The 57671-nt window shown below is 67.9% G+C and carries 35 protein-coding genes, 3 rRNA genes and 2 pseudogenes (2 of these 40 cut by a window edge); 29 read left to right on the forward strand and 11 right to left on the reverse strand.

Going from position 1 to position 57671, the window contains the following annotated elements:
- From ABR737_RS34150 to ABR737_RS34165, 4 genes are all read left to right on the forward strand, one after another.
- On the forward strand, positions 1-2505 hold the 3' portion of the coding sequence (locus ABR737_RS34150; protein WP_350254824.1) for an ATP-binding protein. 48 nt of this gene lie to the left of the window's left edge; the window shows 2505 of its 2553 coding nt (coding positions 49-2553); its start codon lies beyond the left edge, outside the window; the stop codon is at positions 2503-2505.
- A 79-nt stretch (positions 2506-2584) separates the two neighbouring features.
- A complete protein-coding gene (locus ABR737_RS34155) occupies positions 2585-3268 on the forward strand; it encodes a response regulator (protein ID WP_350254826.1) in 684 nt (227 codons plus the stop codon).
- A 116-nt stretch (positions 3269-3384) separates the two neighbouring features.
- Positions 3385-3783 carry an OB-fold nucleic acid binding domain-containing protein gene (locus ABR737_RS34160; protein ID WP_030088861.1) on the forward strand — a complete coding sequence of 133 codons (399 nt, stop codon included), beginning with the start codon at positions 3385-3387 and terminating at the stop codon, positions 3781-3783.
- A gap of 3 nt (positions 3784-3786) precedes the next feature.
- Positions 3787-4674, forward strand: coding sequence for a DUF3159 domain-containing protein (locus ABR737_RS34165; protein WP_502964424.1), 888 nt, complete (start codon positions 3787-3789; stop codon positions 4672-4674).
- Positions 4675-4819: 145 nt separating this feature from the next.
- Here ABR737_RS34165 and ABR737_RS34170 read toward each other — a convergent pair whose 3' ends face one another.
- A complete protein-coding gene (locus ABR737_RS34170) occupies positions 4820-5491 on the reverse strand; it encodes a potassium channel family protein (RefSeq protein ID WP_350254827.1) in 672 nt (223 codons plus the stop codon).
- On the reverse strand, positions 5488-6156 hold the full coding sequence (locus tag ABR737_RS34175; RefSeq protein ID WP_086721044.1) for a potassium channel family protein: 669 nt from the start codon (positions 6154-6156) through the stop codon (positions 5488-5490). The genes ABR737_RS34170 and ABR737_RS34175 overlap by 4 nt, the downstream gene beginning before the upstream one ends.
- A gap of 329 nt (positions 6157-6485) precedes the next feature.
- On the opposite strand from ABR737_RS34175, the gene ABR737_RS34180 reads away from it, so the two are divergent.
- The 3 genes from ABR737_RS34180 (at position 6486) to ABR737_RS34190 (ending at position 12677) form a co-directional block, all read left to right on the forward strand.
- Positions 6486-8483 carry an NAD-binding protein gene (locus tag ABR737_RS34180; RefSeq protein WP_350257037.1) on the forward strand — a complete coding sequence of 666 codons (1998 nt, stop codon included), beginning with the start codon at positions 6486-6488 and terminating at the stop codon, positions 8481-8483.
- Positions 8484-8800: 317 nt separating this feature from the next.
- Positions 8801-10852, forward strand: a complete 2052-nt coding sequence (locus tag ABR737_RS34185) for an APC family permease (RefSeq protein ID WP_350254828.1) — start codon at positions 8801-8803, stop codon at positions 10850-10852.
- A 496-nt stretch (positions 10853-11348) separates the two neighbouring features.
- On the forward strand, positions 11349-12677 hold the full coding sequence (locus tag ABR737_RS34190) for a class I SAM-dependent RNA methyltransferase (RefSeq protein WP_350254829.1): 1329 nt from the start codon (positions 11349-11351) through the stop codon (positions 12675-12677).
- A 338-nt stretch (positions 12678-13015) separates the two neighbouring features.
- Here ABR737_RS34190 and ABR737_RS34195 read toward each other — a convergent pair whose 3' ends face one another.
- From ABR737_RS34195 to ABR737_RS34210, 3 genes and pseudogenes are all read right to left on the reverse strand, one after another.
- Positions 13016-13927, reverse strand: coding sequence for an MBL fold metallo-hydrolase (locus ABR737_RS34195; protein ID WP_350254831.1), 912 nt, complete (start codon positions 13925-13927; stop codon positions 13016-13018).
- 50 nt (positions 13928-13977) lie between these two features.
- Positions 13978-14945 (reverse strand): annotated as a pseudogene (locus tag ABR737_RS44015) (D-2-hydroxyacid dehydrogenase family protein).
- Positions 14938-16263, reverse strand: a complete 1326-nt coding sequence (locus tag ABR737_RS34210; RefSeq protein WP_350254835.1) for an MFS transporter — start codon at positions 16261-16263, stop codon at positions 14938-14940. The pseudogene ABR737_RS44015 and the gene ABR737_RS34210 overlap by 8 nt, the downstream one beginning before the upstream one ends.
- A gap of 198 nt (positions 16264-16461) precedes the next feature.
- Between ABR737_RS34210 and ABR737_RS34215 the strand changes: the two genes are divergently transcribed.
- Complete coding sequence (locus ABR737_RS34215; RefSeq protein ID WP_350254837.1) at positions 16462-17064, forward strand: TetR/AcrR family transcriptional regulator; 603 nt, start codon at positions 16462-16464, stop codon at positions 17062-17064.
- A 238-nt stretch (positions 17065-17302) separates the two neighbouring features.
- On the opposite strand, the pseudogene ABR737_RS34220 reads toward ABR737_RS34215, so the two are convergent.
- Positions 17303-17695 (reverse strand): annotated as a pseudogene (locus tag ABR737_RS34220) (hypothetical protein); the annotation flags it as partial.
- Between the two features lie 805 nt (positions 17696-18500).
- Between ABR737_RS34220 and ABR737_RS34225 the strand changes: the two are divergent.
- The 5 genes from ABR737_RS34225 (at position 18501) to ABR737_RS34245 (ending at position 28492) form a co-directional block, all read left to right on the forward strand.
- Positions 18501-20029: ribosomal RNA gene (locus ABR737_RS34225) — 16S ribosomal RNA — on the forward strand.
- Between the two features lie 305 nt (positions 20030-20334).
- A 23S ribosomal RNA gene (locus ABR737_RS34230) occupies positions 20335-23457 on the forward strand.
- Positions 23458-23531: 74 nt separating this feature from the next.
- Positions 23532-23648, forward strand: a 5S ribosomal RNA gene (gene rrf, locus ABR737_RS34235).
- The 16S, 23S and 5S rRNA genes sit together here, the layout of an rRNA operon.
- 412 nt (positions 23649-24060) lie before the next feature.
- Positions 24061-25950 (forward strand): DNA/RNA helicase domain-containing protein, encoded by a 1890-nt coding sequence (locus tag ABR737_RS34240; RefSeq protein WP_350254838.1) that lies wholly within the window; start codon positions 24061-24063, stop codon positions 25948-25950.
- Positions 25951-26521: 571 nt separating this feature from the next.
- A complete protein-coding gene (locus ABR737_RS34245) occupies positions 26522-28492 on the forward strand; it encodes a DUF2075 domain-containing protein (RefSeq protein ID WP_350254839.1) in 1971 nt (656 codons plus the stop codon).
- A 56-nt stretch (positions 28493-28548) separates the two neighbouring features.
- Here the strand turns inward: ABR737_RS34245 and ABR737_RS34250 are convergent, their stop codons facing one another.
- The gene (locus tag ABR737_RS34250) at positions 28549-28677 is read right to left on the reverse strand and encodes a DUF6408 family protein (protein WP_350254841.1); all 129 of its coding nucleotides are present in this window, start codon (positions 28675-28677) and stop codon (positions 28549-28551) included.
- A gap of 683 nt (positions 28678-29360) precedes the next feature.
- Between ABR737_RS34250 and ABR737_RS34255 the strand changes: the two genes are divergently transcribed.
- A complete protein-coding gene (locus tag ABR737_RS34255) occupies positions 29361-31640 on the forward strand; it encodes a hypothetical protein (RefSeq protein ID WP_350254843.1) in 2280 nt (759 codons plus the stop codon).
- A 116-nt stretch (positions 31641-31756) separates the two neighbouring features.
- On the forward strand, positions 31757-38023 hold the full coding sequence (locus ABR737_RS34260; protein ID WP_350254844.1) for a hypothetical protein: 6267 nt from the start codon (positions 31757-31759) through the stop codon (positions 38021-38023).
- A 411-nt stretch (positions 38024-38434) separates the two neighbouring features.
- Here the strand turns inward: ABR737_RS34260 and ABR737_RS34265 are convergent, their stop codons facing one another.
- Positions 38435-39160 (reverse strand): CPBP family intramembrane glutamic endopeptidase, encoded by a 726-nt coding sequence (locus ABR737_RS34265; RefSeq protein ID WP_350254846.1) that lies wholly within the window; start codon positions 39158-39160, stop codon positions 38435-38437.
- A 421-nt stretch (positions 39161-39581) separates the two neighbouring features.
- Between ABR737_RS34265 and ABR737_RS34270 the strand changes: the two genes are divergently transcribed.
- From ABR737_RS34270 to ABR737_RS34315, 10 genes are all read left to right on the forward strand, one after another.
- On the forward strand, positions 39582-40949 hold the full coding sequence (locus tag ABR737_RS34270; RefSeq protein ID WP_350254848.1) for a sensor histidine kinase: 1368 nt from the start codon (positions 39582-39584) through the stop codon (positions 40947-40949).
- Positions 40946-41674, forward strand: coding sequence for a response regulator transcription factor (locus ABR737_RS34275; RefSeq protein WP_350254850.1), 729 nt, complete (start codon positions 40946-40948; stop codon positions 41672-41674). The genes ABR737_RS34270 and ABR737_RS34275 overlap by 4 nt, the downstream gene beginning before the upstream one ends.
- 921 nt (positions 41675-42595) lie before the next feature.
- Positions 42596-43357 (forward strand): thioesterase II family protein, encoded by a 762-nt coding sequence (locus ABR737_RS34280; RefSeq protein WP_350254851.1) that lies wholly within the window; start codon positions 42596-42598, stop codon positions 43355-43357.
- Positions 43358-44008: 651 nt separating this feature from the next.
- Complete coding sequence (locus ABR737_RS34285; protein ID WP_350254852.1) at positions 44009-44362, forward strand: PRC-barrel domain containing protein; 354 nt, start codon at positions 44009-44011, stop codon at positions 44360-44362.
- Between the two features lie 229 nt (positions 44363-44591).
- A complete protein-coding gene (locus ABR737_RS34290; RefSeq protein WP_350254854.1) occupies positions 44592-45017 on the forward strand; it encodes an ATP-binding protein in 426 nt (141 codons plus the stop codon).
- A gap of 237 nt (positions 45018-45254) precedes the next feature.
- Entirely contained in the window at positions 45255-45614 is a 360-nt protein-coding gene (locus tag ABR737_RS34295; protein ID WP_350254856.1) for an ATP-binding protein, read from the forward strand.
- Positions 45615-46004: 390 nt separating this feature from the next.
- A complete protein-coding gene (locus tag ABR737_RS34300; RefSeq protein WP_350254857.1) occupies positions 46005-46232 on the forward strand; it encodes a DUF6458 family protein in 228 nt (75 codons plus the stop codon).
- Between the two features lie 509 nt (positions 46233-46741).
- Positions 46742-48586 (forward strand): glycoside hydrolase family 15 protein, encoded by a 1845-nt coding sequence (locus ABR737_RS34305; RefSeq protein WP_502964425.1) that lies wholly within the window; start codon positions 46742-46744, stop codon positions 48584-48586.
- A gap of 85 nt (positions 48587-48671) precedes the next feature.
- A complete protein-coding gene (locus ABR737_RS34310) occupies positions 48672-49397 on the forward strand; it encodes a nucleotidyltransferase domain-containing protein (RefSeq protein ID WP_350254860.1) in 726 nt (241 codons plus the stop codon).
- A 181-nt stretch (positions 49398-49578) separates the two neighbouring features.
- Entirely contained in the window at positions 49579-50481 is a 903-nt protein-coding gene (locus tag ABR737_RS34315) for a SigB/SigF/SigG family RNA polymerase sigma factor (protein WP_350254862.1), read from the forward strand.
- 72 nt (positions 50482-50553) lie between these two features.
- Here the strand turns inward: ABR737_RS34315 and ABR737_RS34320 are convergent, their stop codons facing one another.
- Positions 50554-50727, reverse strand: coding sequence for a CsbD family protein (locus ABR737_RS34320; RefSeq protein WP_350254863.1), 174 nt, complete (start codon positions 50725-50727; stop codon positions 50554-50556).
- A 284-nt stretch (positions 50728-51011) separates the two neighbouring features.
- Between ABR737_RS34320 and ABR737_RS34325 the strand changes: the two genes are divergently transcribed.
- The 3 genes from ABR737_RS34325 (at position 51012) to gntA (ending at position 54457) form a co-directional block, all read left to right on the forward strand.
- Entirely contained in the window at positions 51012-51872 is an 861-nt protein-coding gene (locus ABR737_RS34325) for an RNA polymerase sigma factor SigF (RefSeq protein ID WP_350254864.1), read from the forward strand.
- Positions 51873-52768: 896 nt separating this feature from the next.
- Positions 52769-53467: a class I SAM-dependent methyltransferase gene (locus ABR737_RS34330; RefSeq protein ID WP_350254866.1), complete on the forward strand. Its 699-nt coding sequence runs from the start codon at positions 52769-52771 to the stop codon at positions 53465-53467.
- A gap of 279 nt (positions 53468-53746) precedes the next feature.
- Positions 53747-54457, forward strand: a complete 711-nt coding sequence (gene gntA, locus ABR737_RS34335; RefSeq protein WP_350254868.1) for a guanitoxin biosynthesis heme-dependent pre-guanitoxin N-hydroxylase GntA — start codon at positions 53747-53749, stop codon at positions 54455-54457.
- A 103-nt stretch (positions 54458-54560) separates the two neighbouring features.
- Here gntA and ABR737_RS34340 read toward each other — a convergent pair whose 3' ends face one another.
- Positions 54561-55580, reverse strand: a complete 1020-nt coding sequence (locus ABR737_RS34340) for a S66 peptidase family protein (protein WP_350254869.1) — start codon at positions 55578-55580, stop codon at positions 54561-54563.
- A gap of 230 nt (positions 55581-55810) precedes the next feature.
- Here ABR737_RS34340 and ABR737_RS34345 point away from each other — a divergent pair, with 230 nt between their 5' ends.
- The gene (locus tag ABR737_RS34345; protein WP_350254870.1) at positions 55811-57073 is read left to right on the forward strand and encodes a PP2C family protein-serine/threonine phosphatase; all 1263 of its coding nucleotides are present in this window, start codon (positions 55811-55813) and stop codon (positions 57071-57073) included.
- A gap of 162 nt (positions 57074-57235) precedes the next feature.
- Here the strand turns inward: ABR737_RS34345 and ABR737_RS34350 are convergent, their stop codons facing one another.
- On the reverse strand, positions 57236-57671 hold the 3' portion of the coding sequence (locus ABR737_RS34350) for a hypothetical protein (RefSeq protein ID WP_350254872.1). It continues 98 nt past the right edge of the window; the window shows 436 of its 534 coding nt (coding positions 99-534); the start codon falls outside the window, past its right edge — the gene reads right to left on this strand; the stop codon is at positions 57236-57238.

Raw genomic sequence — 57671 nt, forward strand, 5'->3', positions numbered from 1 at the left:
GGCAAGACGTACGCGATGCTGTCCGAGGCGCACCGGCGCGTGGAGCGGGGCACGGACGCCGTCGTGGCGTTCGTGGAACATCACGGCAGGCCCCGCACCGAGGTCATGCTGCACGGGCTGGAGCAGTTGCAGCGCCGGGAGCTGGAGTACCGCGGCACGGTCTTCACCGAAATGGACGTGGACGCGGTCCTGGAACGCGGTCCGGCCGTGGCGCTGGTCGACGAGCTGGCCCACACCAACGTCCCCGGCTCGCGCCACGGCAAGCGCTGGCAGGACGTCGAGGAGCTGCTGGAAGCCGGGATCGATGTGATCTCGACCGTCAACATCCAGCATCTGGAGTCACTCGGGGATGTCGTCGAGTCGATAACGGGCGTGCGGCAGCGCGAGACCGTGCCGGACGAGATCGTCCGCAGGGCCGACCAGATCGAGCTTGTCGACATGTCGCCCCAGGCGATCCGCCGTCGTATGGCGCACGGCAACATCTACCAGCCCGACAAGGTGGACGCCGCCCTGTCCAACTACTTCCGTCCGGGCAACCTCACCGCACTGCGCGAGCTGGCGCTGCTGTGGGTCGCCGACCGGGTGGACGAGTACCTGCAGGAGTACCGGGCGGAGCACTCGATCCGCTCCACCTGGCAGGCGCGGGAGCGCATCGTCGTCGGACTGACCGGCGGTCCTGAGGGCCGTACGCTGATCCGCCGCGCGGCGCGGATGGCGGCCAAGGGGTCGGGCAGCGAGGTGCTGGCCGTCTACATCGCCCGCAGCGACGGGCTGACCTCGGCCTCGCCCAAGGAACTCGCCGTCCAGCGGACGCTGGTGGAGGACTTGGGCGGCACGTTTCATCACGTCATCGGGGACGACATACCCAGCGCGCTGCTGGAGTTCGCGCGCGGGGTCAACGCCACCCAGATCGTGCTGGGCTCCAGCCGCCGCAAGGCCTGGCAGTACATCTTCGGGCCGGGGGTGGGGGCGACCGTCGCCCGCGAATCCGGGCCCGATCTCGATGTGCACATCGTCACCCACGACGAGGTCGCCAAGGGCCGGGGGCTGCCGGTGGCGCGCGGTGCGCGGCTGGGGCGCACCCGGATCATCGCCGGCTGGCTCGTCGGCGTCGCCGGGCCGGCCCTGCTCTCGCTGCTGCTGACCGGCATGGCGAACGGCCCCGGGCTGGCCAACGACGTCCTGCTCTTCCTCTTCCTGACGGTCGTCGCCGCGCTGCTCGGCGGGCAGCTGCCGGCCCTGGCGTCGGCCGCGGTCGGCTCGCTGCTGCTGAACTTCTACTTCACGCCGCCCACCCACACCCTCACGGTCAGCGATCCCAAGAACCTCGTCGCCATCGTGGTCTTCTTCGCGGTGGCCGTCTCGGTCGCCTCCGTGGTGGACCTCGCCGCCCGCCGCACCCACCAGGCGGCCCGGCTGCGTGCCGAGTCGGAGATCCTGTCGTTCCTCGCGGGCAGTGTGCTGCGCGGGGAGACGACCCTGGACGCCCTGCTGGAGCGGGTACGGGAGACCTTCGGCATGGAGACGGTGGCGCTGCTGGAGCGGGCCGGCGACGTCGAGCCGTGGACCTGCGCGGGCCGCGCCGGAAGCGATCACGGCAGGCCGCTGATACGCCCCGAGGACGCGGATGTCGACATGCCCGTGGGCGACCACATGGCGCTGGCGCTGACCGGCCGGGTGCTGCCCGCCGAGGACCGCCGGGTGCTGGCCGCGTTCGCCGCCCAGGCCGCCGTCGTACTGGACCGGCAGCGGCTGGTGGGCGAGGCGGAGCGGGCCAGGGAGCTGGCCGAGGGCAACCGCATCAGGACGGCGCTGCTGGCCGCGGTCAGCCACGATCTGCGGACCCCGCTGGCGAGCATCAAGGCCTCGGTCACCTCCCTGCGCTCCGACGACGTCGCCTGGTCCCAGGAGGACGAGGCGGAGCTGCTGGCCGGCATCGAGGCGGGCGCCGACCGGCTCGACCACCTGGTCGGCAACCTCCTGGACATGTCCCGCCTGCAGACCGGCACGGTCACCCCACTGTTCCGCGAGATCGACCTCGACGAGGTGGTGCCGATGGCGCTCGGCGGCGTCCCGGAGGGCAGCGTCACCCTCGACATCCCCGAGGAGCTGCCGATCGTCGCCGTCGACCCGGGGCTGCTGGAGCGCTCGGTCGCCAACCTGGTGGAGAACGCCGTGAAATACAGCCCGGACGGGACGCAGGTACTGGTCTCGGCCAGCGCGCTCGGCGACCGCGTGGAGCTGCGGATCGCCGACCGCGGCCCCGGGGTGCCGGACAGCGCCAAGGACCGGATCTTCGAACCCTTCCAGCGCTACGGTGACGCTCCGCGCGGTGCCGGCGTGGGCCTCGGACTGGCCGTGGCGCGCGGTTTCGCGGAGGCGATGGGCGGCACGCTCGCCGCCGAGGACACCCCCGGAGGCGGGATGACGATGGTCCTCACGCTCCGTGCCGCGCCCGGCCGGCCGCCGTCCAGGCCCGATCTTCCGGCCCAGGCCACGACATGAGCCGGGCCGAACGGACCACCCTCACCACCCACCCGGCGGGCCCGCCCCGCCGGCCGACGACACCACGAGGAGAACGCCAGTGAACCGGGTGCTTGTGGTCGATGACGAGCCGCAGATCGTCCGCGCCCTCGTGATCAACCTGAAGGCGCGCAAATACGAGGTCGACGCCGCCCCCGACGGGGCCACCGCGCTCCGGCTCGCGGCCGCCCGCCACCCCGATGTCATCGTCCTCGACCTCGGTCTGCCCGATATGGACGGCGTTGAGGTGATCAAGGGGCTGCGGGGCTGGACGCGGGTGCCGATCCTGGTGCTCTCCGCGCGGCAGACCTCCGACGAGAAGGTGGAGGCGTTGGACGCCGGCGCGGACGACTACGTCACCAAGCCGTTCGGCATGGACGAACTGCTGGCCCGGCTGCGGGCGGCGGTGCGCAGGGCCGAGCCGACGGGGCCTGCCGACGACGAGGTGATCGTGGAGACGGAAGGTTTCTCCGTCGACCTCGCTGCGAAGAAGGTCAACCGCGGCGGCCGCGACATCCGGCTGACCCCCACCGAGTGGCATCTGCTGGAGGTCCTGGTTCGCAACGCCGGCCGGCTGGTCAGCCAGAAACAGCTGCTCCAGGAGGTCTGGGGGCCCTCGTACGGCACCGAGACCAACTACCTGCGGGTGTACATGGCCCAGCTCCGCCGCAAGCTGGAGAGTGATCCCTCGCACCCGAAGCACTTCATCACGGAGCCGGGGATGGGGTACCGCTTCGAGCAGTGAGGCGGCGGGACGTGACCGCGCCCGGGGCCCCTTGGCGGGGCCACGCTTTGTGAGGCGGGTACGAAGTCCGGGTGCGGACCGTGATCTGCGGACCCGGCCACCGGTACGCTGGGGTTATGAGTGCTGGGACCCGTTCCGAGAAGCCGGCCGGACGCTTCCGCCGGCTGCTCGACAGGCTGTCCTCCTCCGAGGAGGAGCTGCAGTCCGCCGAGCTGCAGCAGGATGCGCAGGACGCGGGGTGCACCCGTATCTGCGACTGTGACGACCGGCAGATAGTGAAGGTCACCGGCACCCTGCGGCATGTGACGCTGCGGCCGCGCGCCGGTGTGCCCGCGCTGGAGGCGGAGCTGTTCGACGGCTCCGCGGCGCTCGACGTGGTGTGGCTCGGCCGCCGCTCCATCGTCGGGATCGAGCCGGGCCGCAAGCTCATCGCCTCGGGCCGGGTCTCCCTGAGCCACGGACGCCGGGTGCTCTTCAATCCGAAGTACGAACTCCGACCGCTCGGACAGGAGTAGCCGGTGACGTCTCACGACCGACCGACCACTGACGCGGAGGGCGGCCCTGACGCCCCCGCAGGCCCCTCGCCCGATCCGGGCGACCGAACAGACGCCGACAACAGGCAGGTGACCGAGGCGGCGCTGTTCGAGGCGTTCGGCGGCGTACGCGGCATGGTGGAGACCGTGGTCCCCGGCCTGCTGTTCGTCACGATCTTCACCATCAACAAGGATCTGCACGTCTCGGCGATCGCCGCGCTGGCCGTCTCGCTGGTGCTGGGCGCGGTCCGCCTGATCCGCAAGGACACCGTCAAGCACGCCTTCAGCGGCGTCTTCGGGGTGGCCTTCGGCGTGGTCTTCGCGATGATGACGGGCAACGCCAAGGACTTCTACCTGCCGGGGATGCTCTACACCCTCGGACTGGCCCTCGCGTACATGATCACCACGGTCGCGGGCGTCCCGCTGATCGGGCTGATCCTGGGGCCGGTGTTCAAGGAGAACCTTTCCTGGCGCACCCGCAACCCGGGACGCAAGAAGGCGTACGCCAAGGCCAGCTGGGCCTGGGGGCTGATCCTCTTCGCGAAGTGCGCGATCCTCTTCCCGCTGTACTGGTGGGCGGACACCGCCCAGCTCGGCTGGATCCTGATCGCGCTGAAGATCCCGCCCTTCCTGCTAGCCGTCTACCTCACCTGGGTCTTCCTGGCGAAGGCTCCGCCGCCGATCGACGTCTTCGCCGAGATGGAGGCCAAGGAGCAGGCCGAAAAGGAGGCGGAGGAGCGGCGCCGCGGCGAGCGCGAGGTGCTGGACGGGGTCGCCGACGACCTCTACCAGGGGATGGCGTCCGAGGTTGCGGCCGAGGCGGCGGCGGACGCCGCCGACGAGCCGCCGCGCCGGGCCCGCCACCGCCGCTGACGCCACGCGCGGCCGACGCCGCACACACCTGCGCCCGGGGCCCGGGAACCGTTTGGTTCCCGGGCCCCGGGCGTTTCCACAACGGGTGGTGCCTGCCCCGGCGGCCGTCCGCCGGGGCAGGCACCGGATGGACCACCGGCCGGTGCTACGCGTCCTCGCGCCGCACCGACAGCAGATCCTCCAGCTGCTCCTCGCGCGACTGGGCCGCGACGAACAGCAGCTCGTCGCCCGCCTCCAGCGCGTCCTCCTTGTTGGGCGTGAGCACCCGCGTACCGCGGATGATCGTCACCAGCGAGGTGTCCTCGGGCCACTCCACATCGCCGACCCGGGTGCCGGCCAGCGCGGCCTCCGGGGGCAGCGTCAGCTCGACGAGGTTGGCGTCACCGTGGCTGAAGCGCAGCAGCCGGACGAGATCGCCGACGCTCACCGCCTCCTCGACCAGGGCCGACATCAGACGCGGCGTGGAGACCGCGACATCGACGCCCCAGGACTCGTTGAACAGCCACTCGTTCTTCGGGTTGTTGGCCCGGGCGACCACCCGCGGCACGCCGTACTCCGTCTTGGCGAGCAGCGACACGACGAGGTTCACCTTGTCGTCGCCGGTCGCCGCGATGACGACGTTGCAGCGCTGCAGCGCCGCCTCGTCCAGCGAGGTGATCTCGCAGGCGTCGGCCAGCAGCCACTCCGCCAGCGGCACCCGCTCGACCGAGATGGCGGTCGGCGCCTTGTCGATGAGCAGGATCTCGTGCCCGTTCTCCAGCAGCTCGCCCGCGATGGAACGGCCCACCGCGCCCGCGCCTGCGATCGCGACCCTCATGCGTGCGCCCCCTCAGGACCCGTGGCGAATGCCGCCTCCACCTTCTCGACCTCGTCGGTGCGCATCATGACGTGCACCAGATCGCCTTCCTGCAGCACGGTCTGCGAGGTCGGCAGAATCGCCTCGCCCAGCCGGGTGAGGAAGGCGACGCGGACGCCGGTCTCCTCCTGGAGGGTGCTGATCTTGTGGCCGACCCAGGAGGGGGAGGTGTGCACCTCCGCGAGCTGGACACCGCCGCTGGGGTCCCGCCACAGCGGCTCGGCACCCGAGGGCAGCAGCCGGCGCAGCATCTGGTCGGCCGTCCAGCGGACGGTGGCGACGGTCGGGATGCCCAGGCGCTGGTAGACCTCGGCGCGGCGCGGGTCGTAGATACGGGCCGCGACATTCTCGACACCGAACATCTCACGGGCCACCCGGGCGGCGATGATGTTGGAGTTGTCACCGCTGGAGACGGCCGCGAACGCGCCTGCCTCTTCGATGCCGGCCTCGCGCAGGGTGTCCTGGTCGAAGCCGACGCCGGTCACCCGGCGGCCGCCGAAGGACGAACCCAGGCGACGGAACGCCGTCGGGTCCTGGTCCACCACGGCGATGGTGTGACCCTGGCTCTCCAGGGTCTGCGCAAGCGCGGAGCCCACGCGCCCGCACCCCATGATGACGATGTGCATGCTGATTACCCCGTGCCCTGTACTAGCGCGCTGACCTGCACAAACACCCTGCTCACTACTTTCTTCTCCCAGTACCGGCGACACGGAGCCACGGCTCGTGACAGGACCGGGCGCGGCAGCAGGGGCGCTGGGCGCACCGTGGTCCGGTACAACCGTAGCCGTAATGGCGCTCCTGGTAGGGGGCGCGGTGGGCCGTGGTCGGATGCGGATCCGCGCCGTCCGCGCGACCGCCTCTCGCGCCGGGCTGCGCCGCGCGCCGCGCGTAAGGCACGCTACGAGGTGTGCCCAACCTGCCTCTCCAGCCCCAACAGGGCCACTGCACCCCGCACATGGTGGTCTGCGGCGACGATGCGCTGGCGCATCGGCTCGCCGCCGAACTCCGGGACGTCTACGGCGAACGGGTGACACTCGTCGTCCCCACCGCCCGGGAGCCGCACCGGCCCCGCATCCCGCCGCCGGCCAGAGCGCTGGACCGCGCGACCGCGCTGCTGGGCCGGATGTCGGCGGCGATGACGCGTACGACACCGCTGCCGTCCGAGGGCTTTGACGACGGCGCGGAGGCGCAGGAGGAGACCGTACGGCTCCTGGAGGCGGCCCAGCCGGACGATGCGGCGCTGGCCGCGGCCGGTGTCGCCGGGGCGGACGCCCTGGCGCTGGTCTACGACGACGATGAGCTCAACATCCACGCCGCGCTGCGGGCCCGTCGGCTCAACCCGCGGCTGCGGCTGGTCATCCGCCTCTACAACCGCAAACTCGGCCAGCATCTGGAGGAGTTGCTGGACCAGGCGGCGGCGGTCGCCGCCCTGGGCTCCGACGACGCCGGGGACGCGGAGGCCGTCGATGCCTCCACGACCGTGCTGTCCGACGCCGACACCGTGGCCCCCGCGCTCGCGGCCGCCGCGGTCGCCGGGACCAGCAAGGTCATCGAGGCGGACGGGCTGCTGCTGCGCGCCGTGGAGCGCACGCCGGTGCCGCCGGGCCGGCCCGGCAACCCGGGGCTGTGCACCCTGGCGCTGCTCTCCCCCTCCGCCAACGACCCCGAGGACGCACCGAGTTCGGCGGCAGGACACGAGGGCCCCGTACTCCTGCCGGACGACGCCGCGGCCTCGGCCGCCGTCGGCTGCGGAACCGTCGTCCTGGAGACCGTCTCCTATACGGGGCGGCCGGTGCGGCCCCGCGGACTGCGCGGCCGGGGCGCACCGCTCGCCTCGCTCTTCTCCCGGCGGCTGCGCTGGTCGCTGGCCGGGGTCGTCGGGGCGGTGCTGGCGCTGGCCGTCGCCGGCTGGCTGACCACCGGTGAGGACCCGGTGCACGCCGCCTACCTCTCGCTGCTGGACCTCTTCGCGATCAACGACCCGGCGATCCATGACCCGACGCCCCGCAAGGTGCTGCAGCTGCTGTCCGGGCTGACCGGGCTGTTGCTGCTGCCGGTGCTGGTCGCGGCGGCGTTCGAGGGGCTCGGCACCTTCCGCAGCGCCTCGGCACTGCGCCGCCCGCCACGCGGCCTGTCGGGCCACGTGGTGCTGCTCGGCCTCGGCAAGGTCGGCACCCGGGTGCTGGCGCGGCTGCACGAGATGGGTATCCCCGTGGTGTGCATCGAAGGAGACCCGGAGGCGCGGGGCATCGCGCTGGCCCGCCGCCTGCGGGTGCCCACCGTGTTGGGTGATGTCACCCAAGAAGGTGTCCTGGAAGCCGCGATGATCGAGCGCGCGGCCACTCTGCTCGCCCTGACCAGCGAGGACACCACCAACCTGGAGGCCGCCCTCTACGCCCGCTCGGTCAAGCCGCGGCTGCGGGTGACCCTGCGGCTGTTCGACGACCGCTTCGCCACCGCCGTCTACCGGACTCTGCGCGCCGCGCATCCGCGGGCGCTGACCCGCAGCCGGAGCGTCACCTACCTGGCCGCGCCCGCCTTCGCCGGCGCCATGATGGGCCGCCAGATCCTCGGCGCCATCCCCGTCGAGCGCCGGGTGCTGCTGGTCGCCCGGTTCGAGGTACGCGGCCATCAGGCGCTGGAGGGCCGTACGGTCGCCGAGGTGCTGCGGCCGGGGCGGCTGCGGGTGCTGGCGGTCGACACCTCCGCACCCGACGACCCGGAGACGGACGACGCTGCCGCCGCGCCGCAGCCCGACGCGGAGCGCGAGCCGGCACGTCTGGTGCACGAGCTCGGCGACGGCTATGTCCTGCGGCCACAGGACCGGGTGCTGCTGGTCGCCACCCGGCAGGGACTGGGCGATCTGCACGTCCGGCGCCACCGGGCGGTGGGCACGGGGGCCGGTGCCACGGAGATCGGGACCACGGGGGCCGATGCCGCCCGCCAGGGGTGACTCCGCCCGTCACACTCCGTGACGAGTGGAGTCACTTCATGACAGCCCCCGCCCCACTTCGTGACAGACCGCGTCATCCCCGTGACGCACGGCGTCAACTCCATGACGGGTCACCTCACCCCGTGACGAACGCCACGGAAACCGGGTTCCGCGGCCGCCCCGTGCGCGTGACGTGCGAATCCTGTGGAGGCGAACGGCGGCGATGCGCCCCTCAGCAGGGCGGACGCGCCCCGCTCGCCGCGGCGCGGGCTCCGCCGATGCCACCCGATCCGGTAGCGGGTGGGCGCAGACCTTGACGAAGGCTTAGCATCCTCTGCGTGTCCAAACTGACCGACGTGCCCAAACGGATCTTGATCGGGCGCGCACTGCGCAGCGACAAGCTCGGGGAGACCCTGCTTCCCAAGCGCATCGCACTCCCCGTCTTCGCCTCCGACCCGCTCTCCTCCGTGGCCTATGCGCCGGGCGAGGTGCTGCTCGTCCTGTCTGTCGCGGGTGTGTCTGCGTACCACTTCAGCCCCTGGATCGCGGTCGCGGTCGTGGTGCTGATGTTCACCGTCGTCGCGTCGTACCGGCAGAACGTGCACGCCTACCCGAGCGGCGGCGGTGACTACGAGGTCGCCAACACCAACCTCGGCCCCAAGGCCGGCCTCACGGTCGCCAGCGCACTGCTTGTCGACTATGTGCTGACCGTCGCGGTCTCCATCTCCTCCGGGGTGGAGAACCTGGGCTCCGCGATCCCGTTCGTCGTCCAGCACAAGACCCTGTGCGCGATCGCCATCATCGTGCTGCTCACGCTGATGAACCTGCGCGGCGTCAAGGAATCGGGCAAGCTCTTCGCGATCCCGACCTACGTCTTCGTGGCCGGCGTTTTCATCATGATCGCCTGGGGTCTGATCCGCGGCGTCGCCCTGGGCGACACCATGAAGGCCCCCACCGCCGACTTCACCATCCACGCGGAACAGGGTGGCCTGGCCGGCTTCGCGCTGGTCTTCCTCCTGCTGCGCGCCTTCTCTTCCGGCTGTGCCGCGCTGACCGGTGTCGAGGCGATCTCCAACGGCGTCCCGGCCTTCCGCAAGCCGAAGTCCAAGAACGCCGCGACCACCCTGGCCCTCATGGGCGGTCTGGCCGTCACCATGTTCTGCGGCATCATCGGCCTGGCCATGGCCACCCACGTCCGGATGGCGGAGGTCCCCGCCACGGACCTGCTCCAGAACGGCAAGCCGATCGGCCCCGGCTACACCCAGAACCCGGTCATCTCGCAGGTGGCCGAGGCGGTCTTCGGCAAGGGCAGCTTCCTCTTCGTCATCCTGGCCGCCGCCACCGCGCTGGTGCTGTTCCTCGCCGCCAACACCGCCTACAACGGCTTCCCGCTGCTCGGCTCGATCCTCGCCCAGGACCGCTATCTGCCGCGCCAGCTGCACACCCGCGGCGACCGCCTGGCGTTCTCCAACGGCATCGTCCTGCTGGCCGGCGCCGCCGTGGTCCTCGTCTACCTCTACGGCGCGGACTCCACCCGGCTCATCCAGCTCTACATCGTCGGCGTGTTCGTCTCCTTCACGCTCAGCCAGATCGGCATGGTCCGTCACTGGAACCGCCATCTGCGTTCGGAGACCGACCCGGCCAAGCGCCGCCGGATGCACCGCTCGCGCGCCATCAATGCCTTCGGCGCCTTCTTCACCGGCCTGGTCCTGGTCGTCGTCCTCCTGACGAAGTTCACCCACGGCGCGTGGGTGGCGCTGCTCGGCATGGTCATCTTCTTTGTGACGATGTCCGCGATCCGCCGCCACTACGACCGGGTCGCCGACGAGATCGCAGCCGAGGAGACCCCCGACGACGATGTGGTCCGCCCCTCCCGGGTGCACTCCCTCGTCCTGGTCTCCAAGGTGCACAAGCCCACCCTGCGCGCCCTGAACTACGCCAAGCTGATGCGCTCCGACAGCCTCGAAGCGGTCAGCGTGGATGTCGACCAGGCTGACACCAAGGCCCTGCGGGAGGAGTGGGAGCGCCGCGGCATCGAGGTGCCGCTGAAGGTCCTGGCCTCCCCGTACCGCGAGATCACCCGGCCGATCATCGACTACGTCAAGTCGCTGCGCCGGGAGAGCCCGCGCGACGCCGTCTCCGTCTACATCCCCGAATACGTCGTCGGCCACTGGTACGAGCACCTTCTCCACAACCAGTCCGCGCTGCGCCTCAAGGGCCGCCTCCTCTTCACCCCCGGCGTCATGGTCACCTCCGTGCCCTGGCAGCTGGACTCCTCCGAGGCCGCCAAGCTGCGCGCCCGCAAGCGCGCCGAGTGGAACGCCCCGGGTGCGGTCCGCCGCGGCCCGGTCTCCCAGCCGAAGAAGGAAAAGGCGCCCACCAAGAAGTAGGGGCGCCGCCGCCCCGACAGGACACCGGGGCGGCGTTCTACGGCAGCGGCACCGGGGCGGCGCTGTACGGCAGCGGCCCACTGGGGCGCGGTACGGGCAGCGGGACGCCACGTCGAGGAGTGGTGGGCCGCAGCCGCGGCGGGGCGCGCGATCCAGTGGTGGGCGGCACGCCCCGAGGAGGTGCGCGACCCGACGGCGGGCCGCGCGTCCCGACGTGAGGCGCGCGATCCAACGACGGGCCGCATCCCCGACGAGGGAGCGGTCCGCAGTCCGCAGGACGGCCCCACCCGGCCGCCCCGCCCGGCCGCCCCGCCCCGCCCGGCCGCCCCGCCCGGCCCGGGCGCAGCACGGGGCCGGGGCATGACACGGTGGGACGTAGACTTGACGGTCGGCATCCCGCCGTACCTCTGGCCGTAAACCCGGCCGTACCGCGCGCCGTATCGCCCCGTACTGCCCCGTCTCGCCCCGCACCACCCACCACAGGAGTCCTCCCGCCATGCAGGCAGAACCGAAGAAATCGCTGGTCGGCGAGGAGTACGAGGTCGAGGTCGGCCCGGTCGCACACGGCGGCCACTGCATCGCCCGCACCGACGAGGGCCAGGTCCTCTTCGTGCGGCACGCCCTGCCCGGTGAGCGGGTGATCGCCCGCGTCACCGACGGCGAGGAGGGCGCGCGCTTCCTGCGTACCGACGCGGTGGAGATCCTCACCCCCTCCAAGGACCGGGTCGAAGCCCCCTGCCCCTTCTCCGGCCCCGGGAAGTGCGGCGGCTGCGACTGGCAGCACGCCGCTCCCGGCGCACAGCGCCGCCTGAAGGCGTCGGTCATCGCCGAACAGCTGGAACGACTGGCCGGACTGTCGCCGGACGACGCCCACTGGGACGGCACGGTCGAGCCCGCCCCGGGTGACAAGGTCGCCAAGGGCGAGGTCCCCGCCTGGCGCACCCGCGTCCAGTACGCCGTCGACGCCGACGGCCACGCGGGCCTGCGCAAGCACCGCTCGCACGACGTCGAGCCGGTCACCCACTGCATGATCGCCGCCCCGGGTGTCTCCGAACTCGGCATCGAGAAGCGCGAGTGGCCGCAGATGGCGACCGTCGAGGCGATCGCCGCCACCGGCTCGAACGACCGCCAGGTCATCCTCACCCCCCGCCCCGGCGGCCGCCTCCCCATCGTCGAACTCGACAAGCCGGTCTCCGTCCTGCGGATCGGCGAGAAGGACGGCGGCGTCCACCGCGTGCACGGTCGCCCCTTCGTCCGCGAGCGCGCCGCCGACCGCACCTGGCGGGTCGGCAACGGCGGCTTCTGGCAGGTCCACCCGAAGGCCGCCGACCTCCTCGTCGAGGCCGTCATGCAGGGCCTGATGCCCAAGAAGGGCGATATGGCCCTCGACCTCTACTGTGGCGTCGGCCTCTTCGCGGGCGCCCTCGCCGAACGCGTCGGCGACAAGGGCGCGGTCCTCGGCATCGAGTCCGGCAAGCGCGCAGTCGAGGACGCCCGCCACAACCTCCAGGACCTCGACCGGGTACGCATCGAACACGGCAAGGTCGAGGCGATCCTCCCCCGCACCGGCATCACCGACGTCGACCTCGTCGTCCTCGACCCGCCCCGCGCCGGCGCCGGCAAAAAGACCGTCACCCACCTCGCCTCCCTCACCCCGCGCCGCATCGCCTACGTCGCCTGCGACCCGGCAGCCCTCGCCCGCGACCTCAAGTACTTCGCGGAGGCGGGGTACGCCCCGCGGCGGATGCGGGCGTTTGATCTGTTTCCGATGACGCATCACGTGGAGTGCGTCGTGGTGCTGGAGAAGGCGGCCAAGGGCGCCTGACCTGTGGGTTTGTGGCTTGGGTGGGGGCTCGACCAGTTTCCCTCCGCGGAACGGGCCGAGCGGACCGATTGGTTGCTGGAGGTGCCCTGACCTGCGGGTCCGCGGCCCAGTAGTGACTGCTTCGGCGACGCTGTCAGGGTGTCGCACAGAGATCTTGACGCTCGGATGACGCTTGAGCTGAAGGTCTGGCCCAGTCACACGGTGCTCATTACCGGCGTGGCACCTCTGGAGCCGTCAGGCGAGGCCAGAACTCCTGCGAAAGCGGGGGCCGGCTCTCGCCCATGAAGCCGGCGGCCTCCCCTTCGCGCTTCATGCCGAGGCCGCTGCGGGTGGGAGGCCTACCGGTTGTCTGTCTCGTCCTGCCAAGGGCGCCAGTGGCCGGTGTCGTCGACGGTGCCGAGTTGCTGGTCGGCGAAGTGCACGCCGAAGCCGAAGACGTCGCCCTGGGCCAGGAATTCCACGAGCCGGCGACGTGAGTGCTCGGCCTGGGCACGGTGGTGGTCGAGGACGACTTCCCAGTCGGGATGCTGGATCTGGACGGGTGAGTGCAGGGCGTCGCCGAAGGCCACGATCCGGCGGCCGTCACCGGTGTCGAGGATCCAGGCCGTGTGCCCGGTGGTGTGCCCGGGCAGCGCCCAGGCGCGTACTCCCTCGGCGATCTCTGTTCCGTCGGCGACAGCTGTGGTCCGTTCGCTTTGTCCGGCGAGCCGTGGGCCGGAGGCGGGGTTCAGGCCCTGCAGTTCTCCTTCCCCGACGACCCAGCGCGCGTGGGGGAACAGGCTGCGCGGGTCGTCGACGGCGTCCGGCCGGGCCCATCCCGTGTGGTCGTCGTGCAGGTGGGTGAAGGCGACCGTCTCCAGAGTGGCCGGGTCGACGCCCAGGCCTTTCAGATGATCGGGCAGGTTCTGTACGTGGTCGAAGCCGTGTTGGAAGTGTTCGGGGTCCTCGCCCGAGATCCGGCCGTGGCCGGCGTCCAGGAGCAGGCGCTTCCCGCGACGCTCGACGAGCAGCGCGCCGCATCCCATGGCCAGGTGGCCCGCGTCCGTCATGTGGGGACCGTGGTCCGTCCAGTCCTTGTCGGCGGAGGTGGGATAGACCCGGGTGGGGATCATGTGGACGCCGGCGTCGGGGACATAGGTGAGGGTGAGGTCACCCAGGGTCCGCGTCCACAGATTCGGCAGGCGGCCCCCGGAATCGTCGGTGGGCTCGTGCTGCGGGTGGGCGGTGGTGGTCTGCCCGCTGGTGGTCATGGTGGGTCCCTTTCCTTGTTCGTGTGTGGGGGTGTTGAGGCGTGGTCCGCTCATGGCGTGAGGAGGCGGACCGGTTCGCCGGCGGCGTAGGCGAGGATGTCGCCGAGTGCGTCGCGGTAGAAGATCTCGTAGGCGTCGGCGGTGACGTAGCCCAGGCGTGGGGTGAGGACGGTTCGCGGAGCGTCGCGCCACGGCGAATCGGTGGGCAGCGGCTCGGTGAAGTGGACGTCCAGGGCGGCTCCGCCCAACGTTCCGGTGTGCAGCGCGGCCGGCAGGGCCTCCTCGTCGACGACGGGTGCGCGGGAGGTGTTGATCAGTAGCGCGTCCGGCCGCATGAGGGCGAGTTCGCGGGTACCGATGAGGCCGACGGTGCGAGGGGAGAGCCGGACATGGAGCGTCACGACGTCCGAGGTGGTCAGCAGTTCCCGTTTGCTGACGGGGGTGACGCCCAGTGCTTTTGCGTGCCCGGGACCGAGGTGAGTGCTCCAGGCGACGACGTCCATGCCGAAGGCGACTCCGACCTGGGCCACGCGACTTCCCACGCCGCCCAGTCCGATGACGCCCCCAGGCGGGGGCCGTTCAGGCCGCGACCCACGGTCTGCTGCCAAGTGCCCTCGCGTAGGTTGCGGTCCTCGGCGGGGAGCGAGCGGGACAGGGCGTGCAGGAGTCCCCATGTCAGCTCGGCCGTCGAGGCCAGCCCTGTGGCGCGGGTGCCGGACACCAGGATTCCCTGTCGCGCGGCCGCGGCCGTGTTGATGGCCGCGTTGGCGGGGCCCGTGGTCACCAGCAGGCGCAGGTTCGGCAGCCTGTCGAGCACGTCGGCGGGGAAGGGGGTGCGCTCGCGCATGGCTACGACCACATCGGACGGCTCCAGCGCGGCGATCACCTCCTCGGGGCTGCCCAAGTGCTCGAAGAAGTAGGTGAGATGGGCGGCTTCGGGCAGGGAATCCCAGGCGGCGTGCCGGTGTGCCGTGCGCTGGTAGTCGTCCAGGGTCGCCACTCGGCGGATCTCAGGCACGAGCGGTCTCCTCGGCGTGTGCGTAGGTGCGGTCCGCGTGTGCGCCAGAGGTACGGGCCGCGTGGACGTTTTCGTCCGCCGACGGATCGGCGAGCGGTTCCGCGGGGCTCGGGCGGAGCAGTTCCAGGGACCAGATCGCGAGGCCGATCAGCGCGATCACCGCTCCGAGCGCGGAGACCCCTGCCCAGCCCACGAGCGGATACAGCGCGGCTGTCAGTGCGGAAGTAACAGTGCTGCCGGCGAAGGCGGAGACCATGAGCGCTGTGGTGACCCGGCTGCGCGCGTGCGGGATGCGGCGGTACAGGACGCTCTGGTGGCTGATCAGCAGTGCCTGCTGTGCCAGGTTGAGCGCCACGATGCCGACCATCAGCGCGCTCAGACCGAGCGGGCCTCCGCGGCCGGCGAGGGCAAGCACGCCCCAGCTGCCCGTCAGTACGATCAGTCCGCCGGTCGTCACCTGGCGGGCGTGACCGCGGTCCGCCAGCCGGCCGGCCACCGACGCGGCGGCGGCCCCGACGACCCCGACCAGACCGAACAGGCCGATGATCGCCGGACCGTACCCGTAGGTGGGGCCGGCCAGCAGGAACGATGAGGCGGTCCACAGGACCGTGAAGCCGCCCATGCCGACCGCGGCCAGAGCCATGCGCCTGCGCAGCAGCGACTCGGTGCGCACCAGAGTCACCACCGAGTGCAGCAGCCGGGGATAGGGCGTCTTCGCGGCCGGCGGTACGAGAGGCAGCACCAGGCGCAGGGTGATCGCCAGCACCACCATGACGCCCGCCGCGAAGACGAACACCAGCCGCCAGTCCCCGAATTCGGCCAGCACCCCGGCAACCGTCCGCGCGAGCATGATGCCGATGAGCAGGCCGCTCATGACCGTGCCCACCACCGCGCCGCGTTCATGATCGCCGGCCAAAGAGGCGGCCATCGGCACGACGATCTGCGCCACGGCGGAGGTCCCCCCGACAAGCGCGACCGAGGCGTACAGCGCACCCAGCGAGGGGGAGGCCGCCGCACCGAGGAGAGCGACAGCGCTCAGGGCGAGCAGCCCGCTCACCAGCCGGCGCCGTTCCAGCACATCACCCAGAGGGACCAGCAGCGCCAGCGAGAGCGCGTAGCCGATCTGCGAGGAGGTGACGATCAGGCCTCCGGCCCCCTCGGAGACACCCAGCGCCTTGGAGATAACGGGCAGCAACGGCTGCGCGTAATAGATGTTCGCGACCGCCGCGCCGCACGTCACCGCCAGCAACAGCACTATCGCGCGGCTCAGCGGGGAGCGGACGACGGCCCCGTCTTGGCTGAATTCTGGATCGTTCATGCCGGAATACTTGCCTTGACTCGGCGTGCCGGTCAAGCGATTTCAGATCGATTGATCCATAAGTGATCAGCATTACTGTGCGCCGTCGACGTGCGGACACTTCGGCACTTGGTGCTTTGTGGAGCAGTTGGTCCAATATGGGAGGCAGGGAAGCGCTCCCCCTGCCGGAACGCTCGTCTTGTGATGCAGGAGGTCCATATGCCACCAGCCGGCCGTCCCCGCGCCTTCGATATGGAGGCCGTACTAGAGGCCGCGATGCTGCTGTTCTGGGAGCAGGGTTACGAAGCGACCTCGCTGGCACAGCTGCGAGCCGCCACCGAGCTGTCCTCCGCGAGCCTGTACGGCGCCTTCGGCTCGAAAGAAGGGCTGTTCAAGCAGGTCGTCGAGCACTACATGAAGGGGCCGGGCGGCACGATCGACATCACCGAGGACGAAACGGTCAGCCCGCGAGAGGCCGTGGCCGGCCTGCTGCACCGCTCGATCGACATGCAGGCCGACTCGTCCCACCCCACCGGCTGTCTCATCGCCCTGTCCGGCACGATGCGGGCACCAGGAGAGGAGCACGCCGCAGTGCGCGCGACCGTGGCGGCACGGCGTGAAGCCGACCGGGTGCGCATCAGGGCCTACGTGGAGCGAGGCATCGCCGCGGGCGAACTCGATGCCGACGCCGACGTCGACGGGGTGACCGCCATGATTCACAGCTTTCTCCTCGGCCTCTCCACGCAGCTGCGCGACGGGGTGGCCGCAACGACTCTGCACACGGCGGTCGGCGTCCTGCTGCTCAACTGGCGCCGCGCATAGAGAAGGAGTCGGCCTGCGGCTCCCGTCGGTCGCGACCGGCCGGACGCCGCTTGGCCACCAGGTGCCCGAGGACGGGGCTCCAGCACCCACGCGCGTTCCGGAGAGGCCGTGTAGCAGGACGACGGGCAGGAAGCCGCTCGTTCTTACGCCTCGTTCTTCGTCACGCACTCCGCACGCGCGGGCGCGGCCTGCGCAGCCTCGCCCGCGAAGCCCGCCTTCTGGCCATCGGTCCCGCCGGTCCGATCTCCCGGAGGAAGCCGCAGAACACATCAAGTTGCTCTGGCCCTGCAACTCCCGCGGATCGACGCCGAAGTCGACTTCATCGTCGGCATGGAACCGGAAGATCGCCAACTCATCTGCAGTCGGCCAGACCCGCAGGTCCGGACACTCGGCATCCGCCGGGCGGGACAGCATGGCCTTCGCCCGGGCGGGACAGCACGGCCTTCGCCCGGGGCACCGGAAGCACCGTCTCTCCTTCGGAGTACTGGCACGTCCGGCCCCTCTCCTCGACTGGATCGAGGACCTCCTGCCAGTCCTCCACGGAGGCAATCGGGACACGCACATCTGGCAAAGACCCCATCAAGCCAAGGTCGAAGAAGCACTTCACGTCATCCCACACCAGGTCGGCCACCCCGCCCTGCCGCCCGGCTCGCCGACCCCACGCCCCCCCCGTTCCTCTTGGCCAAAGACATGGGGCCCCCCCCGAGTCGTGCCGCACTCATAGGATCGTGTAGGTTTTTCGAGTTGCCACGGAGCCGACAGGCACCAGGCAGCCATCCCGCCGCAACAGCGGCACACCACTACTGCACGGCCCCTCACCGGGACCAATTTCGGCATGCCGAAATTCGACCGTGACGTGATTATGCGTCAACGAGGAATTCCGCTAAAGTAGTGATCACGCCGAAAGGCGCGGCAACGCAAGAAGTCGCACCCCAGGCGAACCCCCTCCGACGGGGAATCGGAAACGAATTCGGACCGGCAACGGAACGAAATCGGGTCTGCTAGAGTCGGAAAGGCCGGAAAGCGAAAGCCGGACGGCCGACCCGCTCCAACACGGGGCCGGAGACGGAAACGGATCTGGTAAGGTTGGAAACGCGAAGAAGCCGAAAGGCGGAAACGCACCGGCGAAAATCGGGCCCGCAAGGATCTGATAGAGTCGGAAACGCAAGACCGAAGGGAAGCGCCCGGAGATCCTGGTGAAACAGGAACAAAGGAAGCGTCCGTTCCTTGAGAACTCAACAGCGTGCCAAAAGTCAACGCCAGATATGTTGATACCCCGTCGACCGGAAACTTCCGGGAGATGAGGTTCCTTTGAAAAAGTCCACCACGGCCCATGCGGTCGGGGTGGCACACACAGCGAGGATGCTGTGAACGACCGGACTTATTCCGTCTGGTTGTTCCGCTCTCGTGTGTGTTCACCGGATTACCGGTAAACATTCACGGAGAGTTTGATCCTGGCTCAGGACGAACGCTGGCGGCGTGCTTAACACATGCAAGTCGAACGATGAACCTCCTTCGGGAGGGGATTAGTGGCGAACGGGTGAGTAACACGTGGGCAATCTGCCCTTCACTCTGGGACAAGCCCTGGAAACGGGGTCTAATACCGGATACGACTACCGACCGCATGGTCTGGTGGTGGAAAGCTCCGGCGGTGAAGGATGAGCCCGCGGCCTATCAGCTTGTTGGTGGGGTGATGGCCTACCAAGGCGACGACGGGTAGCCGGCCTGAGAGGGCGACCGGCCACACTGGGACTGAGACACGGCCCAGACTCCTACGGGAGGCAGCAGTGGGGAATATTGCACAATGGGCGAAAGCCTGATGCAGCGACGCCGCGTGAGGGATGACGGCCTTCGGGTTGTAAACCTCTTTCAGCAGGGAAGAAGCGAGAGTGACGGTACCTGCAGAAGAAGCGCCGGCTAACTACGTGCCAGCAGCCGCGGTAATACGTAGGGCGCAAGCGTTGTCCGGAATTATTGGGCGTAAAGAGCTCGTAGGCGGCTTGTCACGTCGGATGTGAAAGCCCGGGGCTTAACCCCGGGTCTGCATTCGATACGGGCAGGCTAGAGTTCGGTAGGGGAGATCGGAATTCCTGGTGTAGCGGTGAAATGCGCAGATATCAGGAGGAACACCGGTGGCGAAGGCGGATCTCTGGGCCGATACTGACGCTGAGGAGCGAAAGCGTGGGGAGCGAACAGGATTAGATACCCTGGTAGTCCACGCCGTAAACGTTGGGAACTAGGTGTGGGCGACATTCCACGTCGTCCGTGCCGCAGCTAACGCATTAAGTTCCCCGCCTGGGGAGTACGGCCGCAAGGCTAAAACTCAAAGGAATTGACGGGGGCCCGCACAAGCAGCGGAGCATGTGGCTTAATTCGACGCAACGCGAAGAACCTTACCAAGGCTTGACATACACCGGAAACGTCTGGAGACAGGCGCCCCCTTGTGGTCGGTGTACAGGTGGTGCATGGCTGTCGTCAGCTCGTGTCGTGAGATGTTGGGTTAAGTCCCGCAACGAGCGCAACCCTTGTTCTGTGTTGCCAGCATGCCCTTCGGGGTGATGGGGACTCACAGGAGACTGCCGGGGTCAACTCGGAGGAAGGTGGGGACGACGTCAAGTCATCATGCCCCTTATGTCTTGGGCTGCACACGTGCTACAATGGCCGGTACAATGAGCTGCGATACCGCGAGGTGGAGCGAATCTCAAAAAGCCGGTCTCAGTTCGGATTGGGGTCTGCAACTCGACCCCATGAAGTCGGAGTTGCTAGTAATCGCAGATCAGCATTGCTGCGGTGAATACGTTCCCGGGCCTTGTACACACCGCCCGTCACGTCACGAAAGTCGGTAACACCCGAAGCCGGTGGCCCAACCCCTTGTGGGAGGGAATCGTCGAAGGTGGGACTGGCGATTGGGACGAAGTCGTAACAAGGTAGCCGTACCGGAAGGTGCGGCTGGATCACCTCCTTTCTAAGGAGCACTTCTTACTCGGACTTGTCCGGGTCAGAGGCCAGTACATCAGCGAATGTCTGATGCTGGTTGCTCATGGGTGGAACGTTGACTATTCGGCACACTCGGTTGGTTGTCACTAGTACTGCTTCGGCGTGGAACGTGGGGATTGATGGAGTGGGCCGGGCACGTTGTTGGGTATCTGAGGGTACGGACCGTTGAGTCTGGACCTTCGCGATGCCGGCCCCAGTGAACTCAGCCTTCGGGTTGGGGTGGTGGGTGGCTGGTCGTTGCTTGAGAACTGCACAGTGGACGCGAGCATCTGTGGCCAAGTTTTTAAGGGCGCACGGTGGATGCCTTGGCACCAGGAACCGATGAAGGACGTGGGAGGCCACGATAGGCCCCGGGGAGCTGTCAACCAAGCTTTGATCCGGGGGTGTCCGAATGGGGAAACCCGGCAGTCGTCATGGGCTGTCACCCGCTGCTGAACACATAGGCAGTGTGGAGGGAACGCGGGGAAGTGAAACATCTCAGTACCCGCAGGAAGAGAAAACAACCGTGATTCCGGGAGTAGTGGCGAGCGAAACCGGATGAGGCCAAACCAGTCACGTGTGATACCCGGCAGGGGTTGCGTGGTTGGGGTTGTGGGAGTTCTCTTTTGCAGTCTGCCGGCTGTGAGACGAGTCAGAAACCGTTGATGTAGGCGAAGGACATGCGAAAGGTCCGGCGTAGAGGGTAAGACCCCCGTAGCTGAAACATTAGCGGCTCGTTTGAGAACCACCCAAGTAGCACGGGGCCCGAGAAATCCCGTGTGAATCTGGCGGGACCACCCGTTAAGCCTAAATATTCCCTGGTGACCGATAGCGGATAGTACCGTGAGGGAATGGTGAAAAGTACCGCGGGAGCGGAGTGAAATAGTACCTGAAACCGTGTGCCTACAAGCCGTGGGAGCGTCGCTGTATGTGCTTGCACATGCAGTCGTGACTGCGTGCCTTTTGAAGAATGAGCCTGCGAGTTTGCGGTATGTTGCGAGGTTAACCCGTGTGGGGAAGCCGTAGCGAAAGCGAGTCCGAATAGGGCGTTGAGTAGCGTGCCCAAGACCCGAAGCGGAGTGATCTAGCCATGGGCAGGTTGAAGCGGAGGTAAGACTTCGTGGAGGACCGAACCCACCAGGGTTGAAAACCTGGGGGATGACCTGTGGTTAGGGGTGAAAGGCCAATCAAACTCCGTGATAGCTGGTTCTCCCCGAAATGCATTTAGGTGCAGCGTCGTGTGTTTCTTGCCGGAGGTAGAGCACTGGATAGGCGATGGGCCCTACCGGGTTACTGACCTTAGCCAAACTCCGAATGCCGGTAAGTGAGAGCGCGGCAGTGAGACTGTGGGGGATAAGCTCCATGGTCGAGAGGGAAACAGCCCAGAGCATCGACTAAGGCCCCTAAGCGTGTGCTAAGTGGGAAAGGATGTGGAGTCGCAGAGACAACCAGGAGGTTGGCTTAGAAGCAGCCACCCTTGAAAGAGTGCGTAATAGCTCACTGGTCAAGTGATTCCGCGCCGACAATGTAGCGGGGCTCAAGCACACCGCCGAAGTCGTGTCATTGCAGTAATACTCCCAACGGAGGCTGTGATGGGTAGGGGAGCGTCGTGTGCCGGGTGAAGCAGCCGTGGAAACGAGTTGTGGACGGTTCACGAGTGAGAATGCAGGCATGAGTAGCGATACACACGTGGGAAACGTGTGCGCCGATTGACTAAGGGTTCCTGGGTCAAGCTGATCTGCCCAGGGTAAGTCGGGACCTAAGGCGAGGCCGACAGGCGTAGTCGATGGACAACCGGTTGATATTCCGGTACCCGCTTTGAAACGCCCAGTATCGAATCCATTAATGCTAAGGCCGTGAAGCCGGCCTGGAGTCTTCGGACAAAGGGACGTGGTGGAGCCGCCGATCCAAGGTGGTAGTAGGTAAGCGATGGGGTGACGCAGGAAGGTAGTCCAGCCCGGGCGGTGGTTGTCCCGGGGTAAGGGTGTAGGCCGTGTGGTAGGTAAATCCGTCACACGTTAAGGCTGAGACCTGATGCCGAGCCGATTGTGGTGAAGTGGATGATCCTATGCTGTCGAGAAAAGCCTCTAGCGAGTTTCATGGCGGCCCGTACCCTAAACCGACTCAGGTGGTCAGGTAGAGAATACCGAGGCGTTCGGGTGAACTATGGTTAAGGAACTCGGCAAAATGCCCCCGTAACTTCGGGAGAAGGGGGGCCATTGCTGGTGATGAGTCTTGCACTCTGAGCTGGTGGTGGCCGCAGAGACCAGCGAGAAGCGACTGTTTACTAAAAACACAGGTCCGTGCGAAGCCGTAAGGCGATGTATACGGACTGACGCCTGCCCGGTGCTGGAACGTTAAGGGGACCGGTTAGTCACATTTCGGTGTGGCGAAGCTGAGAACTTAAGCGCCAGTAAACGGCGGTGGTAACTATAACCATCCTAAGGTAGCGAAATTCCTTGTCGGGTAAGTTCCGACCTGCACGAATGGCGTAACGACTTCTCGACTGTCTCAACCATAGGCCCGGTGAAATTGCATTACGAGTAAAGATGCTCGTTTCGCGCAGCAGGACGGAAAGACCCCGGGACCTTTACTATAGCTTGATATTGGTGTTCGGTTCGGCTTGTGTAGGATAGGTGGGAGACTTTGAAGCAGCCACGCCAGTGGTTGTGGAGTCATTGTTGAAATACCACTCTGGTCGTGCTGGATGTCTAACCTGGGTCCGTGATCCGGATCAGGGACAGTGTCTGGTGGGTAGTTTAACTGGGGCGGTTGCCTCCTAAAGAGTAACGGAGGCGCCCAAAGGTTCCCTCAGCCTGGTTGGCAATCAGGTGTTGAGTGTAAGTGCACAAGGGAGCTTGACTGTGAGACTGACGGGTCGAGCAGGTACGAAAGTAGGGACTAGTGATCCGGCGGTGGCTTGTGGAAGCGCCGTCGCTCAACGGATAAAAGGTACCCCGGGGATAACAGGCTGATCTTCCCCAAGAGTCCATATCGACGGGATGGTTTGGCACCTCGATGTCGGCTCGTCGCATCCTGGGGCTGGAGTCGGTCCCAAGGGTTGGGCTGTTCGCCCATTAAAGCGGTACGCGAGCTGGGTTTAGAACGTCGTGAGACAGTTCGGTCCCTATCCGCTGTGCGCGTAGGAGTATTGAGAAGGGCTGTCCCTAGTACGAGAGGACCGGGACGGACGAACCTCTGGTGTGCCAGTTGTCCTGCCAAGGGCATGGCTGGTTGGCTACGTTCGGAAAGGATAACCGCTGAAAGCATCTAAGCGGGAAGCCTGCTTCGAGATGAGTACTCCCACCCCCTTTGAGGGGTTAAGGCTCCCAGTAGACGACTGGGTTGATAGGCCAGATATGGAAGCCTGGTAACGGGTGGAGTTGACTGGTACTAATAGGCCGAGGGCTTGTCCTCAGTTGCTCGCGTCCACTGTGTAGGTTCTGAAGTAACGACCTGTGTTTTTGCCGGGTTGGTTAACTTCATAGTGTTTCGGTGGTCATTGCGTTAGGGAAACGCCCGGTTACATTCCGAACCCGGAAGCTAAGCCTTTCAGCGCCGATGGTACTGCAGGGGGGACCCTGTGGGAGAGTAGGACGCCGCCGAACAATCATTGTGGGAAAGCCCCGCACCTTATGGTGCGGGGCTTTCCTGCGTTCCGGGGCCCATCCGTCCCCGCTGCGCGGGTCCTTGAGACGCCCGGCCTGCACCCTGCACCTTGCCCGGCTTCGGCGAGATCCGTGCGCTCGTTCCTGATTACCCTCACGCAACCCTGCACACGGCCGGGAGACACACGGCCGGGAGACACACGGCCGGGAGACACACGGCCGGGAGGCGGCAGAAGGCACCGGAAGCGGCGTCCCTGATGCGCCTGCGGCCACCGGCACGGCTGTCTGTGCTGCCAGGTACCCTCGGAGACATCGTCAACGCGGCCCGACGGGCTTCCGCTCCACCCCGGTGGAGTCTCGAAGGACATGCCCCCACCCGCACGAGTCACTTCGTGCTGCCTGGGGGAAGTCCTTGCTGTTCCGTGCGTCCGCGAAAACGGTCGCCGTCAAGGCACTCGACGGTTCGCTGTTCCCGTTCCCCACCGACCAGTTCGTCCGCATGCACGGCTACCGGCCCACCACCTCGGAGGTGCGTTCCTGGGAGCGCAGCATCCCCCTTCTGGCCGCCGCGCTCAACGACGCGGGCCTGGGGGACGTGGAGGTCATGCTGGAGTACGCGCTCCCGCTGAACAGCAAACGCGCCGACGTCGTGCTCGCCGGAGTGCATCCGGTGACGGGGGAGCCGTCGTACGTCGTGGTGGAGCTCAAGCAGTGGAGCCAGGCCGTACCTGACGAGGACGACCCGGTTCTGTGCCGTATCGACGCGTATGCACATCCGGTCCTCAACCCCATAGAGCAGGTGCGGCGCTACTGCGAGTACCTCGTGAACTTCAATGGCGCGGTGGCTGAGCATCCCGGCCGGGTCAGCGGAGTGGCGTTCCTCCACAATGCCACCGATGCCGGCGTCAGCGGCCTGCGCGCGATTGAGCTCGACGACCGTGGTCAGATGTTCACCGGCGATCGGCGTGGAGAGTTCCTCGATCACCTCCGCGCCAGGCTCAGCAACAAGCACCCCGGCGCCCGCGCCGCCGACGCGCTGCAGGCGGGTAAGACCGTCCCCTCGAAACAATTGATGGCAGTCGCGGCCCAAGAGGTACGAGAACGCGAGCAGTTCGTCCTTCTCGACGAACAACAGGTCGCGTACCGATGCGTGCTCAACGCAGTGCGCAAGGCGAAGCGGCCCGGCCGCAAGGAGATCGTGGTGGTCACCGGCGGGCCCGGCACCGGCAAGAGCGTCATCGCGCTTTCCCTGCTCGGCGAGCTGTACCGGCAGGGTGTTCCGGCCCTGCACGCCACCGGCTCCCAGTCGTTCACCAAGACGATGCGGAAGGTCGCGGGTACCCGCAAGCGAGAGGTGCAGGAGCTGTTCAAGTACTTCAACAGCTTCATGACCACAGAGGAGAACAGCCTCGATGTCCTGATCTGCGACGAGGCCCACCGCATCCGTGAGACCTCCGCCAACCGCTACACACCCGCGGCACACCGCGCCGGCAGGCGGCAGATCGACGAACTCATCGACGTCGCCCGTGTGCCCGTCTTCCTTCTGGACGAGCACCAGGTGGTGCGGCCGGGCGAGATGGGCACCTTGGATGAAATCAAGGCGGCTGCGGCAGGCAAGGGCTTGGACTGCCGTGTCGTGCCGCTGGAGAGCCAGTTCCGGTGCGGCGGCAGCGATGCCTATCTGCGCTGGGTGGTACGGCTGCTCGGCCTGGAGCCCGGCGGCCCGGTGCCGTGGGAGCCGGACGGTCGCATGCGGCTGCTGGTCGCCGACAGTCCGCAGGAGATGGAAACGTTTCTGGACGCCCGGCGGGCCCGGAATGACAGCGCCCGTATGTCAGCCGGCTACTGCTGGCGTTGGTCCCCGGAGCCCAGGCCCGGCGCACCACTCCCGGCCGACGTCGTCATCGGAGACTGGGCCCGCCCCTGGAACCTGCGAGGCGACCGCTCCGTATCCGGCGCGCCCCCGTCCGCGCTGTGGGCCACCGATCCTGCGGGCTTCGGCCAGGTCGGCTGCGTCTACACCGCTCAGGGCTTCGAGTACGACTGGTCCGGCGTCATCATCGGCCCCGACCTGGTCTGGCGCGGCGGCCGTTGGGTCACGGACCGCACGGCGTCCAGGGACCCGGTCTTCAAGAAGTCCACCCCGGAGGCCGATGTGGACCGACTCATCCGCAATGCCTACAAGGTGCTGCTGACCCGAGGCATGGTCGGCACGATCGTTTACTCAACGGATCCGGAGACCCGGGAGAAGCTGCGGGAACTGGTGGGTGGCTGCCCGGAGCGGGAACCCACCCTGGGCTGAACGCACGGCGGAGAGTCCGGCAGGAGGGCAGGAGGGCAGGAGGGCAGGAGGGCAGGAGGGCAGGAGGGCAGGACGGGAACGGCCGTTTCTCGTTCGGCATCGCAGCGCATGCCGGCCCTCCACCCGGAGACATCGGGGGCCGCATGCCCTCTGGAGCATTCCAGAGTTCCGCTCGCCATCGGGCGTGGTCGGCTCACACAACCGGTAGAAGGACCTTGGCGTCCACCGTTCAGAACAAGCCTCACGCCACTGACAGCGTGATCCGGCCAGGATGGCCGCTGCCCTGGCCGACAGCGGTGCCGATTTTCCCGGCAAGCGGCCGTATCCCTAGGATCTCCGGTACCGGTTGCGGCCCGACGGGCTTCCCACGAGGACATGCCCCCACCCGCACGAGTCACTCGTGCCCAGGGGGAACCACCTCGTGTCCATGCTGCTGCTGAAGTTGGCGGCTGAAGATCTGCTGACGCTGAACGCAAGGCGGCGTATGGTGCCGCACCTCGCCGCCCGATGGCGACACTTCCGAGGGGCTGACGCCTCGCTGACTGAACGTTCCGCGTGGGCGGAAAGCCTCGTGAGCCTCGCCAATGACCTGGTCGCCGCTGGTCGCGGGAAGGTGGAGATGATCGTCGAGTGCGCTGCCACGCTCGACGAGGCCGAACGACCGGGTGACCCCCGACTCATCGACGTCGTTCTCGTCGGCCGGCATCCGCAGGAGCGCCGACTGTCCGTGCAACTGGTCGAGTTGAAGCGTTGGTCGATGGTGACCAGGGTGGAACAGGCCACCGCGGATCTGGTGCACGTACCGGGGATGGGCAGAAAGAAGCACCCTGCCGTTCAATTGCGCGAGTATTACGAGGCTTTCACGAGCAGTAGTGGGCCGCTGAACGGGCTCGACTTCGAATGCGGCGGATTCGCTTACCTGCACAACGCCACCGAGGCGACCGTGCCGGCACTGATCGACGTGGATGCGCCGACCGGCGCCTACGCACAGGTGTACACAAGCGACCGGCGCGAAGAGCTGCTGGCCGACCTCCGGAGGAACTTCGCTGATGAAGGTGGCGCTTCCGCGGCCGAGCTACTCCTGCGGAGCATGGGCTTGCGCAACACACCCCTGCTCGACGCCATGATTCGGTCCCGTGGAGACGACACCGTCTTCACGCTGCGCGGTCGGCAGAAGACGGTCGCTGACCAGATCCTGGGCACCGCTTGCCAGGCCCTTCCGGACCCTCAGCGTCCTGCCCTCGTCCCGGACGAGCGACGTGTGGTCTTCTTGGTGACCGGTGGCGCAGGCACCGGCAAGAGTGCCATCGGCCTCCAGATCAAAGCGGAGTTGGAGGCCCAGGGCCGGACGGTCAAGTACGCCAGCGGTAGCAGGGCCTTCAACGGCGCGATCCAGGAGCACGTCGGCTACGGTGACCGGCAGTTCAGGGAGAGCTTCACCTACTTCAGCAGCTTTGTCACCCCGCCGGACCCACCGCTGGACGTGCTGATCTGCGATGAAGCGCACCGCCTGCGGGACCGGTCGACCAACCGTTTCTGGAAGCCCGAACAGCAGGGCACACAACCACAGGTGGACGAGCTTCTCGACGCGTCCCGCCTGACGGTGTTCTTCCTGGACGAGGGCCAGTCCGTGCGGCCGAACGAGGTGGGCACCGTCGGTCTGATCGAGGATGCGGCGGAGCGGCACGACGCCCGACTCGTGCGCTACGGCCTCCAGGAGCAGTTCCGGTGCGGCGGCAGCGATGCCTATATCCGCTGGGTGCGTGCCGTCCTCGGGGTGACGGATGGTGTGCCGGAGCAGTGGACACCGGACGGTCTGATGCACATCGAGACGGCGGATACCCCGGAGGAGCTCGAACGCATCATTCGCGCCGAAGCGCTGGCCGGTGCCTCGGCACGCATGGTTGCGGGCTACTGCTGGCCCTGGACGAAGCCGCTCGGCAAGGAGAAACGGTTGGAGGCCGACGTCCGCATCGGTGACTGGCACAGGGCATGGAACGCGGACAGCGACACGTTCTGCCAGAACGACGCACCACCGTCGAAGATCTGGTCCGTGCACGAGAACGGCCTCGACCAGATCGGCTGCGTCTACACGGCACAGGGTCTCGAGTGGGACTGGTGCGGCGTGATCATGGGGGAGGACATGGTGCGCCGTGACGACCGATGGGTGTTCCGCCGGGGCAAGGAGCGCAAGGGCCTGGAACCGGGCGTCAAGCGCGTTGCCGTACCCGGCTCGTTCGACCCGAAGGTGAGAGCCGGCAGTGTCGATGACGACGAGTTCGCCCGGCTCGTCCGCCATGCCTACCACGTGCTGATGACCCGGGCCAGCCGTGCGACCGTGCTCTACTCCACGGATGAGGAGACACGGGCCTACCTGAAGGAACTCGTCGGTGAGCTCCAGCTCCACGGGTTGCGTCCCACCTGGGAGAACCTGCCGCACGAGGCACGCATACCGCACCTGCCCCGGCCCCGGAGGGGAAAGCGACCCCGCAAGAATCGGAGCAAGCCGGGTGCACAGGGGCCGGATCTGCGACTGTTCTGACCGACCCTGCCGGTGATGCGGAGTGGCGGGCTCTCCGGGCCCGCCACATGCCTGTGTCAGAAGACCAGGCCCGCTGCCGCGGTCAGGGCCGCCACCACGAAATTGGCGATGACACTGACGGCGACGTCGACCAGGATCTCGCGAACCCGGTGACGACGTGCAGGCTTGTACTCAACGGGGTTCATGTGTAACCACTCCTTGGCCTGAGCTGGAAGTGGCAGGGATCGCCCTACCGGGCATCCGCACTCACACCACGTGCAGCACGCAGTGGAAACCACTCGTCAGTCACAGCCGAGGATCGGACCGAACACCGCCGACGTACCCTCCGGGAAGGTGCGCAGCGTGAACAACACTAGTACAGACATGCGTTGAGCGTGATGGGGTTTCTGCCGTCGTCCGGCCGTGGTCATGTCGCCCGAGGAAGCCGCCGAATTGCCTGCTCGCGACTCACCAACCTGTGTCTTCGTGGGGCAACGTGCGGAGCCGCGGAGGAGTGCCGCGCTCCTGAATTGATGACATCGATTCAGGAGGCGCCCAACCGGAGGGGGATCTGGTCCTTCCAGGACGACGGCGGCGGCTGCCTTGCGGAGTCGGTTCAGGCAGGCGGTGTCGCGCCGGGTGCGCGCTCCACTGCGCCGTCCCGTGGCCTTTGTGAAGGTGACGAAAGCGTGGTCGGAGAGCCGAAGGCGGGCATAGCCTGCGTGAAGCATTGCATGTGGGTCGGGACGACCTACGGTGCGGCGGAGGTGTCATGGGTGGGGAGCCGCAGGGACCAGCAGCCGTCAGGGAACTCGGGGCACTGGCCGGAGGGCATCCGAAAAATTCGACCAGACATCCGGAGGGCGGGGAACATGCCGAGGAGATGGCAGTGTCTCGGGAACGTCACACCGTGCCCGAGGTGCCGGATCCGTATGGCGAACAGGCATTATTGAGTTCTGCCATGGTCGAGGGCTATGACGCCGTACCGGCCGTGGAGCGGAACCGGTTGCTGCGATACCTGGAAGCGGTCGTCGAGGCCCGCCGCACACCGGTGCACGCCGCCGTCGCCTTCAACGCCGTGTACTTCGGCTATGACCTCGACGGCGAGGGCTATGGTCGTAGCCCTCTTCGTCTCGACGACTTCCCCGTGGTCACGCTCGGCGAGCGCGCCCCCGCCCTCCCTGTCGGCGCCATGGTGTGCGTTGCCACGGGGTCGGATCCGCTCTACGCCGAGATCCTCTACAAGGAGGGTGCCCACCCGGACGTGGACACCCTCGGTGACGTACCGGCCTGGGTATCCGGGGCGCCGGCGGGTGCCGAAGGTCCGGGCAGGCCGGGAGCGGACACCTCTCCACAGCGCCGGGAACTCTTGGTTCCGGACCCGCACGCTTTTGGCCCCGGGGTGAGCCTTTCGCCCTCCCAGCTCCACCGCTTGCGTACCCACCAGCGCTGGATCAACGAGGACGGCCATGTCGTTATCGATGCCTGCTACCCGTCCCGGGAAGCGGCCCGGCGTGGTGACTTATCCGCCTATGCGGACTATCTCTTGACCACCGCACGGGCACAGCTGCTCAGCCCATGTGTCCCCGTGTCGCTCGTCGAACTCGTGGGCAGCACGGATGGTGACGCGCTCCGCGCCGGTCTGCTCCGCCTCCTCGACACCGTGCGAAGCATCCTCGCCTCCAGCGATCTTCTGCGTATGTGGGGTCTGTACGCCATGACCCGGGAGGCACTTGCGGCCTGCTGGCGTGACACCGGACCGCTTGGTGGTGACGACCTGAGAACTCTCGCGGCGGCCGTGGGACACGCGGCCACCCCGTCGTGGCGCCGCCACGGACTGACCGCTCCAGTCACGGTCTACACAGCGGTCGGACCCTGGCTGCGCACGTTGCCCGGAGCCAAGGACCTGCTCAAGGGAGTGGAGTACGCCGCAGCGGTGTGCCGCGCGAACGTGACACTTGCCGACGTGGTCCAACGGGACAGCAATCAGGGCCTGTTCGCGAACGGCACCCGGGTCGTGCTCGACGACGTCTTCGAAGGCGGGGGCGTCTGGCGTTCCCACCACCCCGGTGACGTGGAAGGTCCCGGCGACCCTCTGGCCCCGGCCGGACGGGGATGGGCCTCCACCACGGCAATGACCCCCTGGTCGGAGTCGGAGTCGGAGTCGGAGTCAGAGCCGGAGCCGGTTGAATCGCCGCTCGCGGACGATGCTGCCCTTGGACTGAGTGAGCTGCTGCAGACCGGTGGAGAAGAGGTTGTCTGGCGGCTGCCGCTGCGCCTGGGCCATCTCATCGATGGTTGCCTTCCCCTGCGCTCACCTATTGCCGGGGAACTGCGGGCGGCCTGCGGGCGGCAGCCCACGATTCGGCTCGAGCTCGACCACCCCGGCGGCACCCTCGACTACGGCGAAGCCGTTCAGAACACTGTCGCAGAACTCGGTGAGGGAGCCGGCCGCCTGACCGGAGTGGTCTGGCCCCTCGAGTTCTTCCCCGGCCTGGTGCTCCAGCTCCACTGGCCCCGCGGCGGCCGGGTGATCCGGGTGGTCACGACGCGGCTCGAGCAGCCGATGCAGGTCGGCCGGCGAGTGATCGGGCACTGTTACGACCCGTGCGTCCTCACCCGGGAGGACGCCCCGGGCAGTGACCGCAGTGGTGACACGGCAGCGGGCCTCGGGCCGCGGCAATTGGTGATGCGCACGGTCCGCCGTTGCGGGCTGCTCACACTGGAGGGCCATGCCCTGCTCGACCGGTGCGGCCTGCCCCTTGCCGTCTATGGCCGCCGGCCGGCTCGGACACAGTCCGCCGTCCTCGAAGCGGCGGTGGCGGAACTCCTCAACGAGCGGCTTCTCGAACCAGCCGTCGGCAGCCGTGACTCGACAGGACAGCCGCATTTCCCGGCGCGCCCCGGGGAACGGACCATACCGCTCATCGGCTACCGCCCCGCCCGGATACGCGTGATACGTCCCTGGGGTGCCACTGGGCCGGAGACCGGGCGGATGCGCGGTGTGCAGCACGTACCCGGCCATCTGCGCCGTCTGTTGCCGGGGCGCTCTCCGAGCGAAGTCCAGCGGACCGCCTTCCGGGAGCACTGCCGCAGACTCGGCAAGGCGGACGGCTGGGAGCTGCCCGAAGGTTACACATTCGTCACCCAGCACACCCGTGGCCTCTGAGCCTCGGATCAAGCCCGCTCATGTGACCCACCTGGCTTGCACCACTCTTGCCCAGCCATGTTGACGCTGGGTGAACGAACCCACACAAGACGCATCACCGAACGGAGCGCTCACGCATGCAGGACCGCTACCACGTCGTCGCGGGGCCGCCGTTGTCTCCGCAGGGCGTGTCAGCCGAGGGCCTCGGAGTTCTGGCCGCAGCACTCAACGCACTGGAACGTCCGACCGCCGCCGCCCTGGACGACCTGAAGGTCGACATGGTGGAACTGGCCTTCAACTCCCTCCCTCCCAAAAACCGGCAGAGATTGCTCGGCCGCACGGGAATCCGTATGGCGGCCCCCCGGCGGGCGGGCAGCGCATTATGCCGAGACGTCCTCGCCAGGCTGCAGCGCGAGGCACGGTTGCACTCGTGTACCTGCGGTGTCGTAGCCCTCACCCAACCGGTGATGAACGATGTCGGGAGGGCCGCCGTCGCAGAGGGCGGCGAAACCGTCTCCGACCCGGTTTCCCGGTGGGGCGAGGCTCTGGTCCGGGCTGCTGTATTTGCGTGGTGCAACGCTTCGGTTGCCGATGCCCGTGTCCTTGTCTGGGCGGCTGACCAGGGATGGTTCGGGGCGGCGGCGGATGCGGAGGAGGCGCAACGACTTGATGCCGTACACGCCGCCGCGCGGTCCGTCGTGGAGGCGAACCCGGACTTCATTCCCGGCGCGCCCGAAGCCTTCGGCGAGCCCGATCGGAAAGAACTGCAGTCGGCGACGCCCATCCCGGACGAGCCGGCAACGCGCACTTCGACGCCGGAGGCGGACGTCCCGGAGGCGCCCGGAGCGGCCCCCGAGGGGGCCGGGGCCGAGGACGACGCGGATCCGGAAGAGGCCTGCCGGAGGCTGGAGATCATCCTTGCGGAGGCGGTGCGGGCCGCCCGGCGGGCGATCGTCGCGATCGAGGACGGGCGCCCTCCCGCCGAGGACGACCTGACGACGTTGGCCGGGCTGACGGCCGGATTCGCCAGCGCTCGGTCCGTGTTCACCGCGGCGGGCATCGATGCGGGGCCGCTGCGCCTGGCGGACATGGCGCGGGCCGCGCGGTCGCATCGAGTGGCACGCGACCTCGACCGCGTCGAGCGGGCGACCCTGCGGGAGTTGCTGTCCATCGGTTGTCGGGCGGGCAGTCCGGCAGCCTCCGCCGCCGAGGCCGTGCGCGCCGTCGCCAGGCGGCTCCTCGGCATACCGGCCTGGGGAGAGGCGGAACGGCTGGAGAGCACCGCGCTGACGGCGCTCTCCGAGCTCGTCCGGCTGAGGCGGCAGACGGATGCCGCGGCGGAGATTTTGAACCTGCAGGATCAGGTCGTCAGGGTGCTGCCCGCCTGTGCCATGGCCGCGGTGATGGCACACGAGCTGACGTTGCCCGAGGCGACGGAAGCCCGCTCCGGCGGCGAGCCCGGTGAGGCTGCCGACGCGGCCCCGGGCGCGAGTGTTCCCGCTGCCCTGCCGGGCCAGTCGCACAGCGAGGCGGGGGAGGCCATCGGCTCCCGTGCCTCTGCTCCGGACGCCTCGGAGAGCGTGGAGGCGGAAGAGATCGGCGACACCGTGACGGACGCCGACGGGCCGGCGACCACCTCGGCGAGGGACGGGCACCTGGCCGCAGCTCGCAACGAAGACTTGGGCAAGGGCGCGACCGAGCGTCCGGCCAGGGATGCCACCGAGAAGTCTGCCGAGGGCTCCGAGGCCGGACATGATCCGGCTTCCAGCACCCAGCTGGGGAAGGCTCCCTCCGAAACTTCTCCGGCCGGCCTGCCGGAAGCTATGCCCCGGCCCGCTCCGCTCTCCGGGGGTGGCGAGGCGCTGCCTGCGGCCCCCGGCCCCATGACCTTGCGCACCGCTCCCACCGCGGATGACACCCATATTGCGCCTACGGGCACCGTCGGAACGACGCATGGCTCCGAGGCCCCGAAGGAGGAAGCGGACCAGGGCGACGACGGGGCTTCCGCCGAGCAAGTCCTGGCACGGCTGGTCGCAGAGCGGCGCTTCGGACTCGCCCATCATGTTGCGCGAGCCGCAGGCCGCCCCGAACCCCAGGCGACGGCACTCCGTCTGGCCGGTGCGACAGCGCTCCTCGCCTCCGGCGCCAGCCATGGTGCCCGGCTGGTCGCCGACCTGCTTCAGCAGCAGAGTGGCTTTGTCGGGCGTGACGTAGAGGGTAACGAACTCGTCCTGTTTCCCGCCCTGTTGCGTGCGGCTCTGGTCACCGGTGACCACCTGGCGGGTGCTCAGCTCAAGGCCATGGTGCCCCGGCTTCCGGATGCGCTGGGGGAAGTGGCAACCACCGTCGCGGACCGTGCGCTCAGTGGAGCCCTGATGATTGCCTCCCCGCTGGTCGTCATCGCCGACGCCTCCGAGACCGAGGCCCGGCTACGGGAGCTTCGCGAACAGTGCAGCGCCCTCATCGCACAACAGCGGCTCAGGTTCGCCAGGGCGACGGACATCGCCAAGCGATGGCTGGCTCCCGGCGAAGGACTGCTCGGCTCGATGCTCACGGCCGTGATCAATGATGACCGTGGCGTGTTGCCGACCGTTCGGGAGACGACGGAGCGCCTGTCAAAACTGTCCGAGATCAACGGCGAGATCGACCGTATGGACCGCAAGTACCGTTCGTCCAGCGGCAAACCACTTCAGGGATCCGGACGGCACGACCTGGTGCATGTCGTCGAGCGTGCCGTGGGTCTGGCCAAGGACTGGTGCCTGGCTGTTGACGGGGAGCGCAGGGGCGAGCGGTCGGACGGGAACCGGGCCGCCAAGGAAGTCTCGGCTCTGCGCCAGTCGATGCTGGCACGGCGTGACGCCGTACTGACGGAACTCGAACTGCTGGCGAGGCGCCCCGGAACTGTCGCCGCGGCGGCCGCGTGGGCGGCGCGCAGTGCCATGGATGAGCTGTTCGCCCTGCTGTCCGGCGACACCGGGACGGTGCGTCTCGGCAGCGGCGTCGATCCGGAACTCGTGTTGGACGTGGAGCTGCTGAAGGTCTGCGACACCGTCGGGGAGCGGCCCTCGCTCGACCGGCTTCTGCCGGCGGTTGACCGCAGCTGGGAGGAGGCACTGCGCGAGAGGCTCGATCGAGATGCGTTCACCGCGGCCCGCACGATGGTGGAACTGGCGGCTCGTGGGGCACTGCCCGCTGCGGAGAGCACGGCGTTCGACCCGCGGGCAGATGCCGAGATCGACGAGCTGGAGGCCACGAGGCGCACGGCTCTCCGGGCGGGGCACGACGAACTCGTCGCGGAACTGCACCGGGCGCAGGCAGACGGCGCCGTGACGGATGATCAGGATCTCCGGATGCAGGAGCTGCTGGCAGATGCCCGCACGCGTCTCGACGGCAACGGCCATCGTGACCTGATCGACGTGCGGTGGGCGCTGGATACGGTACGGGCGGATCTGCCTACCCACCGGCAGGAAGCAACCGACCGGATCCGAGCCCGGCTCGACGCCCTGGACCTGACGGAGGACGAACGGGCACAGGTGCTGCGACACCTGGACACCGGCGGCCTGGCGACCGCGGCCGACCTCGTCTACTTCCTGGAGATCGGTGAACCCGTCCCGGAGATCGAGGCGGGCGAGCCCCATCTGACCGAGTTCTTCCCCGTCGTGCCCGACGGGCTGCCCAAGGGCATCGACGACGAACTCATCGAAATGGTCCGCTCCGGCGGGCAGCACCCGACCGTTCCCGTCCTGGACTACGGAAACCTCTCCAGCGACGAGGCGGCACTGGCGGCGGACGCCCTGAACGATTGGCGTGAGCTGGGCGTCACCGAGCCGAAGGACCGGCCCAACGTCTCCGCCCGGCGGAAGCTGCTCCCGGCCCTGAAACTCCTGGGCTACGACGCCGAGAGCGCCCGGTGGCTGGATGAGCTCTCGCCGCACCGACGCGAGTACCGCTTCCTCGAAGCGACCGGCGTGGAGGTCAACGGCCGGGCCAAGGTCCCGGCTTTCGGCTCGCAGATCAAGGAGCAGGGCGGCAACCTCCGTGTGCTGATGCTCTGGGGCCGCCCGCCTGCCGAGGTCGTCATGAGTCTGGCGTCCCGGGATCCCAGCGCGACCAGTCTCCTGATCGTTTACTTCGGCACCCTCGCCCGCGAGGCCCGCGCGGAACTCGCCGCCCGGCCCGACCGTCTGCAGCATCTGCTGGTCGTGGACGATGCGGCCCTGGCCTATCTCGCGGCGCGAGGCAACCGGCAGGTCAGCACATCTACGCAGACCCTGCTGCCGTTCTCCGGTGTCAACCCGTACATCAGAGAGAAGCGCGGCCGCATTGGGTGGGAAATGTTTTACGGGCGAGACGCGGAACGCAAAAGCATCCTCGACCCGCGAGGCACCCAGGTCATCTTCGGCGGCCGCGGCCTGGGCAAGTCGGCGCTGCTCAGCGACGCCGGGGAACGATTCATGGACCAGCGCCCCGGATTTCACCAGCCGGTGTACGTGAACCTGGACCAGGAAAACATCGGCAAGGGAAGCTCCCTCGGACCGGAGGCCCTGTGGAGTGTCCTGGACCGGGAACTGACCGACGCCCAGGTGCTGGGCCGGCCCCAGGGCCGCAAGTCACAACAGGACCGCTCCGAGCGGGTGCGTGCGGGAATCCGTAGCTGGCTCGACGGGGACTCGCGACGCCGCCTGCTGATTCTGCTCGACGAGTGCGACCAGTTCTTCGAGGCGGACGCCCCTCGCTTCGACCAGACCAAGAAGCTGAAGGCGCTTGGGTCCGATACCAAGGACCGGGCCAAGGTCGTCTTCGCCGGCCTGCACTCCGTGCAGCGCTTCTCCAAGCTCGCGAGCAACGGACCGTTCGGTCACCTCGCCCAGACCCCGAAGGTGATCGGACCGCTCGCCCCACAGTTCGCGGCCGATCTGCTGGTTGAGCCGATGCGGGCGCTGGGCTTCGAGTTCGAGGACGTGGACCTGGTGAACCGGGTGCTCGGCTACTGTTCGTACCAGCCATTCCTGCTGCAGATGTTCGGCCACCGGCTGGTTGAGCTGATGCACCGCAAACGAGCGCGGCGCGGAGCCGAGGGGCCTCCGTACACGGTGCGGGTCGCCGACATCGAGGCCGTGGAGTCGGACACCGCCCTCAGGGCGGGGATCTCGGCAGCCTTCAAGGACACGCTGAGCCTCGACCACCGTTACGACGTGATCGCCAACGTCCTGGCGTACCAGGCCCGTCACCATGGCCTCGAAGTGCGACTGAGTGACGCCGAGCTGCGTGAGGAGTGCGAGACCTGGTGGCGGGAGGGTTTCACACAGCTCGACACCGAGGGGTTTCGGGCCTATCTCTCCGAGATGGTGGGTTTGGGTGTCCTGGCGCCCAACCACGACGGCCAGGGCTGGCACCTGCGGGGTCCGAATGCGCTGCGCATGATCGGTACGTCTCATGAGGTGGAGGCTCGCCTGCTGAGGGCCGAGCAGGACTGCAAGCTGGAGGAGAGCATCGTGCTGGAGGGGCGGCCGGAGCTGCCCGACGGCCGGTCTGCCCCGCTCACCATCACCCAGCTGGATGATCTCCTCGGTGAGCGAGCCAACCAGACGAGGGTCGTCCTGGGCACACCAGCCACGGGAATCACCGGCGTCGGCGACACACTGCGCGCGGTCGCCGGGCGTTTCGCCGACTGGCAGCTGCCGCCCATCGGCAAACCCAGCGTCTTCAAGCAGGAACTCATGGGCGGGCGCCCCCGCGAACGTCGCGTGATCATCAGCGACTTCGCCCGCTACCCCGCGAAGCCGCAGACCTGCCGCGAAGCCGTCGACCTGGCCGATACCCTGCTGCCCGGCACTCCCGGAGTGACGCGCGCCGTGGTGCTCGTGACGGACACCGGACAACTGGACCTGTGGCGTGTCCTGCTGACGGGCGAGGAACGGACATCGGCGGTTCCCGTGGTGCTGCGCCGGCACGACCGCCGCAGCCTACGAGGCTGCGCGCAGCGGGCCGAGGCGTTCAACATGGACGAACGCCTGGACCGGCTCTATGCATTGACCAGCGGCTGGCCGCTCCTCGTCGACCGTGCACATCAGCTGCACGGCGAACTCGGCGACCCCGACGAGGTCCTGCGGCGTCTGGCCGACATGCTCACAGACCGTTCGGCGGCCCATGCGTTCGTCGACGCGACCGGTGTGCTCGCAGATCCGACGCTCGCCGCGGGATATCGGTCCGTCGCTGCTGAGTTCGGTGGTGACCTGGTCGACACGGAGGCCATCGTGACTGCCATCGCCTATCAGACCGGGGACGAGGAGGAGGCCCGGTGGGTCTTCTCGTGCCTCGATGCCCTGCAGGTGTTTGACCGTGAGGACACGTACCTGCGCCTGGAGCCCTTGCTCCGGCAGTGCGTGGCACTCGACGCGTGACGTACTGCGGTGCTTCCCCGTCCTGTCCGCCACCCGGCGCTCGCGGAGCGGCGGACAGGACGGAGCCGCGAGCTCCGGGGCAGCTGCCCGGGAGGCCGGCAGACCTGCATGATGGTGCCTCTCGGATCTCGACCTCGACCTGCTGATGCGGGTCACATCGATGCTTCTCCCCGCTGTCACACGACCGGTCGGCACAGCGTGCGAGTCTCCTCCCGAAGCGCTGAACAAGAGCTGTCACCACTTGAGTCCTCGCTCAGCTGCCGTGTGGTGCTGACGTACTCGGTGATGTTCCCAGCCGAGTACGGAGCAACGTGACCAGCTGCAGGTGCCAGCCGGGATGCCCTTGCCCGCGCCCGAATCTGCTTTCGTGGGCGAAGGCTTGGCTTCGGTGGTGTGAGCCCCTGGTTGCCCTCAGTTCGTTCGGGCGACGGGCCGTGTGAGCGGCGGGCCCGGGGGCTGGCGTTTGCGGGGCAGTCTTCGGGTGCCGACGAGCCATAGGCAGATGACGGCCATGGGGGCCAGGGACAGCAGCATGGGGGTGACTGTGCCCAGGCCTGCCCTCTTGTCCAGGGTTTCGCCGAGGATGAGGAAGAGGACCAGGTTGTTTCCGGCGTGGCCCAGACTCGCGACCCAGACGCTGCCGCTGCGCTGGTACAGCCACATGAGAATGATCTCCTGGAGCTGGAAGGACAGGATCCACACCGCCAGGCCGATCTCCAGGTTTGTGAACTCGACGTAGCCGATGAAGGCCAGCGGAAAGTGCCACACTGCCCATATCAGCCCGGTGGCGATGGTGGATGGCATCGTATGGCCGCCGAAAAGGCGCGGCCTGAGGTAGCTGGTCCAGCCGAATTCCTCGCCTGAATAGAGGGGGGCGAGGAGCACGGACGCCATCATGAGGCCCAGGACGGTCGCCAGCTCATTCGTTCCGGGTAAGCCGCCCGGGCCGGACAGGTCCGGGGCCCACAGGCCGAGCGCCGCAGCGAGTGCGAGGGTGGCCGCGGCGATGAGCGGCGGGCCCAGCCAGGCCGCGACGTAGTAGCGCCAGGCCGTCTTGAGGCGGAGTTTCAGGCCGGCGTCGGCAAAGCCTTCTTTCGTGATCCAGCGGCGGACCACCACTGCGGCGATGCCGGGCATGCAGAACTGGGTAGTTGCAGGAGGGGATGGAGCGCGGACAGGCCCAGGCCCACTCGAGCGAACAGCAGCCAGAGCCAGGTTCCGGTGAAGGAGATGAGGAGGAAGGCCGTCACGCCTCTTCGGGTGATGGGTTTCGAATGGTTGGTGAGCACTAGCGTTCTCCTTTCGTTCCTTTCATTCCTTTCGGGTGTTTCTGCTATCCGCGTTCGGGGTGGGTTCGGAATGAGTTCGGGGTGGCGGTCCTGTGGGGGATTTCTTCTGTCCGTCGCCGATTTCTTCTGCGGAGGTTTCTCAACTCTCCCATCGGGCGGGGCAGCGTCGCATCGCTGTCGAGAGTGAATGTTTATTCCCTCTATTTCGGGGTGTGTTCTGGCGCTTTCGGGGGAGGCGGCCGGAGGTGGCGCCGGGGTACGGTCCGACCGTGCATAAATTAATTCGCCCGCTTTCGTGCGGGACGGGGTTCCGGGACTGGGTGTATGCGGCGCTCGGCGCGGCCTTGGGCCTGCCGCCGCTCACGGCAGCGCTGCTGTTCGCGCCGCCGAGGTGGCCGGCGGGGCTCCGTGTGCTGGGCTTCGTGTGTGCGTTCGCCGTGGTGACCGTGGCCATGGGCGCTCCTCTATCGGCCAGGCGCGCGAGTGTGCGGCTGGCCAACGGGCTGCTGGGGGCCGTTCTGCCCGCGCCGGTGGACACGACGGGGCCGCGCTGGGGCAACCGGCTGCGCACCGTGGTGTGGCTGGTGCCGCACATGGTGCTTGGTGGGGTGGTGACGGCGGTCTCGTGCCTGGCCGTGTTCGGAGCCGTTGCGTTTCCCTCGGTCTGGCTGGGCGGTGCGGAGCGCATGACCGTCTTCGGGCTGTCCCTGTGGATCGGGGAGGGCTGGCGGGGGACGTGGGCGCTGCTGCCGGCCGTGGGATGTCTGGCGCTTGCGGCCGGGGTCACACGCGGCGGTGCGGTGCTGCTTCGACGGCTCGCGTCGGTGCTCCTCGGCCACGGGCCCGGCGAGCGGCTGGCCGCCGCCGAGGAGCGGATGAACCTGTTGGCGCAACGGAACCGGCTGGCACAGGAGTTGCACGATTCGATCGGCCACACGCTGACGGCGTCCACGATCCAGGCCGCGGTGGCGGTGGAGCTGATGGAGAGTGACCCGGCGGGGGCCAGGCGCGCCCTGAACAGCATTGAGGAGACATCGCGGGCCGCCATGGACGATCTCGATCATGTGCTGGGGATGCTGCGGGAGGAACGGCCGTCCACCGTGCCCCGGCCGACCCTCGCGGACCTCGGTCCACTGGTGGAGCGAGTCCGTGGAGCCGGCGCGGAATTGGCAGTGGAGGTTCAAGGCGACCTGGCCCGGGTGCCGGCCACGGTGTCGCGGGAGGCGTACCGGGTCGTCCAGGAGGGGCTGACCAATGCCCTGCGGCACGGGGGCACAGCTGGGATCCGGCTGCTGACGACGGTGCGGGGCGGGTGGCTGGAGTTGGAGCTGACCAATCCGGTGGGTACGGGGATACCTGTCCGGCAGCGGCCCGGGGGCCAGGGGGTGCGTGGGATCGAGGACCGGGTGCGGCTGCTGCGGGGGACTACGCACGCCGGGGTCGTGGAGAGTGGTTGCAGCGACTGCAGCGGTCGCGGTGGTTGTAGCGGCTGTTGCGACGGTGGGGACGGCTGCGATGGCAGGGGCTGCAGGAGCTGTGGGTGTGCTGGGGGCGGCCAGGGCGGCGGGGGTGGTCGGGCCGCGGGGGAGGCACGGTGGCGGCTCCTGGTCCGGATACCGCTACGGTCGGTGTCATGAACGCCTCCGCAGCGCCGGGCCCGGACGCCGACCCGCCCGTGACCGTGCTCGTCGTGGACGACGACGAACTGACCCGCACCGGTCTGCGGACGCTGCTGTCGGCCAAGCCCGACCTGGACGTAGTGGGCGAGGCCGGCGACGGCGATGAGGTGGTTGCCGCGGTGACCCGGCTGCGACCGGACGTGGTGCTGATGGATGTGCGCATGCCGCGGGTGGACGGGATCGAGGCCACCCTGCGGCTGCGGGCGCTGCCCGACCCGCCGAAGGTCGTCGTGATCACCACGTTCGAGAATGACGAGTACGTCTGGGACGCCCTGCGGGCCGGAGCCAGCGGGTTTATCCGTAAGCGGGCCCCGTCACGGCAGATTGCGCACGCCATCCGGTTGGTGGCAACCGGCGACTCGGTGCTGTTCCCGGATGCGGTCCGCCGGATGGCCGCGGGCCGGCCCGTTCGACGCGACGCCTCCGTGACCACCGCGCTCACCGGCCGTGAGACAGAGACGCTGCGTCTGATGGCACGCGGGCTGTCCAACCAGGACATCGCCGCCCGCATGGTGGTGAGCCTGGAGACCGTGAAGACCCATGTGGGCAATGTGCTGGCCAAGTTGGGCGTCGGCAATCGCACCCAGGCGGTCGTCCTGGCCTTCGAAACGGGGGTGGCCGATCCGGGGGCAGGGGCTGACCCTGACCCGGGTCAGTCCGTTACGCCGGCCCGGCCCCGATAGCTACGCAACAGCAGCTCGCCCCCCGTGTTCCCTCCTCACTGTTCCTCTCCCTGGTTCTCCTAGGCTGCTGATCTTTTGGCGGCAGTACCCGGCGAGGGCCGTCCCGGTCGCTTCCTCGCGGTCCTTGTCGTGGTCGGCGAGAACCCGTCAGGGCAACGCGAACCGCGAGGGCTGCGCGTCGTTCCAGATTTGGATTATCTGGGCTGCTGACGTGCGGTGGTAGAGGCCGACGACCGGTCGGCCGATGCGCCGATGCCCGTGGCAGGCGAGGGGGTGGACTGGTTGGCCGTTCCGCGGCGCATGCTGCTCGTCGCCCCGTACTTGTTCTTCGTGCTGAGTCCGGGGTTGCCAGTTCCGGTCTCCGGTGACCCTGGTCGTGGTCGCCACGTTCGGGCACGCAGAGGCTGCTGCTGCAGGACTTGCTGATCGATCCGAGACCCGAGGAGCTGAGTGGCCAGGCGGTGCGCCCGTACGCGTCCGGGATGCTCATCGTGCAGGTCCTGCGAGCGGCGATGCCGACTTGGTGGCCGAGGTGACGCCATCGAGTACCGCAGGCATGGTGGTGACCACAGCGACCGGCTGACTGGCGGCAGGCCGCGGCCAGCGAGGCGGTCGCCAGTCGCGACCCTGCTGCCGGCGACCGGCGACCGGCGAGGCGTCCGGCGTCCGGCGACCGGTGACCGGCGACCGGCGACCGAAGGTGAGCCGGCGCAGGTGTCGGGACGAGACGTACCGGGAAGCACGCCCTCACTGCCGCACACGACGGAACCGAGCGGAACACGGGCAGCAGGGTGGGGCGCGCGTGTTGGCCGAACGGGGCAGTGGCAAGCGGCAGATGACGCGGCGGCCATTGTGGAACCTTCTGCGCGGAAGGTGATCTCGTTCGGCATGCACCCGGAGTTGGCACCTAAGCTTTTGCGCATGTCTCTCTCCTCTGGCCGACCCTCCACGCGATGGCTGCGCAACTACCGGCCGGTGGCCGCACCTCGGCTGCGGCTCGTCTGCTTCCCGCACGCAGGCGGCTCGGCGAGTTTCTTCCGCTCCTGGCCGCAGCGGTTCCCGGCTGATTGGGAGGTGAGTGCGGTGTGCTATCCGGGCCGTGAGGAGCGCATCGCCGAACCCGGCATCACGAGCATGGCGGAGCTCGCCGGTCGGGTGGCCGACGAGTTGGCACCTCATATGACGCCCCGCACGGTTTTCTTCGGTCACAGCATGGGTGCCTCCGTGGCGCATGAGGTCGCTGCACTGCTCGCCGGGCGCGGGGCGGGTCCGGCGGCGCTCCTTGTCTCCAGCCGGGCTGCTCCCCATCTCCTGCGGCGCCTCAGCGAGGGGGACCTCACCGATGAGGAGTTGCTCGACACGGTGGGCGGGCACGGGGGACCAGGGGCGGAGCTCCTGCGGGACCCTGAGCTGCGCGAGCTGTTCATGCCGACGATACGGTCGGACTACCGACTGCTTGAAGCGTACGCGGCGGAGCCCAAGGCGCCTGCTGTGGACATTCCCGTCGTCGCCTACTTCGGGACGGACGATCCTAGGCCGGCACCCGACGAAGTCCGGGCTTGGGCGAAGCTGACCTCGGCCCGTTGCGATGCGCGCGCGTTTCCCGGGGGGCACTTCTACCTCGTCCCCCACGAAGCCGAGCTGGTCCGCGACATCCGTGAGCGGATCGGCGCCCTCGGGTGAGGCACAGCACGGCGTGACGTCGGCACAGTGTGCTTGCACCGGCCGAAGGTCGTAGCCCGCATGCGACGCAGCGCGACGCCACGCCACGACACGACACGACACGACACGACACGACGTGGCGTGGCGTGAGGGCCTGACGGTTGTCTGCAATGGACGTTCCATGATGGGCCGTTGAGGTGATGTCTGCGAACGGGGGACTCGTTGCGTGTGGCCTCGCAGGCATCGCCCTTCCTCGGGCCGGTGTGCGCCCTCCTCTAGCGTCTGCCCATTGGCGGGGCGTCGCGGCATCCGCAACCGAGCGGGCATCAGCGTCGGGCACTCTGAGCGGGATGAAGGGCGAGACGACGGGGGAGGCGAAGGGGGGACGAAAGGGCGCGACCAGAGGGCGCGACGCTACCTGCTCCGCGCGGAGCATCCGTTTACCGAAAGGCGGCCGGGCCGTGCTCTCCCTCTGCCGGTAAAGGGAGCCGGATGGGTGCTGGATGGGTGCCGGACCCGTTTCGGCCGCTGTTTTGGATACAGGTCTCGGGGCAGCAGAGCACTGTCGGGATGACCGACATGGTGAAAGAGCCCGTCACCGTTCCCCTTTGTCAGGGGGCGAAACGGAGACGGAGTAATGCTTGCAATCGCGTCGCGCCGAAGGGATTTCGTATGAGCTCCACTGTCTGGGGATATCTTCCCGACTCCGGGTACCGGGCGGGCACGACTCTGGTGGGATACAGCGTCGAAGCCATTGACGGGAGTATCGGCAAGGTCGACAAGCATTCCGATGAGGTGGACTCCGCACACCTCGTCGTCGACACCGGGCCCTGGATCCTGGGGAGGCGCATCGTGCTGCCGGCCGGCACGGTGACCGGCATCGACCAGGAAGAGGAGAAGGTCTACGTCGGTCGCACCAGGCAAGAGATCAAGGACGCGCCCGCTTTTGAAGGGGACGAGCACGTGAGCAGCCCTGACTACCTTCATCAGGTGGGAGTTTATTTCGGTGGATTTCCCCTTGTGTGAGGTGTGCTCGGCGCCGAAAGGGCCGGTCACTGCCGGGGTGGCTGGCCCGCCATCAGTTCCCCCTCCGGGACGTCCCTCCGCGTCGTATCGTGAAGGTGGGGCATAAACCTTCGGATACGGGGCAGCCGTCGGATCACCCTCTCGTCGAAGTAGCCTTCTACGCGGCCCTCGGGTGGGGCGGCGGTGGGACTCCGCGGCGTGGAGATGGATCAGGCGGGAGGTGAGAGGTGTGACGGGTGCGCAGCAGGCGCCGGTGAACAAGGCGGCGGAGGCCCGGGACCAGGTTCAGGAGCTACTGAGCGCTCACCGTCCGGCCATCAACGAAATTTCCATGATTGACGCCCTGCTGGTCACCTCGGAATTGGTCACCAATGCGCAGCGCCATGGAGACGGACTTTCCGGTTTCTCCGCCCGGATCGTGGCCGATCGTCTGGAAGTGACCGTCGCCGATCGCAGTTTTCGGCAACCTGCCACGGCCGTCGGGCGCGAAAAATTTTCGGTCGGTGGGTATGGGTGGCCGATGATTCAGCAACTTACCGCCTGCGTCGTCATTATTCCCACCTCGGGCGGCAAGGCCATCACGGTCACCATTCCCCTCACTTTCACCGCGCCTGGGCCCAGTGATGTCCTCTCCGGTGTGATGCCGCCGCTGTGATACCGCGGCTGTGACACCGCCGCGCATCTCGCCTGCGTCGGCCGTGTGCTGTGTGCCGCTCTTGCGTCCCGCCCTTGTGTCCGTACCCGCCGTGGCGTCGGCGACGGGGCCTGAGAGTATTGCCGTCCTGCCGTCCTGCCGTGCGGGGAACTGCCCCGGCCGGCCGCCCCAGCCTGGCGGGAAGGAAAGGGAGATGGCGCCGCCGGCACGGTGCGGTGCATTGAGGTGGAAGACGTGATGCGGGGAGTACCTGCAAGAGCGGCCGAGGCGCGCAACTTTGTGCACGACCTGCTGCACGGGGCCGGTATCCCGGTCGATGACCTGGCCCTTGTCGATGCCCTCCTGGTGACCACGGAGCTGGTCACCAATGCCCAGCGGCATGGCGGCGGGCTCATCGGGTTCACCGCGCGGATCGTCGACGGGTACCTGGAGCTGGCGGTCGAGGACCGAAGCGAGCACCGCCCCGTCACTGCCGGCCCTCGTGCCCCTGGCGCCACCGGAGGGTACGGCTGGCCCCTGGTGCAACGGCTGGCCCGCACCATCGACATCGCCATGACAGCGACCGGCAAGACCATCCGTGTGACGTTGCCCCTCTGACGCCTTCGTCCGACCGTGGTTCGGTTCGGACCGGCTGCGTTCGCCCCGACTGTGTTCGGTCCGGCCATGGTTCGGTGCTGTCAGGCCGTGGTTCGGTCCGGCTGTGGTTCGGTCCCGAGGCGGGCGGTGTCGCTTGCTTGCCGTCCCCTCCGTTCCGTCGGTCGTGGCACGGAATGGAAGGGCATGGCGGCAGGCTGTACGGCGGTCATCCGCGCCGAGCAGGACCTGCATCCGTACCGGAGCAGGCGCCTACACATGCACCGGGCAGTGAGGTCCCCCGCGGCCGGCAGGGCGATCCCGGTCACCCGCAACCGCCGTGACTCATGAATGAGTTCGGTCGGGGCATACGCGAGTTCAGCAGCTTTTGCCTACCGGAGGGAGACGATGATTATGGGTATCGGCGGATGCATCGGGCTGATCGCGGTGGGTGCCATCTTGACGTTCGCAGTGGACTGGCACCTGTCCGGCGTCAATCTCGACCTGGTCGGGCTCATCATGATGGCCGTCGGAGTGATCGGCCTGGCGGCCTATGTGAGCATCCTCAAGCGGCGCCGGGTCCAGCCGCCGGCCCCAGGAGCTCCTGTGGTCGACGTCGAGGAGACACGTACCTACCGGTGAACGACACGTTGGCGTGAAACAGCGTCAATCGGCGCATGCGGGCCCGGCGGACCCATCGGCCTATCAGTGATAGACGCGCCGGTGGAAAGGGACCAGCGCCCCAGGCGTCCCGGGAGCCCCAGGGAATTTCTCCAGCCCCTCTCCCGGGTTGCCAGTACCTCCATCCGTGGGCACCCCTGTGGTGGAGCAGCAGCGGGCAGAGCGCCGTATGGCTGAGGAAGGCAGTAAATGGACGACCACCGCACCTCCCGCACGGCGACCCGCACGTCCCGCACGTCCCGCACGGCAGGTACAGGCGCAGTGCCCGTCCTGCGGAAATCGAACTGCCTCCCCGAGGAGCGGGTTTCCCGTGGAACGGTATTGACGGCACCGTGCCCCCGACGGGCCTCTGCGCGGGAGGCCGCAAGCGGACGACGTCGGCGGCGGCAGGTGTGTGAGGCGTGAGCGACAGTCAAACACCGGCCTACGGTGCCGTGAGCGAGCGCTATCTCCCCATTGCCGAACACGGCATGATCGGCGATCTGCGGACAGCCGCGCTGGTCGGGACCGACGGCGGGATCAACTGGTTCTGTGCCCCGCGTTTCGATTCGCCCAGTATTTTCGGCTCGCTGCTCGACGCACAGAACGGTGGCCACTGGCGCATCAGCCCCGTCGGGGACGTGGCCAAACGGCAGCAGTACTACTTTCCCGACACCAACATACTGATGACGCGGATGCTGACCGAGAACGGCATCGTCGAAATTCAGGACTTCATGCCGATACGGGCAGAGGGCGACCGGAATCACCGGCAGCGGCTGGTGCGGCGGGTGGTCAGTGTGCGGGGCAGCGCGCGTATCCGAGCGGTCATTGCGCCCCGGATGAACTACGGCCGGGATCCGCACAAGGTGGAATCCCAGCCGCACGGTGTGCGTTTTACGAGCGAGGCACAGGAACTCTCGCTCCAGGCCAGTGTGAGCCTCCACGCCGAGGGCCAGGATGCGGTCGGCGAATTCGACCTGACTGAAGGTCAGTCGGCGCTCTTTGTGCTGGAGTCCACCGAACCCACCTGCGCCGACTCCACCTACACCGACCCCACCTGCGCCGGCCCCACCCGCGCCGAGCCGACCGTCGACCTGGTCGATGCGCCGGCGGCCGAGGAGCTGTTCCAGTCCACCGTACGGTTCTGGCGCCAGTGGCTGAGTCAGTCCACCTACACCGGCCGCTGGCGCGAAATGGTGCACCGCTCCGCGCTGACGCTCAAACTCCTGACCCACGAGCCCAGCGGCGCCATCGTCGCCGCACCGACCCTCGGACTCCCCGAACAGGTCGTTGGTGAACGGAATTGGGACTATCGCTACGTCTGGATACGCGACGCGGCTTTTTCCCTCCACGCCCTGTTGCGGCTGGGCTTCACCCGTGAGGCACAGGCCTTCATCAGCTGGCTGACCGACGTTCTGCGTAAGCCCCGCGACGGTGACCGCGGACCGCTACGGGTCCTTTATTCGATCGATGGAGATGCCGCGCTGCCCGAGCAGGTCCTCGACCACTGGGAGGGCTACCGCGGGTCTGCTCCCGTCCGTGTGGGAAATGGTGCCGCGGACCAGCTCCAGCTGGACATCTACGGTGAACTGTTCGACTCCATCTACCTGTTCAACAAACACGGCGACGGGATCTCCCACGAGAGTTGGATGGATCTGTGCACCGTCCTCGACTGGCTCCTGGAGCACTGGGACGGTCCTGATGCGGGAATCTGGGAGACCCGTGCCGGACAACAGCGTCACACCTATTCAAGGGTGATGTGCTGGGTGGCGGTGGAGCGCATGATCAGAATGGCCCGCCGGCGCGGCTTGCCGGGTGATCTGGGGCGCTGGATGTCCGAACGCGACAAGATCTACCACCAGATCATGAATCAAGGCTGGAGCGACCGGGATCAGACTTTTGTCCAACGTCTCAGCGGTGACCCGGAACAGTCGCCCGAGAGCATTCTGGATGCCTCGCTCCTGGTGCTTCCGATGGTCAAATTCCTCTCGCCCCAGGATCCGCGATTCCGCTCCACCGTGCACGCGATCGGTAAGAGTCTCGTCACGGACAGCCTGGTATTCCGCTATGACCCGAAAGAGTCTCCGGACGGCCTGGACGGTACCGAGGGGACCTTCTCGATCTGCTCGTTCTGGTGGGTCGAGGCGCTTGCTCGCACCGGTCGGATCGACGAGGCCAGGGTGGCACTGGAGAAGATGTTCACCTACGCCAACCACCTCGGTCTGTACGCCGAGCAGATCGGGATGACGGGCGACCACCTGGGGAATTTCCCCCAGGCATTCACCCACCTCGCGCTGATCAGTGCGGCCACAAGCCTGGACGGTTTCATGGGGTGAGCCGCCCGCACCACGCAGGCGGGCGGCCCCGCACCGGCGGATACTGCCTGGCGACCCGTGCATGGGGCTGGCACGATGAGCGCCCATGAATGATCAAGAGGCCGTCGAGGATCACGCTTTACGTTTGGTCACCGAGCGCTTTCCGCACGCTGTGGGCGCCATGCTCGGAGGCTCCGCTGCTCAGGGCCGGGCGACCCTGACCAGCGATCTGGACGTCGCCGTCCTCCTCCCGGACCCGGACACCAGCCGCCGGGAAGTGATCCGCCACGACGGCCGCCTGGTCGAGCTGTTCCTGCACGCCGTCGGGGACATAGCGAAGTTCTTCGCATGGGACAGGGCCCGACGTCGGGGAACGGTCCTGTTCCTCTATGACCAGGGCCTGATTCTGACCGACCCCTATGGCCATGTGGCCCGTACGCGTGAACAGGCCCGAGCGGTCATCGCGACCGGACCTCTCCCGCTCACCCCGGCAGAGTGGGCACACGGTCGCTATGTGCTCACCTGCTACCTGGACGACCTTGTCGACGCCCCGCCGGCCAACAGGTACGAACAGCTCTCCCTGGCCGACCACGCCCTGCGCGAGGCGGCGCACCTGGTCACCGCTCACCACGGTGCATGGACGGGGATCGGCAAATGGCTTCCCCGCAGACTGCTGAGCGCAGACCCGGCGCGAGGCACGGCGCTGTTGGAGGGCCATCAGGCCGTCGCCGAACGCGCCGACCCGATGCCCATGGCGACCGCGGTGGAGCAGGCCCTCGATCTGATCGGCGGACCGTTGCGGGAGGGGTACACCCAGCGCTGGGACATCTGATCCGGCGACGGGACGGCGGGATTTCTTGCCGGCGTGTCCTGCCCGGACAGGGTAATTCGCGGATGGCTCCTCCGTACACCGGCTGCGCCACTCCGCGGGGTGATTGTTCGGCCCGTATGCATAAGGACCGAAGCCTCGGGCAAAGGGCGTGCTCAAACGACCTGAATTCCGGAGGTGAATCATGAACGCGGTTTTCGAGGACGTATCGGACGGGAAGCTGAAGCTGCAGAGGGCCCCTGACGGGCCGTCATCGCGCGCCGGAGAAACTTCCACCACGCTTCCTCCCGTCGAGGATGCCAGGAGCGTTGCTCCTCATGACGCCAAGGCTTTGTCGCCGCTGTTCTTCGATCGGCTCGGCGAGCTCGAAGAAGGCACCCCCCAGTATCAGTACACCCGCAATACGCTCATCGAGATGAATCTGTCCTTGGTGCGCTATGTGGCCTCGCGGTACAGAAGTCACGGTGACCAGATCGAGGACATCGTCCAAGTCGGCACGATCGGCCTGATCAAGGCCATCGACCGGTTCGACCGCGCACGCGGCACGGAGTTCGCGGCCTTCGCCATCCCCCACATCCTCGGGGAGATCAAGCGGTTCTTCCGCGACACCAGCTGGGCCGTCCACGTCCCCCGGCGCCTGCAGGAACTCCGCGCCGATCTGTCCCGGGCAACGGAGCGACTGTCCAGGGTCCTGGACCGGGAACCCACCGTCAAAGAGCTGGCCGAGCATCTGCAGCTCACCGAAGAGGAGGTCATCGAGGGCATCACGGCCGCCAACGGCTACTCGGCCATCTCCTTGAACGTGTCCTGCGACAGTGATGCGGGGCCGGAGGGCGGCGGTCTGTCCTTCGCCGACGTCCTTGCCGTGACCGACCCCGCCACGGAGAACGTCGAGGACCGGTGCACCCTGGCCGCACTCCTGAAGCTGCTCAGCGACCGCGACCGCCTCATCATCCAGCTGCGCTTCGGCCAGGAGATGACGCAGGCCCAGATCGGAGCGGCACTCGGGGTGTCCCAGATGCATGTCTCGCGCCTGCTGGCCCGCATCATCAAGCAGCTCCGCAGGGGGATGCTCGGTCAGAGGTGATGCCGGCCGGTCGGACATGCGGGAGGGGCCACGGAGCACATGCCGTGGCCCCTCCCGCGTGGTGCGGCCTGGTCAGTCCTTGAAGGCGTCCTTGGCCTTCTCCTTCGCTCCGCGGAGGTCTCCCCGGGATTCCTTTGCGGAACCCTCGGCAGTGGCGCTCTCGTTGCCGACCGCGCGTCCCGCTTCCTTCTTGACCTTTCCGATGGTCTGCTCGGCGATGGCCTTGACCTTTTCGCTGGCACTCATTGTGAGGTCCTTCCGTTGGCGGCACTTGTCGCGTGCCCCCGCGCTGACCCGTCAAACGACGGACTCGCATTGCCCCGTCAGACGAGGGAACGGGGTACCGGAGGTACCGGGAAACGGCGGGATACGGGACGCGCCCAAGGGCCGCTGGGGGTGCGTGCGACACCGCGAACCTCTCGGGCCTGGACGCTGAGAGCATCTCCTTCCGGTTCGTAGGCATGGTGGCATGGGATCGGGGTAGGCGGCCGCTGCAGCGTCCGCGGGTGCCGGGCGCGCGGGAAGGCGAGATGACCACCATCGTGAGCGGGACCACGACCGGGCTGCGGGACGCCGACACGGACTCCGTACTGCCGGAGGTGACGCAACCGCAGAAGGTGGCCCCGCGCGACGCGAAGGAGTTGTCGAAGCAGTTCTTCGACCGGCTTCAGGTCCTCGAGGAGGGGACGCACGAGTACCAGTACGCGCGCAACACCCTCATCGAGATGAACATGTCGATGGTGCGCTATGTCGCCCGCCGCTACCGCAACCGCGGTGATGACATGGAAGACGTCATCCAGGTGGGCACGATCGGTCTGATCAAGGCCATCGACCGGTTCGAGCTCTCGCGTGAGGTGGAGTTCTCCACCTTCGCCGTCCCCTACATCCTCGGGGAGATCAAGCGGTTCTTCCGCGACACCGGCTGGGCGGTCCATGTGCCCCGCCGCCTCCAGGAGCTGCGCAGCGACCTGGCCAAGGCCAAGGAGCACCTTGCTGCCACCCTCGACCGCGACCCCACCGTCCGTGAACTGGCCGCCCACCTCGACCTGTCGGAGGACGAGGTCATCGAGGGCATCGTCGCTGCCAACGGCTACACCGCCGGCTCGCTCGACACCCCCGCCGATCCGGACCCGTCCGAGCAGCGCCGCACCCTCGTCGATGTGCTGGGGGACAACGACCCGGCTCTGGAGGCCGTCGAAGACCTGCATGTGCTGGCTCCGCTGCTCGAGACGCTCGACGCACGCGAACGGCGCCTGATCGAGCTGCGCTTCGGCCAGGAGATGACCCAGTCGCAGATCGGTGCCGAGCTCGGGGTCTCCCAGATGCATGTCTCCCGGCTGCTCACCCGCACGCTGTCCAAGCTCCGCGCGGGGATGTTCGCCGAGCGGTGATCCCCGTAGCTGTGCCTTTGCCTGTGGCGGCGCCTTTGCCTGCGCCCGAGGCCTTCCCGGTGTCCTTGCAGGTGCCCGTGACCGCGGCATGCGGGGCCGTTCAGCAGCAGTAGGGGAGTTGGAGTGGGCGCGGCTCGGGGCCGGGCCCCGGCTGCGAGCCGGGGGTGCCGCGCGCTGCAGGGGAGTCGTCCGGGCTGCGACGAGAGGGTGAGAGAATCCGGAGTCACGCGGCCGGCGCAGGGAGGCGCGGTGGTGCGCCGGCAGCTGCGGAAGGCGGAGCGTGCGGCCGCACCAGCCACCTTCCCAGGGGCTCCTCATACCTGAGAGCTACGCGCCAATGGTTCTTGGGCGTGATGCTGTTACCGGCCGTGAAAAGTAGGGTGGTCCTCGGTCGGGGCTCGGGGCAAGGAGCGGGGGAACGGCGGCTATGCGCGCTGCGAGGTGGGGGAGGGGACCCTGCGGGAGAGCCTCCCATGCCGGCCCGGCGACGCCGTGCTCCATGGCGACGGCCTTGGTTCGATGCCCCTCGGTACCGCTTCCGGGCCGGTCGGCGATGCCCCGTGCGGCAGGCCCGGCTTCGGCGCCGCGCCGGCCTCGGCGTCGCCCCGGTCTCTCCGCCGTCCCCGGGCTGCCCCTGCGTGCGTCATGGCGCAGAGAGTGCTGCCCACGGTCGTGCGGCGTGCGGAGCACGTGCCCCCATCGTTCGGACACAAGGTGGCGTGACACGCCCGCCCCTTGTCTGTGGCATTCCTCTGCATCGCTCCGCCCGGGTGCATCTTCCTGTATCCCCTGTATCCCCCTGCACCGCTTGCATCCCCGCGCACCCTTCGCATGCCCCGCAACCGTGTCCGTTCGCATCAGTTCTCATCAGTACGCAATATCCCGGTGGAGGAAAAATGGAAGCCATAACTGTCGAGCACGTCAGCGGTCTGTATGCGAAGTACCAGGACGACCTGCGGGTGGTGCGTGACGCTCAGCGGAAGTTTCTCCGGGACCGGGGAAAGTCGATGAAGGCGCAGCTCGACGATTACGAGGCGGAGATGACGTATCTCCTCCTCCGTGATCTGCGCCCCGAGGTCGTGGTGGAGGTCGGGACCTTCTACGGCTGGTCCACGATGTGGATCCTCAGCGCCCTCCGTGACAACGGAACCGGCCATCTCCACTCGTTCGACATCGTCGACAACGTGGTACGCAATGTGCCGGCCGAACTCTCCGCGGAACGCTGGACGTTCACGAAGGGCGACATCCAGCAGCACCCGGAGAAGGTCCCCGCCAAGACGGACTACCTCTTCATCGACGCGGACCACGGGTCTCGTTTTGCCCACTGGTACATCGAGAACCTGTTCCCCGCCGTGCCTTCGCGGACGCCCACCAGCGTCCACGATGTGTTCCACGGCCGGCGCCCCAAGCCGTTCAGCGAAGGGTCGGTCATCGTGAAGTGGCTGGCCGAGCAGAACATCGAGTTCTTCACTCCGTCCACGGCGAAGGCGCCGCAGGTGACCGAGCAACTGGCCGCCGTCAAGAAGGAATTGGGGCTCGATGAGCCGGTACGGGACAGCGACCACAACCCGATGATCTTCTTCACGCTGCCGTAGGGAGTCTTTGGCGGCATTCCTGGGTCCGTACGGCACACCGCGTACGTACCTGTGGTGGCGGCTTCGGTCGCCACCACACCCCGTCCCATCCTGGTGCACCACATCGCCTGAGCCCTGCGTGAGCCCCTGTGGCTTTTCGTGCTTCCCTCTTCCCCGTTGCTCTCTGTGTTTCGCTCTTCGCTCTTTGTCTTTTGCTCTTCGTCCTGTTTATGCCTTGCCGCTCGCTCCGGCACCCCGCACTGTCATGGGGCCAGCATTGGATCAAGCCAAGGTCTCACGATGAATGAACCCGGCACCGCGATACGCACCGAACTGGAACGATTCATACAGACGCGGGAGTTCAGCTGTCTGGGCGCACGTGCCGCAGTGAAGCGCCAGGCACTCACGCACCGGCACTATCGACGTATGGGCGACGAGGCCTCGGCGGAGGGAAACCACCGCGACCTCGTGGAGTACGTCGATGCCGTCCGTCCGCTGCTGTCCGGTCAGAGCTTCCGTACCTTTGTCGCGACGTTCGACGAGCCCGGCATGGTGGACGAACGTGCCTACGAGGAGATCATCTGGCGGCATCTGCAACTCATGCACGACCTTGACAGCCGGACCTTCGGCCTGGACAAGGGCGCGTCCTCCGACCCCGACCGGCCCAATTTCGGATTTCACGCGGGCGGGCACGCCTTCTTCGTCGTGGGGATGCACCCCGGCTCGTCCCGGGCGAGTCGGCGCTTCACGACCTCGGCAATCGCCTTCAACTCCCTCGCACAGTTCATGTTCCTCGGTGAGAATTTCTACTCGATGCAGGGTGCGATCCGCAGGCGTGAGGCCAAGAACAACGGCTCCGTCAATCCGAGTTTCACCGAGTACGAATACGAGCAGCCCGCGCGGCACTTCTCGGGCCGGTTCACCGAAGAGGACTGGAAGTGCCCTTACACCTCGCGGCACGAACCGGCTACCGAGGACTTCACCGAGGGGCTGCTTCAGCACGGACGGTGAGGTGAGTCTGTGCGTGCTGGATTCCGGTCCGTAGGCTCCGGCACCCGGCACCCGGCACCCGGCACCCGGCACCCGGCACCCGGTGTCCGGCACCTTTCACCCGTCAGGCGACGGCCGGCTGAACGGTCAGGGTTCCCCGGGTGGTGTCGATCGTGGCCTGGGTGCCGAGTGGGAGGGTCGGAGGGTGCGGACCGTGTCCTGCGGGGAGTCCGCCGAGGACAGGAACGCCCAGGCGGGTCAGGCGGTCGCGCAGGACATCGGCGATGCCCCATCCTCCCGGCGTCGGATCATCCGCATCCTCGCCGAAGCCGAGGAACTGGCCGAGCGCGACACCGCGCAGCCCGTCCAGGACTCCGGTGCGGGTCAGCTGGGTCAGCGCGCGGTCGACTTCCCCCAGCCCTGTGCCTTTCCGGTGTTCGAGAAAGAGGATTGCCCCCTCCAGGCTCGGCAGGCCGGCTCCGGCCTCGGTACGGATCGCGTCGAGGTTGCCGCCGACCAGGACGCCGGTCGCGGTGCCGTCGACGGTGACCTCCGAGCTGGCCTCGCCGGCGTCCCGTCGGAGGATGACGGGGTCGGTGGTCATCAGCGCCCGGCGCAGCGCGTCGGCCGATGCCCGCCCGGACCTTTCATCGCTCCAACCGGCGAACGGGCCGTGCAGGGAGGCGAGACGGCATCGCGCCCACAGGGTGAGGTGGAGGTGGGTGATGTCGCTGAAGCCGACGACGATCTTCGGGTCGCGTCGCAGTGTGCCGGTGTCCAGGTCGTCGACGATGCGGTAGGCGCCTTTGCCGCCCCGGGCAGCGATCACGGCGCGGACTCCCGGATCGGCGAACGCGGTGTTCAGGTCCGAGGCACGATCCTCATCCCGGCCGGCCAGGTATCCCCATCGGTCGAAGACGTGCTCACCCAACTCGACCCGGAGTCCCCATGACGTCAGCAGTGCGACGCCACGGGTGACTCCCTCGCGGCTGGGCGTACTGGCCGGAGAGACGATCCGCACCCGATCGCCGGGCCGCAACCGCGGCGGCCGGACGGTCTGTACGGCCCTTCCGGCCCGAGGCGCGTCGAAGGCGTCAAAGGCGTCAAAGGCGTCAAAGGTGTCGAAGGTGTCGAAGGTGTTCATGCCGAGAATTTCCTCCACGCGTCGGGCCGAAGCCGATCCCCGCACATCAATCACTCACCGTCGGGCTGCCGGGCCGGCACGGACTGCCTGGCAGCTACCAGCCTGCCGGGCAGTCACCGGCCTCACCGGGGGAAGAGAGGGGACATGCCGCTGACGGCGTAATGGCCCGTTGGGGCTGTCCGGCCGGGTCAGGCTGTGCCTTCTCGATCAGGGCCGTGTCAGGAGTCCGTGTGGACAGGTGGGGAGAGCGGATCTTTGAGCGGACCGGTCGTGGCCGCCTGCCGGGCCGCCACGGCCGCCGGGCCGGGAGGCTCGCGGAGATCGTCGACCACAGCGGCCTGGCAATGCCCTGTCCCTCCACCTGGATGCGCTGGCTGCCGTTCGCCTATGTCGCGTTCGTGATGCTGCTGGAAAGCCTCGCCCCCACGCCCTGGGGGGTGAGTTTCCTGCTCATCGCGCTGCCGGTGGTCGCCGCGTACGCGCTCGGCCCGGTCGGTGTGGCGGCGTTCACGGTGGTGGGAATCACGCTGGAAGGGGTGGTGGCCGGCACCCCGTGCTGCACCGGCCACAACCTCCACGAGTTGTGGGAGAGCCATCATGTCGCCGCCTATGTCGCCACCGGCCTGGTCGGCATCCTCGGTGTGGCGCTGGCGGCCCACCGCCGGCGCCAGGAGCAGCACCTGGTGCGCAGCAACTCGGTGGCCGAGGCGCTGATGCGTACCCTGCTGCGGCCGGTGCCGCACCGGGTCGGACGGGTCCTCGCGGCCGGTCTCTACCGCAGCGGCGAGGTCGGCACCATGGTCGGCGGCGACCTCTACGACATCCGCGCCACTCAGTCCGGTGAGCGCGCCATCATCGGCGACGTGCGGGGCAAGGGGCTCCAGGCCGTCCGTACGGTCGCCGATATCCTCGGCAGCTTCCGCGAGGCGGTCTACGACCCCGGTGACCTGCCCGCCATCGCCGCCCGTATGGAACGACGCCTGGCCCGCGAGGCCGAAGAACTCCCCGACGACGAACTGTTCGTCACCGCCGTCCTGGTGGAGTACGACGCCCCGGCCCGCCGCATCACGATCGTCAACCAGGGGCATATCGAACCGGTCCTGATCTCGCGCGGCGAGGTGACGGCCCTTACCGGGCCGCCCGCCCTCCCGCTCGGCCTGGGCGCCCTGACCGGCGAGTACCCCGTCGCCTATACCCACCGCTTCGACCGGGGCGACGTTCTGCTCCTCTGCACCGACGGACTGATCGAGGCGCGCGACCATACCGGCGCCTTCTACCCTCTCCTCGACCGGCTTCGTCATCGCTTCACCGGCGGACCCGACCGCGGCCCCGGCCCTGCCCCCGGACCAGGCCCTGGCCCTGGCCCCGACGACGTCATCGACTTTCTCAACACCGACCTGCCCCGGCACACCCGTGTCTTCCATGACGACGTCGCCCTGCTTGCCCTCGCGCCGTACGACGACGGCCACGGTGACGGCGACAGCAAACGGTGACGTCGACCGTTGACAACGGTCACGGTGTCGGTGTCGGTGTCCGTGACGGCGACGGCATCAACGGTCACGACGACGCGACAGCGAGCCGTAGCCCTTGACGAGCAACAGCGCGCCAGGCCCCGGTGGTTCGGCCGGGTCGTCCCGGGTGTCCCCTCGGGCCGCTCAGTCCGTCTGGTGGGCCGTGCGCGCCGCCTCCACGAAGTCCTCCAGAGCCGCCCAGAAGGGGCGGTAGGCGGCGTTGAAGGCGTCGTGGCGACCGGTGTCGCCGGGCGGGTCGTCCGTGAGGGCCGTGTAGAAGGGGCCCGTCGCCTTCTGGAGGGCGAGCGCCGCCGCGGCGGCCGAGGGCGGGCCTTCCAGCTCGACGACTCGGGCGCAGCGACGGATCTTCGCGTACTCGGCGACCTCACGGTCCCGCAGCTCGCCGAGTGCGGCGGTACGGGTATCGGAGACCGGCAGCCGCAGCGTGGCGGAGATCTCCCAGAACAACTCGCCCATCCGGTGGGTCTGTTCGATCAGATCCAGGTAGGCGGTGCGCCGGCTCTCCCGCAGCCGCTCGGAGCGCTGTGCACGTGCGGAGATCTCGCCCTGGATCCTTGTG

It is taken from the genome of Streptomyces sp. Edi2 (assembly GCF_040253635.1).
Lineage (GTDB): Bacteria > Actinomycetota > Actinomycetes > Streptomycetales > Streptomycetaceae > Streptomyces.

Bases quoted from the DNA above. Each gene is read 5' to 3' on its own strand.
- ABR737_RS34160 (WP_030088861.1), top strand. From the start codon at position 3,385: ATGAGTGCTGGGACCCGTTCCGAGAAGCCGGCCGGACGCTTCCGCCGG.
- ABR737_RS34170 (WP_350254827.1), bottom strand. From the start codon at position 5,491: ATGAGGGTCGCGATCGCAGGCGCGGGCGCGGTGGGCCGTTCCATCGCG.
- ABR737_RS34175 (WP_086721044.1), bottom strand. From the start codon at position 6,156: ATGCACATCGTCATCATGGGGTGCGGGCGCGTGGGCTCCGCGCTTGCG.
- ABR737_RS34180 (WP_350257037.1), top strand. From the start codon at position 6,486: ATGGTGGTCTGCGGCGACGATGCGCTGGCGCATCGGCTCGCCGCCGAA.
- ABR737_RS34190 (WP_350254829.1), top strand. From the start codon at position 11,349: ATGCAGGCAGAACCGAAGAAATCGCTGGTCGGCGAGGAGTACGAGGTC.
- ABR737_RS34195 (WP_350254831.1), bottom strand. From the start codon at position 13,927: ATGACCACCAGCGGGCAGACCACCACCGCCCACCCGCAGCACGAGCCC.
- ABR737_RS34210 (WP_350254835.1), bottom strand. From the start codon at position 16,263: ATGAACGATCCAGAATTCAGCCAAGACGGGGCCGTCGTCCGCTCCCCG.
- ABR737_RS34215 (WP_350254837.1), top strand. From the start codon at position 16,462: ATGCCACCAGCCGGCCGTCCCCGCGCCTTCGATATGGAGGCCGTACTA.
- ABR737_RS34250 (WP_350254841.1), bottom strand. From the start codon at position 28,677: ATGAACCCCGTTGAGTACAAGCCTGCACGTCGTCACCGGGTTCGCGAG.
- ABR737_RS34260 (WP_350254844.1), top strand. From the start codon at position 31,757: ATGCAGGACCGCTACCACGTCGTCGCGGGGCCGCCGTTGTCTCCGCAG.
- ABR737_RS34265 (WP_350254846.1), bottom strand. From the start codon at position 39,160: ATGCCCGGCATCGCCGCAGTGGTGGTCCGCCGCTGGATCACGAAAGAA.
- ABR737_RS34275 (WP_350254850.1), top strand. From the start codon at position 40,946: ATGAACGCCTCCGCAGCGCCGGGCCCGGACGCCGACCCGCCCGTGACC.
- ABR737_RS34280 (WP_350254851.1), top strand. From the start codon at position 42,596: ATGTCTCTCTCCTCTGGCCGACCCTCCACGCGATGGCTGCGCAACTAC.
- ABR737_RS34285 (WP_350254852.1), top strand. From the start codon at position 44,009: ATGAGCTCCACTGTCTGGGGATATCTTCCCGACTCCGGGTACCGGGCG.
- ABR737_RS34295 (WP_350254856.1), top strand. From the start codon at position 45,255: ATGCGGGGAGTACCTGCAAGAGCGGCCGAGGCGCGCAACTTTGTGCAC.
- ABR737_RS34300 (WP_350254857.1), top strand. From the start codon at position 46,005: ATGGGTATCGGCGGATGCATCGGGCTGATCGCGGTGGGTGCCATCTTG.
- ABR737_RS34305 (WP_502964425.1), top strand. From the start codon at position 46,742: ATGATCGGCGATCTGCGGACAGCCGCGCTGGTCGGGACCGACGGCGGG.
- ABR737_RS34310 (WP_350254860.1), top strand. From the start codon at position 48,672: ATGAATGATCAAGAGGCCGTCGAGGATCACGCTTTACGTTTGGTCACC.
- ABR737_RS34315 (WP_350254862.1), top strand. From the start codon at position 49,579: ATGAACGCGGTTTTCGAGGACGTATCGGACGGGAAGCTGAAGCTGCAG.
- ABR737_RS34320 (WP_350254863.1), bottom strand. From the start codon at position 50,727: ATGAGTGCCAGCGAAAAGGTCAAGGCCATCGCCGAGCAGACCATCGGA.
- ABR737_RS34325 (WP_350254864.1), top strand. From the start codon at position 51,012: ATGACCACCATCGTGAGCGGGACCACGACCGGGCTGCGGGACGCCGAC.
- ABR737_RS34330 (WP_350254866.1), top strand. From the start codon at position 52,769: ATGGAAGCCATAACTGTCGAGCACGTCAGCGGTCTGTATGCGAAGTAC.
- gntA (WP_350254868.1), top strand. From the start codon at position 53,747: ATGAATGAACCCGGCACCGCGATACGCACCGAACTGGAACGATTCATA.
- ABR737_RS34340 (WP_350254869.1), bottom strand. From the start codon at position 55,580: ATGAACACCTTCGACACCTTCGACACCTTTGACGCCTTTGACGCCTTT.